General features: G+C 72.1%; 59 protein-coding genes and 1 tRNA gene (1 of these 60 running past the window's edge). 25 read left to right on the forward strand and 35 right to left on the reverse strand.

Annotated elements, in window-relative coordinates; translation table 11 throughout:
* Positions 1–182: 182 nt before the first annotated feature.
* Genes ACK8GG_RS01160 through ACK8GG_RS01185 form a run of 6 tightly spaced genes read right to left on the reverse strand, consistent with a single transcriptional unit; the run spans position 183 to position 7,538 of the window.
* Positions 183–1,619 (reverse strand): aldehyde dehydrogenase family protein, encoded by a 1,437-nt coding sequence (locus tag ACK8GG_RS01160; protein WP_440355299.1) that lies wholly within the window; start codon positions 1,617–1,619, stop codon positions 183–185.
* Positions 1,616–2,776 carry an FAD-dependent oxidoreductase gene (locus ACK8GG_RS01165; RefSeq protein ID WP_440355300.1) on the reverse strand — a complete coding sequence of 387 codons (1,161 nt, stop codon included), beginning with the start codon at positions 2,774–2,776 and terminating at the stop codon, positions 1,616–1,618. The genes ACK8GG_RS01160 and ACK8GG_RS01165 overlap by 4 nt, the downstream gene beginning before the upstream one ends.
* On the reverse strand, positions 2,773–3,660 hold the full coding sequence (locus tag ACK8GG_RS01170) for an isocitrate lyase/PEP mutase family protein (RefSeq protein WP_440348704.1): 888 nt from the start codon (positions 3,658–3,660) through the stop codon (positions 2,773–2,775). The genes ACK8GG_RS01165 and ACK8GG_RS01170 overlap by 4 nt, the downstream gene beginning before the upstream one ends.
* A complete protein-coding gene (locus ACK8GG_RS01175; RefSeq protein ID WP_440355301.1) occupies positions 3,657–5,135 on the reverse strand; it encodes an aldehyde dehydrogenase family protein in 1,479 nt (492 codons plus the stop codon). Before ACK8GG_RS01175 ends, ACK8GG_RS01170 begins: the two co-directional genes overlap by 4 nt.
* Positions 5,132–6,433 (reverse strand): acyl-CoA dehydrogenase family protein, encoded by a 1,302-nt coding sequence (locus ACK8GG_RS01180; protein ID WP_440354427.1) that lies wholly within the window; start codon positions 6,431–6,433, stop codon positions 5,132–5,134. The genes ACK8GG_RS01175 and ACK8GG_RS01180 overlap by 4 nt, the downstream gene beginning before the upstream one ends.
* A 37-nt stretch (positions 6,434–6,470) precedes the next feature.
* Positions 6,471–7,538, reverse strand: coding sequence for a flavin reductase family protein (locus ACK8GG_RS01185; protein ID WP_440348701.1), 1,068 nt, complete (start codon positions 7,536–7,538; stop codon positions 6,471–6,473).
* Between the two features lie 154 nt (positions 7,539–7,692).
* Here ACK8GG_RS01185 and ACK8GG_RS01190 point away from each other — a divergent pair, with 154 nt between their 5' ends.
* On the forward strand, positions 7,693–8,514 hold the full coding sequence (locus ACK8GG_RS01190) for an IclR family transcriptional regulator (RefSeq protein WP_440348700.1): 822 nt from the start codon (positions 7,693–7,695) through the stop codon (positions 8,512–8,514).
* Positions 8,515–8,648: 134 nt separating this feature from the next.
* Here ACK8GG_RS01190 and ACK8GG_RS01195 read toward each other — a convergent pair whose 3' ends face one another.
* From ACK8GG_RS01195 to ACK8GG_RS01205, 3 genes are all read right to left on the reverse strand, one after another.
* Positions 8,649–9,434 (reverse strand): SIR2 family NAD-dependent protein deacylase, encoded by a 786-nt coding sequence (locus tag ACK8GG_RS01195; protein ID WP_440355302.1) that lies wholly within the window; start codon positions 9,432–9,434, stop codon positions 8,649–8,651.
* Between the two features lie 112 nt (positions 9,435–9,546).
* Positions 9,547–11,088, reverse strand: a complete 1,542-nt coding sequence (locus tag ACK8GG_RS01200; RefSeq protein WP_440355303.1) for a class I adenylate-forming enzyme family protein — start codon at positions 11,086–11,088, stop codon at positions 9,547–9,549.
* Between the two features lie 113 nt (positions 11,089–11,201).
* Positions 11,202–12,095: a hydroxymethylglutaryl-CoA lyase gene (locus ACK8GG_RS01205; RefSeq protein WP_440355304.1), complete on the reverse strand. Its 894-nt coding sequence runs from the start codon at positions 12,093–12,095 to the stop codon at positions 11,202–11,204.
* 79 nt (positions 12,096–12,174) lie between these two features.
* Here ACK8GG_RS01205 and ACK8GG_RS01210 point away from each other — a divergent pair, with 79 nt between their 5' ends.
* The 4 genes from ACK8GG_RS01210 to ACK8GG_RS01225 all read left to right on the forward strand — a co-directional run bounded on the left by ACK8GG_RS01210 (position 12,175) and on the right by ACK8GG_RS01225 (position 16,330).
* Complete coding sequence (locus ACK8GG_RS01210; RefSeq protein ID WP_440354422.1) at positions 12,175–13,368, forward strand: CaiB/BaiF CoA transferase family protein; 1,194 nt, start codon at positions 12,175–12,177, stop codon at positions 13,366–13,368.
* Positions 13,369–13,370: 2 nt separating this feature from the next.
* Positions 13,371–14,003, forward strand: a complete 633-nt coding sequence (locus ACK8GG_RS01215) for an isochorismatase family protein (protein WP_440348695.1) — start codon at positions 13,371–13,373, stop codon at positions 14,001–14,003.
* A gap of 171 nt (positions 14,004–14,174) precedes the next feature.
* Positions 14,175–15,155 carry an alpha/beta hydrolase gene (locus tag ACK8GG_RS01220; RefSeq protein ID WP_440355305.1) on the forward strand — a complete coding sequence of 327 codons (981 nt, stop codon included), beginning with the start codon at positions 14,175–14,177 and terminating at the stop codon, positions 15,153–15,155.
* A 134-nt stretch (positions 15,156–15,289) separates the two neighbouring features.
* Entirely contained in the window at positions 15,290–16,330 is a 1,041-nt protein-coding gene (locus ACK8GG_RS01225; RefSeq protein WP_440348693.1) for a zinc-dependent alcohol dehydrogenase family protein, read from the forward strand.
* A 104-nt stretch (positions 16,331–16,434) separates the two neighbouring features.
* Here ACK8GG_RS01225 and ACK8GG_RS01230 read toward each other — a convergent pair whose 3' ends face one another.
* The 3 genes from ACK8GG_RS01230 to ACK8GG_RS01240 all read right to left on the reverse strand — a co-directional run bounded on the left by ACK8GG_RS01230 (position 16,435) and on the right by ACK8GG_RS01240 (position 19,385).
* On the reverse strand, positions 16,435–17,340 hold the full coding sequence (locus tag ACK8GG_RS01230) for a DMT family transporter (protein WP_440355306.1): 906 nt from the start codon (positions 17,338–17,340) through the stop codon (positions 16,435–16,437).
* Between the two features lie 165 nt (positions 17,341–17,505).
* Positions 17,506–18,186 (reverse strand): response regulator, encoded by a 681-nt coding sequence (locus ACK8GG_RS01235; protein WP_440348691.1) that lies wholly within the window; start codon positions 18,184–18,186, stop codon positions 17,506–17,508.
* A complete protein-coding gene (locus ACK8GG_RS01240; protein ID WP_440348690.1) occupies positions 18,183–19,385 on the reverse strand; it encodes a sensor histidine kinase in 1,203 nt (400 codons plus the stop codon). Before ACK8GG_RS01240 ends, ACK8GG_RS01235 begins: the two co-directional genes overlap by 4 nt.
* A gap of 144 nt (positions 19,386–19,529) precedes the next feature.
* Between ACK8GG_RS01240 and ACK8GG_RS01245 the strand changes: the two genes are divergently transcribed.
* From ACK8GG_RS01245 to ACK8GG_RS01265, 5 genes are all read left to right on the forward strand, one after another.
* The gene (locus ACK8GG_RS01245; RefSeq protein ID WP_440348689.1) at positions 19,530–20,510 is read left to right on the forward strand and encodes an ABC transporter ATP-binding protein; all 981 of its coding nucleotides are present in this window, start codon (positions 19,530–19,532) and stop codon (positions 20,508–20,510) included.
* Positions 20,511–21,389, forward strand: coding sequence for an ABC transporter permease subunit (locus tag ACK8GG_RS01250; protein ID WP_440348688.1), 879 nt, complete (start codon positions 20,511–20,513; stop codon positions 21,387–21,389).
* Between the two features lie 105 nt (positions 21,390–21,494).
* Positions 21,495–22,025 (forward strand): hypothetical protein, encoded by a 531-nt coding sequence (locus tag ACK8GG_RS01255; protein ID WP_440348687.1) that lies wholly within the window; start codon positions 21,495–21,497, stop codon positions 22,023–22,025.
* Between the two features lie 156 nt (positions 22,026–22,181).
* A complete protein-coding gene (hisD, locus tag ACK8GG_RS01260; protein ID WP_440355307.1) occupies positions 22,182–23,507 on the forward strand; it encodes a histidinol dehydrogenase in 1,326 nt (441 codons plus the stop codon).
* Positions 23,508–23,550: 43 nt separating this feature from the next.
* Complete coding sequence (locus tag ACK8GG_RS01265; protein ID WP_440354414.1) at positions 23,551–24,297, forward strand: SDR family NAD(P)-dependent oxidoreductase; 747 nt, start codon at positions 23,551–23,553, stop codon at positions 24,295–24,297.
* Between the two features lie 97 nt (positions 24,298–24,394).
* Here ACK8GG_RS01265 and ACK8GG_RS01270 read toward each other — a convergent pair whose 3' ends face one another.
* From ACK8GG_RS01270 to ACK8GG_RS01280, 3 genes are all read right to left on the reverse strand, one after another.
* Positions 24,395–24,679, reverse strand: a complete 285-nt coding sequence (locus ACK8GG_RS01270; RefSeq protein ID WP_440348684.1) for a hypothetical protein — start codon at positions 24,677–24,679, stop codon at positions 24,395–24,397.
* Between the two features lie 232 nt (positions 24,680–24,911).
* Entirely contained in the window at positions 24,912–25,469 is a 558-nt protein-coding gene (locus tag ACK8GG_RS01275; protein ID WP_440354412.1) for a dihydrofolate reductase family protein, read from the reverse strand.
* Between the two features lie 136 nt (positions 25,470–25,605).
* The gene (locus ACK8GG_RS01280; protein WP_440348682.1) at positions 25,606–26,325 is read right to left on the reverse strand and encodes an ArsR/SmtB family transcription factor; all 720 of its coding nucleotides are present in this window, start codon (positions 26,323–26,325) and stop codon (positions 25,606–25,608) included.
* A gap of 63 nt (positions 26,326–26,388) precedes the next feature.
* Between ACK8GG_RS01280 and ACK8GG_RS01285 the strand changes: the two genes are divergently transcribed.
* On the forward strand, positions 26,389–27,051 hold the full coding sequence (locus ACK8GG_RS01285) for a hypothetical protein (RefSeq protein ID WP_440355308.1): 663 nt from the start codon (positions 26,389–26,391) through the stop codon (positions 27,049–27,051).
* On the forward strand, positions 27,048–27,785 hold the full coding sequence (locus ACK8GG_RS01290) for an isocitrate lyase/PEP mutase family protein (protein WP_440355309.1): 738 nt from the start codon (positions 27,048–27,050) through the stop codon (positions 27,783–27,785). Before ACK8GG_RS01285 ends, ACK8GG_RS01290 begins: the two co-directional genes overlap by 4 nt.
* Positions 27,786–27,880: 95 nt before the next feature.
* Here the strand turns inward: ACK8GG_RS01290 and ACK8GG_RS01295 are convergent, their stop codons facing one another.
* Complete coding sequence (locus tag ACK8GG_RS01295; protein WP_440355310.1) at positions 27,881–28,768, reverse strand: aminoglycoside phosphotransferase family protein; 888 nt, start codon at positions 28,766–28,768, stop codon at positions 27,881–27,883.
* 81 nt (positions 28,769–28,849) lie between these two features.
* Positions 28,850–29,128, reverse strand: a complete 279-nt coding sequence (locus tag ACK8GG_RS01300) for a GYD domain-containing protein (RefSeq protein ID WP_440349214.1) — start codon at positions 29,126–29,128, stop codon at positions 28,850–28,852.
* A gap of 220 nt (positions 29,129–29,348) precedes the next feature.
* Here ACK8GG_RS01300 and ACK8GG_RS01305 point away from each other — a divergent pair, with 220 nt between their 5' ends.
* The gene (locus ACK8GG_RS01305) at positions 29,349–29,690 is read left to right on the forward strand and encodes a PadR family transcriptional regulator (RefSeq protein WP_440348678.1); all 342 of its coding nucleotides are present in this window, start codon (positions 29,349–29,351) and stop codon (positions 29,688–29,690) included.
* Complete coding sequence (locus ACK8GG_RS01310; protein WP_440355311.1) at positions 29,687–30,640, forward strand: permease prefix domain 1-containing protein; 954 nt, start codon at positions 29,687–29,689, stop codon at positions 30,638–30,640. Before ACK8GG_RS01305 ends, ACK8GG_RS01310 begins: the two co-directional genes overlap by 4 nt.
* A gap of 109 nt (positions 30,641–30,749) precedes the next feature.
* On the opposite strand, the gene ACK8GG_RS01315 is transcribed toward ACK8GG_RS01310, so the two are convergent.
* The 6 genes from ACK8GG_RS01315 to ACK8GG_RS01340 form a co-directional block, all read right to left on the reverse strand.
* A complete protein-coding gene (locus ACK8GG_RS01315) occupies positions 30,750–31,529 on the reverse strand; it encodes a helix-turn-helix domain-containing protein (RefSeq protein ID WP_440355312.1) in 780 nt (259 codons plus the stop codon).
* 36 nt (positions 31,530–31,565) lie between these two features.
* Positions 31,566–32,327: an ABC transporter permease gene (locus ACK8GG_RS01320; RefSeq protein WP_440355313.1), complete on the reverse strand. Its 762-nt coding sequence runs from the start codon at positions 32,325–32,327 to the stop codon at positions 31,566–31,568.
* The gene (locus ACK8GG_RS01325) at positions 32,324–33,115 is read right to left on the reverse strand and encodes an ABC transporter ATP-binding protein (RefSeq protein WP_440355314.1); all 792 of its coding nucleotides are present in this window, start codon (positions 33,113–33,115) and stop codon (positions 32,324–32,326) included. The genes ACK8GG_RS01320 and ACK8GG_RS01325 overlap by 4 nt, the downstream gene beginning before the upstream one ends.
* A gap of 61 nt (positions 33,116–33,176) precedes the next feature.
* Positions 33,177–33,785, reverse strand: coding sequence for a dihydrofolate reductase family protein (locus ACK8GG_RS01330; protein WP_440355315.1), 609 nt, complete (start codon positions 33,783–33,785; stop codon positions 33,177–33,179).
* Positions 33,786–33,854: 69 nt separating this feature from the next.
* On the reverse strand, positions 33,855–34,634 hold the full coding sequence (locus tag ACK8GG_RS01335; protein WP_440355316.1) for a class I SAM-dependent methyltransferase: 780 nt from the start codon (positions 34,632–34,634) through the stop codon (positions 33,855–33,857).
* A 130-nt stretch (positions 34,635–34,764) separates the two neighbouring features.
* Positions 34,765–34,992, reverse strand: a complete 228-nt coding sequence (locus tag ACK8GG_RS01340) for a hypothetical protein (protein WP_440348671.1) — start codon at positions 34,990–34,992, stop codon at positions 34,765–34,767.
* A 169-nt stretch (positions 34,993–35,161) separates the two neighbouring features.
* Here ACK8GG_RS01340 and ACK8GG_RS01345 point away from each other — a divergent pair, with 169 nt between their 5' ends.
* From ACK8GG_RS01345 to ACK8GG_RS01360, 4 genes are all read left to right on the forward strand, one after another.
* Complete coding sequence (locus ACK8GG_RS01345) at positions 35,162–36,388, forward strand: sensor histidine kinase (RefSeq protein ID WP_440355317.1); 1,227 nt, start codon at positions 35,162–35,164, stop codon at positions 36,386–36,388.
* Positions 36,376–37,032, forward strand: coding sequence for a response regulator (locus ACK8GG_RS01350; RefSeq protein ID WP_440348669.1), 657 nt, complete (start codon positions 36,376–36,378; stop codon positions 37,030–37,032). The genes ACK8GG_RS01345 and ACK8GG_RS01350 overlap by 13 nt, the downstream gene beginning before the upstream one ends.
* A gap of 111 nt (positions 37,033–37,143) precedes the next feature.
* Positions 37,144–37,905 (forward strand): ABC transporter ATP-binding protein, encoded by a 762-nt coding sequence (locus ACK8GG_RS01355; protein ID WP_440355318.1) that lies wholly within the window; start codon positions 37,144–37,146, stop codon positions 37,903–37,905.
* Positions 37,902–40,370 carry an ABC transporter permease gene (locus ACK8GG_RS01360; RefSeq protein ID WP_440355319.1) on the forward strand — a complete coding sequence of 823 codons (2,469 nt, stop codon included), beginning with the start codon at positions 37,902–37,904 and terminating at the stop codon, positions 40,368–40,370. The genes ACK8GG_RS01355 and ACK8GG_RS01360 overlap by 4 nt, the downstream gene beginning before the upstream one ends.
* A 75-nt stretch (positions 40,371–40,445) precedes the next feature.
* Here the strand turns inward: ACK8GG_RS01360 and ACK8GG_RS01365 are convergent, their stop codons facing one another.
* The 5 genes from ACK8GG_RS01365 to ACK8GG_RS01385 all read right to left on the reverse strand — a co-directional run bounded on the left by ACK8GG_RS01365 (position 40,446) and on the right by ACK8GG_RS01385 (position 43,154).
* Positions 40,446–41,276 (reverse strand): DUF1963 domain-containing protein, encoded by an 831-nt coding sequence (locus ACK8GG_RS01365; RefSeq protein WP_440355320.1) that lies wholly within the window; start codon positions 41,274–41,276, stop codon positions 40,446–40,448.
* A 112-nt stretch (positions 41,277–41,388) separates the two neighbouring features.
* Positions 41,389–41,646 carry a Txe/YoeB family addiction module toxin gene (locus tag ACK8GG_RS01370; protein ID WP_440355321.1) on the reverse strand — a complete coding sequence of 86 codons (258 nt, stop codon included), beginning with the start codon at positions 41,644–41,646 and terminating at the stop codon, positions 41,389–41,391.
* Positions 41,643–41,909, reverse strand: a complete 267-nt coding sequence (locus ACK8GG_RS01375; RefSeq protein ID WP_440355322.1) for a type II toxin-antitoxin system Phd/YefM family antitoxin — start codon at positions 41,907–41,909, stop codon at positions 41,643–41,645. Before ACK8GG_RS01375 ends, ACK8GG_RS01370 begins: the two co-directional genes overlap by 4 nt.
* 206 nt (positions 41,910–42,115) lie before the next feature.
* Positions 42,116–42,190, reverse strand: a tRNA-Lys gene (locus ACK8GG_RS01380).
* Between the two features lie 58 nt (positions 42,191–42,248).
* Entirely contained in the window at positions 42,249–43,154 is a 906-nt protein-coding gene (locus ACK8GG_RS01385; protein WP_440355323.1) for an MBL fold metallo-hydrolase, read from the reverse strand.
* 794 nt (positions 43,155–43,948) lie between these two features.
* Between ACK8GG_RS01385 and ACK8GG_RS01390 the strand changes: the two genes are divergently transcribed.
* Positions 43,949–44,173 (forward strand): hypothetical protein, encoded by a 225-nt coding sequence (locus ACK8GG_RS01390; RefSeq protein ID WP_440348656.1) that lies wholly within the window; start codon positions 43,949–43,951, stop codon positions 44,171–44,173.
* A 30-nt stretch (positions 44,174–44,203) separates the two neighbouring features.
* Here the strand turns inward: ACK8GG_RS01390 and ACK8GG_RS01395 are convergent, their stop codons facing one another.
* On the reverse strand, positions 44,204–45,403 hold the full coding sequence (locus ACK8GG_RS01395; protein WP_440355324.1) for a GNAT family N-acetyltransferase: 1,200 nt from the start codon (positions 45,401–45,403) through the stop codon (positions 44,204–44,206).
* A 100-nt stretch (positions 45,404–45,503) separates the two neighbouring features.
* Here ACK8GG_RS01395 and ACK8GG_RS01400 point away from each other — a divergent pair, with 100 nt between their 5' ends.
* Positions 45,504–46,586: an NAD-dependent epimerase/dehydratase family protein gene (locus ACK8GG_RS01400; protein WP_440348654.1), complete on the forward strand. Its 1,083-nt coding sequence runs from the start codon at positions 45,504–45,506 to the stop codon at positions 46,584–46,586.
* A gap of 7 nt (positions 46,587–46,593) precedes the next feature.
* Here the strand turns inward: ACK8GG_RS01400 and ACK8GG_RS01405 are convergent, their stop codons facing one another.
* The 5 genes from ACK8GG_RS01405 to ACK8GG_RS01425 all read right to left on the reverse strand — a co-directional run bounded on the left by ACK8GG_RS01405 (position 46,594) and on the right by ACK8GG_RS01425 (position 49,390).
* Complete coding sequence (locus tag ACK8GG_RS01405; RefSeq protein ID WP_440348653.1) at positions 46,594–47,355, reverse strand: PP2C family protein-serine/threonine phosphatase; 762 nt, start codon at positions 47,353–47,355, stop codon at positions 46,594–46,596.
* An 84-nt stretch (positions 47,356–47,439) separates the two neighbouring features.
* Complete coding sequence (locus ACK8GG_RS01410) at positions 47,440–47,802, reverse strand: hypothetical protein (RefSeq protein WP_440355672.1); 363 nt, start codon at positions 47,800–47,802, stop codon at positions 47,440–47,442.
* 47 nt (positions 47,803–47,849) lie between these two features.
* Entirely contained in the window at positions 47,850–48,080 is a 231-nt protein-coding gene (locus ACK8GG_RS01415) for a hypothetical protein (RefSeq protein ID WP_440348651.1), read from the reverse strand.
* A 137-nt stretch (positions 48,081–48,217) separates the two neighbouring features.
* Complete coding sequence (mscL, locus tag ACK8GG_RS01420; protein WP_440348650.1) at positions 48,218–48,664, reverse strand: large conductance mechanosensitive channel protein MscL; 447 nt, start codon at positions 48,662–48,664, stop codon at positions 48,218–48,220.
* A gap of 42 nt (positions 48,665–48,706) precedes the next feature.
* Positions 48,707–49,390, reverse strand: coding sequence for a FadR/GntR family transcriptional regulator (locus tag ACK8GG_RS01425; RefSeq protein WP_440355325.1), 684 nt, complete (start codon positions 49,388–49,390; stop codon positions 48,707–48,709).
* A gap of 49 nt (positions 49,391–49,439) precedes the next feature.
* On the opposite strand from ACK8GG_RS01425, the gene ACK8GG_RS01430 reads away from it, so the two are divergent.
* Positions 49,440–50,735 carry an MFS transporter gene (locus ACK8GG_RS01430; RefSeq protein WP_440355326.1) on the forward strand — a complete coding sequence of 432 codons (1,296 nt, stop codon included), beginning with the start codon at positions 49,440–49,442 and terminating at the stop codon, positions 50,733–50,735.
* A 75-nt stretch (positions 50,736–50,810) separates the two neighbouring features.
* On the opposite strand, the gene ACK8GG_RS01435 is transcribed toward ACK8GG_RS01430, so the two are convergent.
* On the reverse strand, positions 50,811–51,158 hold the full coding sequence (locus tag ACK8GG_RS01435) for an STAS domain-containing protein (RefSeq protein ID WP_440348647.1): 348 nt from the start codon (positions 51,156–51,158) through the stop codon (positions 50,811–50,813).
* Between the two features lie 159 nt (positions 51,159–51,317).
* Between ACK8GG_RS01435 and ACK8GG_RS01440 the strand changes: the two genes are divergently transcribed.
* The 4 genes in view from ACK8GG_RS01440 to ACK8GG_RS01455 are tightly spaced (each overlapping or abutting the next) and all read left to right on the forward strand, a layout consistent with a single transcriptional unit that may run on beyond the window.
* On the forward strand, positions 51,318–52,172 hold the full coding sequence (locus tag ACK8GG_RS01440; RefSeq protein WP_440348646.1) for an STAS domain-containing protein: 855 nt from the start codon (positions 51,318–51,320) through the stop codon (positions 52,170–52,172).
* Positions 52,172–52,591, forward strand: coding sequence for an STAS domain-containing protein (locus ACK8GG_RS01445; protein WP_440348645.1), 420 nt, complete (start codon positions 52,172–52,174; stop codon positions 52,589–52,591). Before ACK8GG_RS01440 ends, ACK8GG_RS01445 begins: the two co-directional genes overlap by 1 nt.
* Positions 52,588–53,007 carry an anti-sigma regulatory factor gene (locus ACK8GG_RS01450; RefSeq protein ID WP_440348644.1) on the forward strand — a complete coding sequence of 140 codons (420 nt, stop codon included), beginning with the start codon at positions 52,588–52,590 and terminating at the stop codon, positions 53,005–53,007. Before ACK8GG_RS01445 ends, ACK8GG_RS01450 begins: the two co-directional genes overlap by 4 nt.
* Positions 52,995–53,809, forward strand: partial view of an ATP-binding SpoIIE family protein phosphatase gene (locus tag ACK8GG_RS01455; protein WP_440355327.1) — the 5' portion only. 223 nt of this gene lie beyond the right edge of the window; the window shows 815 of its 1,038 coding nt (coding positions 1–815); the start codon lies at positions 52,995–52,997; its stop codon lies beyond the right edge, outside the window. Before ACK8GG_RS01450 ends, ACK8GG_RS01455 begins: the two co-directional genes overlap by 13 nt.

Consider the following 53,809-nt stretch of genomic DNA (forward strand, 5'->3'; position numbering starts at 1 on the left):
CACCGGCATCACCCCCACGGTCTTGGGCGGGGGCTGGGTGCGGCGCGAGCCCTGCGCGGGGGGGTCCGCTACGGGGGCCCCGGGCGGGGGCGGGTGCCCCGATTCTGTGTGGACCGCCGTGGGGGTCGCCGGTCCGGTCGTGGTGTGGACCGGGCGGAGGTGCCCGGCCGGTGGTGGTGCTGTCAGGCCGGGTAGGCGTTCGCGGCGAGCGCGGTGCCGCCGGGCCGGAACGCCGCCGGAGCGTGGATCACACAGGTCTGCGCGTACTCCCGCAGTCCTTCCTCGCCGTACTCGCGTCCGTAGCCGGAGCGCTTGACGCCGCCGAAGGGGGCCCGCAGGGTCAGCCCGGTGCGGTTGTGGGTGTTGACGAAGACGAAGCCGGCCTCGAAGCGCCGGGCGAAGTCGACCGCGCGCTCCTCGTCGGCCGACCAGACCGAGGCGCCGAGCCCCAGCTCGCCGGCGTTGGCCCGGGCCAGCACGTCCTCGACGTCGGTGTAGCGCAGCAGCGGCACCGTCGGGCCGAACTGCTCCTCGCCCACCACGGCGGCCTGTTCCGGCACGTCCACCAGCAGGGTCGGGGTGAGGAAGTAGCCGCCGTCGAGATCGGTGCCGGGATCGGTGCCGCCCAGCGGCAGGGCACGGGCACCGTCGGCGACGGCCGCGGCGACCAGGGCTTCGACCCGCGCCACCGAGGCGGCGTTGATCATCGGACCCATGGTGACGCCGTCGGCGAGCGCGTCACCGGTGCGCAGCACCCGGCCCGCCGCCGCGACGTACGCCTCGACGAACTCGTCGTGCCGCGAGTCGGGCACGTAGAGCCGCTTGGCGGCCATGCAGACCTGGCCGCTGGTGGCGAAGGAGGCCATCACCAGCCGCTCCATGGCGGTCGGGGAGAGGTCGGCGTCGGGCAGGAAGACCGCCGGGTCGTTGCCGCCGAGCTCCAGCACCGTCGGCGTTGTCCGGGTGGCGGCCTGAGCGGCCACGTGCCGGGCGGCGGCGCCGCCGCCGGTGAAGGCGACCTTGGCGACCAGTTCGTGCCCGACCAGCGCGGCGCCGGCCTCGGCGTCACCGTGGACGACCTGGAGCACGTCGGCCGGGAGGTGGGCGGAGAGGATCTCCACGACGGCGCTGATCGTCAGCGGCGCCAGCGGCGAGGGCTTGACCACCATGGTGTTCCCGGCCGCCAGCGCCGGACCGATCTTGAGCATGGCGAGGATGATCGGCGCGTTCCACGGGGTCACCGCGGCGATCACGCCGAATGGCCGCCGGCGCAGGATCAGCCGGCCGGCGGCGTCGTCGACCTCGTCGTCGGCCAGCACCGCCCCGGCGTGGTCGGTCACCCAGCGCAGGTACGTGGCGGAGAAGCCCAGCTCGCCCGCCGAGTCGGCGCGGACCTTGCCGCTCTCCCGGGCCAGCAGTACGGCGAGGTCGTCGATCCGGGCGGTCAGCGCGTCGGCGCCGGCGCGCAGCGCGGCGAGCCGTTCGTCGATCGTGGTGGCCGACCACCGCCGGTACGCCGCCTCGGCGCGGCGTACCGCCCGGTCGACCGTCGCCGGGCAGGCCACCTCGACCTGCCCGACGACCTCGCTGCTCCGCGACGGGTTCTCGCGGACGATCATGCCGCCACCGGGCGGAGCGAGTTGATCATCGAGCTGTTCAGCAGGTACTGCCGGCCGCGCACCGGGTCCGCGCCGATGGCCCGCAGCTCGTCCAGGTGCGCCTTGCGGGCGGCCGGGTCGGTGGCGCTCATCTTCTGGTAGTTGCCGTGCGAGACCTTCTGCACGAACGACAGGGCGATGTCGCGCCGCTTGGCCGCCGCCGCGTCCAGGGCCGCCACGTCCGGCGCCGCCGGGTCGAACGCCTCCGCGTACGCCATCGCGTCGTGGATGCCGGAGTTCATGCCGAGACCACCGAGCGGGTTGTTGATGTGCGCGGCATCGCCGGCGAGCAGCACCCGGCCCAGCCGGAAGGTCGACGCGACCCGCTGGTGCACCCGGTAGATGCTGTAGTGGGCCACGTCCCAGGGGCGGCCGGGATCGACGATGGCGCGCAGCCGCTCGTCGAGCCGGGCCAGCTCCACCTCGTCGGCGGTCTCCTCCGGGGTGGGCAGCAGCACCCGCCAGTGGTCCGGCGTCTGCAGCAGCACCGCCCACTCGACCGGGTCGAAGACGTAGTTCACCGCGGCGAGGCCGGGGATCAGCGCGGGCAGGTCCTCCCGGGTGGAGGCGACCAGGAAGCGCTCCGGGTAGGTGATGCCGTCGAAGCCGAAGTCAAGTCCACGGCGGATCGCCGAGTTCGCGCCGTCGGCGCCGATGACCCACTCGGCGCTGGCGCTGCGGCCGTCGGCGGTGGCAACCGTGACCAGGTCGTCGGTCTGGCTGACCTGCTCGATCGGCCAGCCGAACCGCACCTCGCACTGCGGGTGGGCGGCCAGGTGCGCCAGCAGGATCGGGGTCAGCTTCGACTGCTCGCACTGCACCCGGTACGGGTACGGCGTGTCCTGCGCCAGCAGCCCGAGGTCGAGCTCGGCGATGAGCCCTTCCTGCCGGTCGCGGTAGGCGAAGGTCGGCGAGACCAGGCCCCGCTCCATCAGCTCGTCCAGCACGCCGAGACCGGCGAGCATCTCCAGCGTCGGCGGGTGGAACGTGGAGGCGCGGGACTCGGCGGCGAGCCCCTCGCCGGCCTCCAGCACGGTCACCTTGACACCCTTGCGGGCGAGGGCGAGCGCGGCGGTCAGCCCGACCGGGCCGGCACCGACGACGATCACGTGGGTCATGGGGTTGTCTCCTGGGCGTAGCGGGCGTCGAGGGCGAGTGCGTCGTCCTGGCCGACGAGGGCGGTGAACTGCGGCCAGGTCAGCCGGGGCACACCGGCGGCGTGCCCCTGCCGGCCGATCGCGGCGTACGCCTGCGCGGCGGCGTGCAGAGCGGCCAGCACCCCGGCGACCGGATGCAGCAGCAACCGGACCCCGGTGGCGGCCAGGTCCTCCCGGCTCGGGGTCGCGGCGGTGTCTCCGCCGGCCTCCGAGCGGTTGACCACGAGCGGTACACCCGGCAGCGCCGCGTGCACCTCCGCGAGGGCGTCGAGGGTGTCGGCGCCCTCGACGAAAACGGCGTCCGCGCCCGCGGCCACATAGGCCCGGGCGCGGTCGATGGCATCGGCCAGGCCGGTGACGGTGTACGCGTCGGTACGGGCCACCACCACCAGGCCGGTGCCCGCCTCGGCGACGGCGCGGATCTTCGCGGCCGCCATCGGCAGGTCGATGAGGGTCTTGCCGGGCAGGTGCCCGCAGCGCTTCGGCTGCACCTGGTCCTCCAGGTGCAGCCCGGACACACCGACGGCGGCGTACCGCCGGGCGGTCCAGACGGTGTGCGGGACGTTGCCGTAGCCGGTGTCGGCGTCGGCGAGCAGCGGCACCCCGGCCGCGGCGCCGGGCATGCCGCCCAGCGCCGGCACCAGGCCCGCGGCCCGCTCGGCGACGTGCGTGCCGTGCAGGTACCCGAGATCGGGCAGCCCCAGGGCGAGCGCCGAGCAGACCGCGCCGGAGAGGTGCACCGCGCGGTGCCCGGCGGCTACGGCCAGCGCCGCGGTGGGCGCGTCGTAGACGCCGGGCGCGTCGACCAGGTCGGACCCGCGCAGCAGTGCGGCGAGCGGATTCATGGGCGCCCGTGCAGCGCGAATCCGCCCTCCACCCCGACCACCCGGGGGTTGGTGAAGAAGCGCAGCGTCTCGGCCGTGCCCTCCTCGGCGTAGCCGGAGAGGCCCCAGGCGGGACGCGGGGTGAACAGGTGCAGGCTCATGATGCTGGAGCCGTTGACCTTCACCTCGCCGGAGCGGACCCGGCGGGCGACGGCGGTGGCCTGCTCGGCGTCGGTGCCGAGCACGTACGCCTCCAGGCCGTACGGCGTGCCGTTGGCCAGCGCGACCGCCTCGTCGAGGTCGCGGTAGGCGTGCACCGCCGCCACCGGGCCGAAGATCTCCTCGGTGGTGTGCTGCGGGTCGACCCCGGTCACCAGCGTCGGGGCGAGGTAGTTGCCCTCGGCGGGTGCGTCCGGGGCGTGCGCCGTGCCGCCCTTGGCGACCAGTTCGTCGCGGGCGGCGGTGATCCGGCCCAGGTGCAGCGAGTGGATCAGCGGCCCCATGTCGGTCGCCTCGTCCAGCGGCGCCCCGATGCGCAGGGCGCCGAGCCGCTCCACCACGGCGGCGACGATCTCGTCGTGCCGGTCGGCGGGCAGCAGCAGCCGGCCGAGCGCCCGGCACCACTGTCCGTTGAGGGTGGTCAGCAGGTCCGCCGCGGCGCGGGCCGCGTCGGCGAGGTCCGCGTCCGGCATGATGATCAGCGGGTTGTTGCCGCCGAGTTCGAGCTGGACCGGCTTGATGTCGTACGCGCAGGCCGCGGCGACGGCCCGGCCGCCGGCCAGGCCACCGGTGAAGGAGACCGCGCGGATGCGCGGGTCACCGACGACCTGGGCGCCGGCGCCGGCGTTGCCCTGGACCATCTGGAAGACCCCGGCGGGTACGCCCGCCGCGGTCAGCGCCTCGTCGATCACCCGGGCCAGCAGCTGTGTGCCGTACGGGGCGAACTCGCTCGGCTTGAGGATGGTGGTGCAGCCGGCCGCGAGGGCGTTGGCGACCTTGTGGGCCGCCATCGCCGCCGGGCTGTTCCAGGGCACGACGCAGGCGGCGGGCCCCCAGGGGAGCCGGTCCACCTCGACGGTGCGGCCGTCCTCGCGCTGGGCGGTGCTGCTCAGCCAGCCCTCGCGCAGCTGGGCCGCGGCGAGCCGGAACGAGCCCTCCATGATCATGCCGACCGGGGTGGTCTGCCGGATCGGCACACCGGTGGCGGCCGACTCCAGCGCGACGATCTCCGCCGTACGGGCGGCGACGGCGTCGGCGACCGCGTCGAGGATCTCGGCGCGGCGGCCCGCCGGCACCGACGACCAGACGCCGGTGGCGTGCAGTTCGTCGGCGACGGCGAGCGCCTGGGCGATGCGGTCGGCGGCGGTGCCGAGCGCCGGACGGAGCTGCGCGCCGGTCGCCGGGTCCTCAAGGGCGAAGCCGAGTTCCTCGGTGCACGCGGCCCAGCCGCCGGCCACGAGGTCGGCGGTGGGCTCCAAGCGGGGCGCGATGCTCATTTGGCGACGTTCGCGAAGAGGGTGTTGGCGCGGTCGGTGGTGACCATCGAGGCGGCCTCGAGGCGGCCCCGCTCCGGCGGGAAGGTCATGACCAGGCCCATCGACAGGTCGCGCAGCGCGCGGCCGATGCTGCCGTCCATGGTGGCGCCGGAGGTGCCGGAGGCCTTCAGGCAGCCGACGGCGACGTCGAAGGCGGCCTCGCAGATCGAGCCCTTGGCCATGCGCCACTGGCGGTACACGTCGTCCTTGGCGGCGATCGGCGGCTCGGAGGTCTCCAGCAGCAGCTGACGGCGCAGCCAGAGGTAGGCCGTCTCCAGGCGCTCGGTCATGTCGCCGATGATCACCTGGTGCATCGGGCTCTCGGCGATCGACTTGCCGGTGTCGGCGAACTTCTTGCTCATCAGCCGGTCCAGCGTCTCGTCGTAGATCGCCTGGGCGGCGCCGACGTAGGTGGCGGTGATGGCGAGCTGGTTGCCGACGAAGCTGCCCCGGCTGCACTGGAGCATCTTCACGAAGGCGCCGGGCACGGTCAGCGCCTCGTCGGCCGGGATGAATACCTCGCTGAGGGTGACGCCGTGGTTGGCCGACCCGCGCATGCCCAGGCCGTTCCAGAAGGGCCGCTCGCCGACGCCCTCGGCGTCGCGCGGGACCAGGAAGAGGGCGAGGCCGTTCGCGTCCTCGGTGCCGTCGATCTTGGCGGTGACGAGGTAGGTGTCGGCGATGCCGGTGGCGCAGCCGAAGGACTTCTCGCCGTTGAGCGCCCAGCCGCGTACGCCGTCGCGCTCCACCGGGGTGGCGGTGGTGGCGATGGCGATGTTCGCGCCGGAGCTCTTCACCGACTCGCTGGCGAAGTTGGCGAGCCAGACGCCGTCGGCCATCCGGGTGAGCACCTTCTCGGCGAAGGCCTTGACGGTCGGCACGTCGGCGTCGTCGAAGAGCCCGGCCTCGATGGCCTCCAGCGGCAGGGTGCCGCGCGAGGCGCTGGTGTTGTGGAAGAAGAAGGCCAGCGCGGTGGAGGGGCAGGCGGTGCCCATCGCGTAGGTGGCGGCGGCGAGGTCGCGCAGGGTGCCGCCGAGACCGCCGTACTCCTTCGGCACGACCAGGCCGAGCAGGCCGGCGTCGCGCAGCAGCTTGATGTGCCCGACGGGGAAGGCCCCGTCGGCGTCGGCCTGGGCGGCGGCGGCGCGCAGCGCCGGCAGGACCTGCTCCACGCGGGCGGCGCGGTCCTTCTCGTCCGGCGTCATTTCGTCGAGGAAACGCTCCCCGGTCAGGCGGTCGACCATGGTTCTCTTCTCCAAGTCTGTGGATCGTGCGCTGCGGGCGGGCAGCGGTGTATTACGAGGTGGTGCTGGAGAGCAACGCTTCGTCGGCCACCGGCTCGTCGTCGCAGACGACTCCGAGCTGGCGGGCGAGCAGGCGCAGGTCTGCGGCGGGCAGCCCGTCGGGGGCGGCGCCTTCGACGGCGTCGAAGTGCCGGACCCCGCTCTTCATCGCGACGAGCGCGTTGACCAGGCCGAGCCCGTGGTGGGCGCGCAGGCGTACCCGCACCTCGGCGGGGCGGACGCGGACCCGGGCGTCCTGAAGGACCCGGCGGACCTGCAGCGGGGTGGCCTCGGCCAGTTCGGTGCAGCCGACCTGGACGCAGCCCAGGCCGGTGAGCTCCTCGAGGGCCCCGAGCACGGTGGATTCGCGCTCGGCGGTGAAGGCGTCGTTGACGTAGCCGATGGTCCGCAGGCCCCGGGCGTCGGCGGCGGCGTGCACCTCGGCGGCCCGGGCCAGGTCGGTGCGGTCGCTGATGCTGAACTCGATGTGGTCGGCGTGCTCGGGCGCCGAGGCGACGTCGTCGGGAGTGGCCACCGCGAAGACCCGCGAGCGCGGGGTGACGGTGACGGTGATCGACTCGGGGAGCGGGTCGGCGAGCTGTCCCCAGGCCCGGGAGTGGAACAGCAGGGGTGCTGTCACACGCGGGGTCTCGGTGGCGAGCACCTCGCCGACGAAGATGGTGTGGTCCCCGCCGGGGTGGGCGTAGACGACCCGGCAGTCGAGCCAGGCGTTCGCATCGGCGAGCACCGGCGCGCCGGTGGCGGCGGTGACCCAGGTGGCTTCGGCGAACCGGTCGGTCACCCCGGGCTGCATTCCGGCGAAGCGCCGACCTATTGCGGCCTGGTCCTTACCGAGGATACTGACCGCGAAGACACCGGAGCGCTGCACGAGCTCCTTTGTCGGAAGATGGTTGCCGAGGCAGATCGAGACCAGTGGTGGGTCCAGACTGACCGAGGAGAAAGAGCTCGCGGTCATGCCGTGCGGGGCGTGTTCGGGCCCGTCGCCGAGGGTCGTCACCACACCGACGCCACTCGGCCACTGCGCGAGTGCCGAGCGGAATTTCGCGGTATCGATTGGCACCTGGCCTCCGTTTCGCTGTAGGAAACGCTGTTGCCGCTACGGTAACGATCCTCGGTTTGTCGTGTCAATGACGCTTCGGTTGGGGAACGGTGTTTTCCTCGGCGGAATCAGCCACCTAAACTGGCAGCGATGACGCAGTCAGGGGGAAGGCCAAGTGCCAACTAGCACCGCAGCTCGTAACGCGAACGGTACCGAGGAGGGTGAGACCTCCTCGCGCTCCATTGCGGCGGTCGAACGTGCCATGGACGTCCTGCTGCTCTTCGGCCGCAGCGCCCAGCCGGACTTCGGCGTCACCGAGATCGCCACCGAACTCGGCCTGACCAAGGCCGCCGTGCACCGCATCCTCACCGCACTGCGCAGCCGGGACCTGATCACGGTTGACCCGAGCACCCGCCGGTACGCCCTCGGGCATGCCGCCGTGGCGCTCGGCCGGGCGTACCTGGCCCGCACCGACCTGCGCGCGATGGCCGCGCCCGAGCTGCGCCGCCTCGGCGAGCAGACCGGGGAGACCGCCACCCTCTCGCTGCGCCGGGGCAACACCCGCCTCTACGTCGACCAGGTCGTGCCCGAGCAGGAACTGCGCATGGAGGTCGTGCTCGGGGTGCCCTACCCGCTGCACGCCGGCAGCTCCTCCAAGGCGTTCCTGGCCTTCCTCGATGAGGCCGAGCTGGAGGACTACCTCAGCCACGGTCCACTTGAGCGGGTGACCGAGCGCACCATCACCGACGTGGCGAAGCTGCGCCGAGAGGTCGCCTCGATCCGCCGCAAGGGCTACGCGATGTCCCTCGGCGAGCGTCAGCCCGGCGCCAGCTCGCTGGCGGCACCGGTCTTCGACCACGACGGGCACGTGGTGGCCGTCGTCAGCGTCGCCGGGCCGACGGTGCGTTTCAAGGCCGACCAGCCCGAGAACGTCGCGGCGCTGCTGGAGGCGACCGCCCGGATCTCCGAACAGCTCGGCTACCTCGCCCGGGCCTGACAACTCCGCCGGCAGCCCGCGCCGCGCCCACGGCCCGTTCGGGCGGGGCTCAGCCAAGGACTCGGCTCAGCCAAGGACTCGGCTCAGCCAAGGGCCCGGCTCAGCCCAGGACCCGGCTCGACCCAGGGCGCGGCTCAGCCGAGGGTGAGGCCCGCGCCCGCGGCGATCCGGCCGGCCAGCCGCGGCAGTGACTCGGCGATCGGCTCGCGGATGATCTCGGTGGCGAGATCGTCGTACGGGGTCGGTTCGGCGTTGACGATGATCAGCCGGGCGCCGGTGGCGACGGCCAGGTCGACCAGGCCCGCCGCCGGGTGCACCTGCAACGAGGTGCCGACCGCCAGGATCAGGTCACTGGCGAGCACCGTGCTGCGGGCGCTGTTGAGCACCGCCGGGTCGAGGGTCTCGCCGAACATCACGGTGGCCGACTTCAGGATGCCGCCGCAGGTCCGGCAGGCCGGATCGGCCTCGCCGCCGGCGACCCGTTGCAGTGCCTCGCTCATCTCCGACCGGGCCTTGCAGCGGATGCACTGGACCTTGCGGGCGGTGCCGTGCAGCTCCAGCACATCGTCGTCGGTGAGCCCGGCGGCCTGGTGCAGCCCGTCGACGTTTTGGGTGATCACCCGCAGCGGCAGCCCGGCACGCGCGAGCGCCACCAGCGCCCGGTGCCCCGGCCCTGGAACGGCCGACAGCAGCCGCGACTCCCGGCGCATCTGCCAGGAGCGACGCCGGATCTGCGGGTCGTCGAGGTAGTACGAGTAGGTGACGAGCTTCTCGGCCTCGGGGTCGCGCCGCCACACCCCGTTCGGGCCGCGGTAGTCCGGGATTCCGGAGTCGGTGGAGATGCCGGCCCCGGTGAGGACGGCAAGCAGGGAGAGGGGCGCCGGCACGGCCCCGGCCGGACCCGGTTGCTGCTCGCTCATCCGGCCAGGCTAGGCCGTCGAGTCACGTACCGGCTGCCCCGGGGGTGGCCGGGCGGCCCCGCAACCGCCCTCGGGTGCCGATCCGGGACCGTCTCCTGCTCGCGGTGACGGCTCAGGCGGGCGGCGGAGCGTCCCGCAGTTCGCGCTTGAGGATCTTCCCGGCGGCGTTGCGCGGCAGGGCGGCCACCACCTGGTACTCCTTGGGGGCCTTGTAGCCGGCCAGCCGCTCGCGAGCGTGGCCGTCGAGCGCCGCGGTCAGCGCCGCCGCGTCGGCGTCGCCCTTGGCCACCACGTACGCCACGACCCGCTCGCCCCACTGCTCGTCGGGGCGGCCGACCACCGCGGCCTCGACCACGCCGGGGTGGGTGGCGAGCACCTCCTCGACGTCCCGCGGGTAGACGTTGACGCCGCCGGTGATGATCACGTCCTTCTTGCGGTCGACGATGGTGATGAAGCCCTCGTCATCGACGGTGACGATGTCGCCGCAGGTCAGGAAGCCGTCGTCGGTGGTGCAGGCGGCTGTCGCCTCGTCGTTGTCGAGGTAGCCGTTCATCAGGTACGGCGAGCGGCTGTAGAGCTCGCCCGGCTCGCCCGGGGCCACCGGCTGCCCGTCCTCGCCGACGACGCGGACCTGGGTGGCGAACCACGGGTGGCCGACGCTGCCGGCCTTGCGGCGGGCGTCGGCCGGGCGCAGGTTGCTGATCACGCCGCCCTCGGTGGAGCCGTACAGCTCGTGCACGCCGGCGTCGGGGAACGAGTCGAGCACCCATTCCTTGAGCGGCTTGGGCAGCGCCGAGGCGTTGAAGTAGAGGGTGTCCAGGCTGCTCAGGTCCGCGACGGCGGCGGGGTTCTCGGTCACCGCCCGGATCTGCTGGGCGTGGGTGGGGACCATGAAGACCGACTGGGCGCGCTCGGCCTCGATCTGGGTGAGCATCCGTTCCGGGTCGAACTTGCGCAGCATGCTCACCGTGCCGCCGCAGTAGACCGCCGCGTACGCGAAGGCGAAGCCGGCCCCGTGGTACATCGGCGCGACCGCGATGGTGCGCCGGCCGGGGCCGAGCCCCCACTCGAGGGCGGTGGCGTAGAAGGTCAGCGACCGGGAGCGGTGCGAGATCTGCACGCCCTTCGGATCGCCGGTGGTGCCGGAGGTGTAGGCGACGCAGAACGGGTCGCGTTCGTCGACGGCGATCCAGGGGTCGACGGCGCGGGCGTCGGCCAGGGCTGCCTCGTAGTCGCGGCCGAGGCTGGTGCCGTCGAGGCTGAGGACCAGCCCGGTCGCGGCGGCGGCGTTGGCGGCGGCGGCCGCGTACGCCTCGTCGACGATCAGGGCCCGGGCCTTGGAGTGGGCCATGATGAAGTCGACCTCGGCGGCGGTCAGCCGGGGGTTCAGCGGGACCAGGACCAGGCCGGCCTTGGCGACACCGGCGGCGATCTCGGGGTACTCCAGCCGGTTGCCCATCAGCAGCGCGACGCGCTCGCCGGGCGCCAGGCCCGAGGTGAGCAGGGCCTGCGCCAGCCGGGAGGCCCGGTCGTCGAGAGCCGCGTAGCTGAGGGTGCGGTCGCCGTCGATGACGGCCACGGTTCGCGGGGTCGCGCGGGCGAACTCCCGCACGCCTCCGGCGATGGTGAGGTCGGCGCCTCCGGCAGAGAGCATGGCTGAATGGAAACACCGTTTCAATTACCGCGCAAGGGTTCCGGCACGGAGCGGGACGCCGCGCGGCCCGGCCGGGACGGCAGCTCCTGCTGCCCTCCCGGCCGGCGTGCGTACTAGGCGGCCGGGGGGAACATTCCGGCGCGGCCGAGCTGTCCGGGGACGGTCACGTCGAGCTGCCGGCCGATCCAGACGCCCGCCTCGGCCAGCGCCGCCACGTCCACGCCGGTCTCGATCCCGGAGCGGTTGAGCAGGTACGCCAGGTCCTCGCTGGCGATGTTGCCGGTCGCCGCCGGGGCGAACGGGCAGCCGCCGATACCGCCGGCGCTGGCGTCGAGGGCGCGTACTCCGGCGTCGAGCGCGGCCATCGCGTTGGCGTACCCGGTGTTGCGGGTGTTGTGGAAGTGCGCGCGCAGCGCGGCGGCCGGGGCGACCTCGCGCACCGCGGCGACCAGGTCGGTGACCTGCCGGGGCACGCCGACGCCGATGGTGTCGGCGAGGCAGATCTCGTCCGGGTTGGCCTGGGCGGCCGCGGCGGCCAGGTCGCGCACCGCGCCCACCGGCACCTCGCCGGTGTACGGGCAGCCGAAGGCGGCGGCGATCGTGACGGTGGTGCGCAGCCCCGCCTCGCGGGCGCCGGCGGCCACCTCGCCCCAGACGGCGAGCGAATCGGCGGTGGACATGCCCTGGTTGCGGCGGGAGAATTCGTCAGTGGCGACGATCACGTAGTTGATCTCGTCCACCCCGGCGCTGGCGAGGGCACGATCGAGTCCGCGCCGGTTGAGCACCAGGCCGATGTAGGCCACGCCCGCGTCGCGGGGGACGCCGTCGAGGACCGCCTCGGCGTCGGCCATCTGCGGCACCCGGCCAGGGTGAACGAAGGCGACGGCTTCGATCCGGCGGACGCCGGCGGCGACAGCGCGTTCGATGTAGGCAACCTTGGTCGCCGCGTCCAGGATGGTCTTCTCGTTCTGCAGTCCGTCGCGCGGACCCACCTCGACGAGTTCCATGCGCCCTCCGGTTCCCCTAGCGAAACAACGTTTCCCAAGTGTAGGGTCCGGGCACGTTGTGAGAGAAGTAGGAGGTCACGTGGTCGCCGCGCTGTCTGACATTCGGGTGATCGAGATGGGCACCCTCCTCGCCGGCCCGTTCTGCGGCCAGCTCCTCGGTGACTTCGGCGCCGAGGTGATCAAGCTGGAGGACCCCGGCAAGGGTGACCCGATGCGGCAGTGGGGCCGCGAGAAGGCCCACGGCCAGTCGCTCTGGTGGCCGGTCGTCGCCCGCAACAAGAAGTCGGTCACCTGCAACCTGCGCACCACCGCAGGGCAGGAGCTGGTCCGCAAACTGGTCGCCGAGGCCGACGTGCTGGTGGAGAACTTCCGCCCCGGCACGCTGGAGCGCTGGGGGCTCGACTACGAGACCCTCCAGAAGATCAACCCGCGGCTGATCCTGACCCGGGTCACCGGCTACGGCCAGACCGGCCCGTACGCCCCGCGCGCCGGCTTCGGCGCGATCGGTGAGGCGATGGGCGGCCTGCGCTACGTCATCGGCGAGGCCGACCGGGCACCGGCCCGGGCCGGCATCTCCATCGGTGACTCGCTCGCCGCCACCTACGCCGCCTACGGCACCCTCGCCGCCCTGCACGCCCGGGAGCGCACCGGCCAGGGCCAGGTCGTCGACTCGGCGATCTACGAGGCGGTCATGGCGATGATGGAGTCGCTGATCCCCGAGTGGGCCGTCGCCGGCTACCAGCGCGAGCGCACCGGGGCGATCCTGCCGAACGTGGCGCCGAGCAACGCGTACCCGACCAAGGACGGCTCGGACATCCTGATCGCCGCCAACCAGGACACCGTCTTCCGTCGCCTCTGCGACGTGATGGGCCGTCCGGAGCTGGCGCAGGACCCGCGCTACGCCACGCACGGCGCCCGCGGCGCCAACCAGGCGGAGCTGGACGCCCTGGTCGGCGCCTGGACCGCGACCCAGCCCAACGCCGAACTGCTCGCCGCGCTGCACGCCGCCGGCGTGCCGGCCGGCGGCATCTACACCGCGGCCGACATCCTCGCCGACCCGCACGTCAAGGAGCGTGACGCCGTGGTGGCCGTCCCGCACCCCGAGCTGGGCGAGCTGCCGATGCAGGCGCCCGCGCCGAAGCTCTCGGCGACCCCGGGTGAGATTCGCTGGGCGGGCCCGGCGCTGGGCCAGCACAACGACGAGGTGTACGGCACGCTGCTCGGCCTCAGCGCCGACGAGCGCGCCGCGCTCGCCTCGGACGGGGTCATCTGAGCATGGCGGGGCTCGACGAGGACTACGCGGCCGCCGGGTTCGCCCGGCGGCTCGGCTGGGGGCGGCGGCCGGCGCTGGTGCTGATCGACCCGGTGGTCGCCTACACCCAGCCCGGCTCGCACCTGTACGTGCAGACCGGTCCCGCGGCCGTCGGCGCGATGGCGGCGCTGCTCGACGCGGCCCGTGGCGCGGGGCTGCCGGTCGCCTTCACCACCGTGCGCTACGCCGACGACAGCTGCGCCGAGGCGCCGCTGTTCGCGGCGAAGGTGCCGGCGCTCAAGGCGTTCGCCGAGGGCAACCCGCTCGGCGCGTTCCCGGCCGAGCTGACACCGCGCCCGGGCGAGAACGTGATCGTCAAGCACTACGCCAGCGCGTACGCCGGCACCTCGCTGGCGGCCTGGCTGGCCGCGAACTCGGTCGACACGGTCGTGCTCGGCGGCTTCTCCACCAGTGGCTGCGTGCGGGCGTCCGGAGTGGACACCCTCCAGCACGGCTTCCGGCCGATGGTGGTGCGTGAGGCCTGCGCGGACCGGGATCCCGGCCCGCACGAGGCGAACCTCTTCGACCTGGACGCCAAGTACGCCGACGTGGTGTCGCTGACCGAGGCGGTGCGGAAGCTGAGCGAGGCGGGCTGACCGCGCGCTGAACCCGTTGCCACGGGCCGGATCCCCATCGGGGGTCCGGCCCGTGTCGCGTTCACCGGTGAATTTTGAACGGCCTATTGACGGCGGTTTAACGGCCGGACATTGTGTACACCGGGGTCGGGAAACAGTGTTCCGCTAAGCGATACACCACCTGGAGGATGCATGTCCCGTTTCAGAGTCGCCAGAGCCGCGCTCCTCGCGGCCGCCGTCGGTCTCGCCGTCGCCCTGGTCGCCCCCGCAGGCGTCGCCCAGGCCGCCGGGGTCACCAAGGTCAGCACGTTCCAGAAGGTGAAGTGCTCGGTCTTCACCTACACGCCGCAGGTCGACTGGTACATGCCGGCGACCACGCCCAAGGGCCTGGTCTGGCTCCAGCACGGCTTCAGCCGCACGAACGGCAACATGGGCGACCTCGCCAAGAAGTACGCGGAGGCGGGCTACGTGGCGATGGCCACGACCTACCCGTCCGCGGACATCTTCGGCTGCACCATCCAGAACCTGGGCAACAACGACCCGTTCCTCAACAACGTCACCAAGCTCCTCGGTGAGGGCAACAACACCGGCGGCGAGCTGCACCGCAACTTCAACGAGGCCCGCAGCGCCGCCGGCGTCAGCTACTCGCTGCCGCAGAAGTACATCCTCGTCGGCCACTCCGCCGGTGGCGAGATGATGAGCTACGTCGCCAACCGGCTGCGCACCAACCACGCGGGCCAGTTCGCCAAGGTCAAGGGCCTGGTCCTGCTCGACCCGGTGAAGTCGATGATCAACGAGAACATGACCGGTGCGCTCACCGGCCTGAAGGACACCGGCCTGCCGATCGCCACGATCTCTTCGCCGCCGTACACGGCGAACTCCGACGCCTCCGGCACCACCGTGCTCCGCTCGGTCATCCAGCGCCCCTGGGTCGGCGTGCAGCTCACCACCGGCTGCCACTGTGACGCCGAAGGCGCCACCACCGACGTCCTCTGCACCCTGACCTCCGGCACCCCGCAGGCGCAGAACATCGCCGCCCTGCAGACCCTCGCGGTCAACTGGGGCAACGACTGGGCCACCGGCGTGACCAACCCGACCTACTACCCGGGTGGCGCGTACTACAACGGCCTGCTCAACGCCGGCACCATCAGCAGCCTCGCCGGCGCCGCCTGACGATCGGCGCACGCTCGGCACACGGCCGGCCTCTCCCGCACCTCGGGGGAGGCCGGCCGTGCGTTATTCGCCGCCCGCACGGGGGAGACCGTCTTGTTCTGGCAAGACGGGGTGACCACCGAGGAGGTACCGGCATGAAGGCGCTCGTCTACAACGGTCCGGGCGAAAAGGCATGGCAGGACGTGCCCGACCCGACCATCGTCGATCCCACCGACGCGGTGATCCAGGTCGACACCACCACCATCTGCGGCACGGACCTGCACATTCTGGGCGGCGACGTCCCCGCCGTGACACCGGGGCGAATTCTGGGCCACGAGGCCGTCGGCACGGTGCTGGAGGTCGGCTCGGCCGTCACCAACATCGCCCCCGGTGACCGGGTGCTCGCCTCCTGCGTCTCCGCCTGCGGGCGATGCCGCTACTGCCGGGAGCAGCGCTACGGCCAGTGCCTCAACGGCGGCGGCTGGATCCTCGGCCACCTCATCAACGGCACCCAGGCCGAGAAGGTACGACTGCCCTACGCCGACCTGTCGACGTACAAACTGCCCAGCCACGTCTCGAACGAGGCGGCGATGATGCTTTCGGACATCCTGCCCACCAGCTACGAGGTCGGGGTGCTCAACGGGCTGGTCGGCCCCGGCGACACCGTCGTGATCGTCGGCGGTGGCCCGATCGGCCTCTCCGCCGTGATCGGCGCGCGGCTCTTCTCGCCGGCGCACATCGTGATGGTCGACCTCGCCGACGCGCGGCTGGAAGCGGCGAAGAGCTTCGGCGCCGACGTCGCCGTCAAGCCCGACCAGGCCCGCCGGGTCGTCGACGAGCTGACCGGTGGGCTCGGCGCCGACGTGGCGATGGAGGCCGTCGGTGTGCCCGCCACCTTCGAGCAGTGCACCCAGCTGATCCGCCCGGGCGGCCGGGTGGCGAACATGGGCGTGCACGGCAAGCCGGTCTCCCTGCACCTGGAAGACCTCTGGATCAAGGACGTGACGATCACGACCGGCCTGGTTGACACGTACACCATTCCGACGCTGCTGCGGATGGTGGAGACCGGTCAGCTCCAGGTCGCCGAAAAGATGATCACGCACCGGTTCGGGCTGAACGACATCATGCAGGCGTACGACATCTTCGCCCGCGCGGGTGAGACCGGCGCCCTGAAGGTCGCCCTCAACCGGGAGTGACCCGGACCGGGGCCCTGCGGGATCGCGCCCACCGGGCGTGACCCGCCGGGCGCTGAAGGCCGCCGCGCGAGCGCAGCGGGCGGATCGCCGAAGCGGATGTGGGATCACCGCATCCGCTTCGCCGCGCTCACCGCCGCGGCGTCCGTCCCCAGGAGTTCGCCCGGATCCGGCAGGGTGAGGATCTCGTCGAGGGGCGGCACCACGGGAGTGCGCATCGCCAGCCCGATCACACCCCGGGCGGCGACCAGCGCGGCGAGCAACGCCAGGAGAGCGCCGAGCGAGCCGTACCGGAAGCCCTCGCCGAGCAGCAGGATGCCCACGATGCCGGCCACGACCGGGTTGGTGACGCTCACCATCGCCAGCGGCGCGGCCAGCCCGGCGCCCCGGTAGGAGAACTGCCCGAGCAGCAGCCCGGCGAGGGCGAGCAGGACGATGGAGCCCAGCAGCGGCAGGACCAGACCGCGTACGCCGCCGTAGGAGAAGTCGACCAGGGCGGTCTTGGTCAGCACCGAGGCGATCGCGAACGAGGTGCCGGCGGCGCCGGCGAGCAGCAGGCTCCGGCCCACCCGCGACGGCGTACGCCAGGCCGCGACGGCGAGCGCGGCGACCACCATGATCGTCACCGCGGAGAGCAGTTCGGCGTGGGCGGAGGTGAGCGCACCGGTACCCGCCGGCACCTTCGCCAGCAGGGTCAGCGCGGCCAGACCGGCGGTCGTCAGACCGGCGTCCCGCCAGGCCCGCCACGTCACCCGGCCCGGGTTGCGGAGGGCGGCGATCGGCAGGGCGAGGACCAGGGTGAGGGCGCCGAGCGCCTGCACGATGCCGACGCTGCCGTAACCCAGCGCCACCACGTGCAGCAGCGCACCCAGCCCGGTCAGCCCCAGTGCCGCCACCCAGTGCGGCACGCTGCGGTGACCGCGTACCGCCAGCCGCTCCTGCACGACGGCGGCCACCGCGTAGCTCACCGTGGAGAGCACCGACAGGAGCACCGCCCACTGCAGGGCGTTCACGGGGCCGTGGGAGGTGGTTGCGGTCTCCGGTCGGCCCGGCTCGACATCATGAGGTAGACAATGCCGCAGTTCAGGGGCTTCGTCGTCCTCCTGGCGCAGACATCATCCGTACTGCGGATGGCGTACCGGCACCCCTGATCCGCCGCGGCGACCGGGAGATCACCCCTAGGGGGCCGGCGGATCACCGGGCCGGACCAGGCCCGTCTGGTACGCGATGACCACCAGCTGGGCCCGGTCGCGCGCCCCGAGCTTGGTCATGGCCCGGTTGACGTGGGTCTTGGCGGTCAGCGGCGAGACGTAGAGGCGCTCGGCGATCTCATCGTTGGAGAGCCCGGCCGCCACCAGCGTCAGCACCTCCCGTTCCCGCTCGGTCAGCGCGTCCAGCGCGCTCGGGGCCGGCAGCGGCTCCGGGGCCGGCTGGCTCAGGAAACGGCCGATCAGACTGCGGGTCGCCCCCGGGGAGAGGAGCGCATCACCGCGCGCCACCACCCGGATCGCCTCCAGCAGATCGCCGGGGTCGACGCCCTTGTTGAGGAAACCGCTCGCCCCGGCCCGCAGCGCCAGCACCACGTTCTCGTCGATCTCGAACGTGGTCAGGATCAGCACCCGTACGCCCGCCAGGTCCTCGTCGGCGGTGATCCGCCGGGTCGCCTCCAGCCCGTCCATCTCCGGCATCCGGATGTCCATCAGGATGACGTCGGCCCGGTTCTGCCGGGCCAGCTCGATCGCCTCCTGACCGGTGCCGGCCTCCCCGACGATCTCCAGGTCGGGGGCGGACTCGATCAGGACCCGGAAGCCGGCCCGGATCAGCGCCTGGTCGTCGGCGAGCAGCACCCGGATGGTCATCGGTTCTCCCGGTTCTCGGTGGCGGGCAGGAAGGCGTGCACGACGAAGACGCTGTCGTCGGCCGGGCCGGCGCTGACCGTGCCACCCACGGCGGCGGCCCGTTCGCGCATCCCGACCAGTCCCCGCCCGGTACCCGCCGCCGACAGCTCGCGCCGGGGGTCGATCGGGTTGGTCACCTCGGCGGTCACCCCGTCGCGCGCGTAGGTCAACGTCAGGTGCGCCCGCCCGCCGCTGCCGTGCTTCTTGGCGTTGGTCAGCGACTCCTGAATGATCCGGTACGCCGCCAGGTCCACCCCCGCCGGCAGTTCACGGACGGTGCCGTTGCGGCGGTACTCCACCTGCAGCCCCGCCGCCGCCAGGCCGTCAAGCAGCCCGGAGAGCTTGCTCAGCCCCTGCGTCGGCTCCGTGGTCATCTCCGGATCGTCGGCCTGGCGCAGCACGCCGAGGACCGTACCGAGCTCGTCCAGCACTGTGCGCGCGGCGTCGCGGACGTGGGCGAGCGCCTCCTCGGCCTGCTCCGGCCGGCTGCGCAGCAGATGCGAGGCGACCCCGGCCTGCACGTTGATCAGCGCGATGTGGTGGGCGACCACGTCGTGCAGTTCCCGGGCGATGCGCAGCCGCTCCTCGACGACCCGGCGGCGGGCCTCCTCGTCGCGGGACTGCTCGGCCCGGCGGGCCCGCTCCTCCACGGCCCGCACGTACTCCAGCCGGGTCCGCATGGCGTCCCCGACCGCGACAGCCATCCCGATCCAGGCGATGCTGCCGATCGGCCCCGGCGCGCTCCACGAGTTGTCGGTGAGCATGACGCTCGACAGATAGAGGATCAGCGCCACCCCGGTCGCGATCGCCCAGGCGCGCACCCGTGGGCTGACCGTCGCCATCGTGTAGGTGGTGATCGCGGTAACGATGATCACCAGGTGCTCGCGCTCGCCGAGGGCGATGAAGACCACGGCGGTGGCGACCGCCGCGGCGAGCGTCCCCAGCGGCCAGCGGCGACGCAGCGTCACCACCACGAACGCGACCGCCGCGGTGGAGTAGTCCATCGCGGTCAGGGGACGCCCGGCCATCCGGTACTGCCCGAGGACCAGCGTCACCAGCGAGCCCACCGCGACCGCCGCGCCGAAGAGCGCGTCGAGAAGCTGCGGATGCAAGTCGGTCAGGCGCCGCGACGGCAGCAGCCGCAGGCTCGGGTCGGCCATGCGCCTCACGCTACGCGACCCGCGACCGCGCCCGCGTGCTCCGCCGGTGGTAGCCGGCGCCCGGGCGTACCGCAGTGGTGGTACGCCCTGAACACACTCCGGGGAGCAGGTGATCCGCCCCCTGCGCGACGCAGCATTGACCACATGATTGAGGTTGTCGGGCTCACCAAGCGGTACGGGGAGAAGACCGCGGTCGACTCCCTCAGTTTCACCGTCCAGCCGGGCATGGTCACCGGCTTCCTGGGGCCGAACGGGGCCGGCAAGTCCACCACGATGCGCATGATCATGGGCTTGGACCGGCCGACCGCCGGCACCGCCACCATCAACGGCCGGCCCTACGCCGACCTGCGGGCACCCCTGCGCGAGGTCGGTGCGCTGCTGGAGGCGCGCGCCGTGCACAGCGGCCGTTCGGCGTACGACCACCTGCTCGCGCTGGCCGCCACCACCGGCATCCCGCGCAGCCGCGTCGACGAGGTGATCGACATCGTCGGGCTGCACGAGGTGGCCCGCAAGCGCGCCGGCGGCTTCTCCCTCGGGATGGGGCAGCGGCTCGGCATCGCCTCGGCGCTGCTCGGCGACCCGCGGACGGTGATCCTCGACGAGCCGGTCAACGGCCTCGACCCGGAGGGCATCCTCTGGATCCGCAACCTGATGCAGTCCCTGGCGGCCGAGGGCCGCACCGTCTTCGTCTCCTCGCACCTGATGAGCGAGATGGCGCTCACCGCCGAGCACCTGATCGTCGTCGGCCGGGGCCGGCTGATCGCCGACCTGTCGGTCGCCGATTTCATCGCCCGGACCGCACTGACCTCGGTGCGGGTCCGGTCGCCGCAGGCGACCGCGCTGCACGAGGCGCTGATCGGCCCGGAGACCACGATCACCAGCATCGACCGCGGGGTTTTCGACGTGGTGGGGCTCAGCGCCGAGGAGGTCGGCGACCGGGCCGCCGCCGCCGGGATCACCCTGCACGAGCTGTCGTACCAGCATCCGTCGCTGGAAGAGGCGTTCATGGAGATGACCCGCGACTCGGTCGAGTACCAGGCGATCTCCACTCCCCACCTGCCCGACGGCGCCGGCCCGGTCCGTCCGGGCGACGGCGACAACTTCCAAGCTGGAAAGGCTGCGTAGATGGCAACCGCTCTCGACGTCCGTTCCGCGCAGGGCGCCCCTGCGGAGCACCCCCACCACCGGGCCGCGCACCGCAGCCCCAAGGTCACCCAATGGCAGGTCATCCGCTCGGAGTGGATCAAGTTCTGGTCGCTGCGCTCCACCCCGATCACCCTGATCAGTGCCGTCGTCGTCTTCGTCGGGATGGGGATGCTCGCCTCCCTGATCAGCACCAACGCCGACGTGACCCAGATGCACGCGGAGATGAGCGGCGGCCAGAGCGGCTTCGCCGGCATCAGCGGGCCGACCGAGATCAGCCTCTCCGGCCTCAACCTGGCCCAGCTCGTCTTCGGCACCCTCGGGGTGCTCTTCATGGCCGGTGAGTACAGCACCGGCATGATCCGGGCGACGCTGACGGCCGTACCGAAGCGCTTGCCGGTGCTCTGGGCGAAGATCGCCGTACTCGGGGTGGTGGTCTTCGCCGTCACCCTGGCCGCCGCCTTCGTCGCCTTCTTCGGCGGACAGCTGATCATCGGCGATGGTGGTGCGACGCTGGGCGACCCGGGCGCGCTGCGGGCCGTCATCGGCGCTGCCGTCTACATGACCGGCGGGGCGGTGATCGGCCTGGCGCTCGGCGCGCTGCTGCGGTCCAGCCCGGCGGCGATCGCCACGCTCTTCGGGATCATGTTCCTGCTGGAGGGGATCGCCACGCTCCTGCTGCCCCAGGCCTGGCAGGACGACGTGATCAAGTTCCTGCCGTCGGCGGCCGGCTCCGCCGTCGGCGCGGTGACCCCGGGGCCCTTCAACCTCGAACCCGGGCCCGCACTGGCAGTCTTCGCCGGCTACCTGGTCGCCTTCGCCCTCGCCGCAGCCTGGCGCCTCAAGCACCACGACGCCTGACCCCGCGCGGTCCGTCCCTCCGCGCCTGGAGTTGGGGTGAGGCGGAGGTGACCCCGGAGGGAGGAGGGAGTGTGCAGCAGGGGCGGGGCGGGGGATGATGGGGCGATGGTGGCAGGCGAGCAGGTTCCCGGTACGGCACAGACGGAGATCCGTTTCGGCCACTCCTCGGTGCGGACGTTTCTGACGACGCTACTGATCCTCGCGCCCGGGGCGTGGCTGGCGATCCTGCTGGCGGATACCTTCAGCGGCGTGCCGACCGGCTCCGTCGAGTGGATCCGGGGAGCGGTGCTGCGCGCGCTCTTCTGGTCGCTGATCTTCGGCATCGCCCGGACCTTCCACGAGCGCGCCCGGTCGAGCCGGATCGCGGTGGGCGCCACCGGGATCGAACTGGCCTGGCGTGGCGCGGAGCCGGTGCTGCTGAGCTGGTCGCAGCTCGCTGCCGCCCGGGTACGCCGTCCCGGCCCGCTCGCCGTCCTGGAGATCACGCCCGTGGACCGGGACTCGGTGGAGCCCTTCGCCGCACAGCAGCGGCTGCCCCGTCTCGGCGCGGACGGCACGCTGCGGGTGCCGGTCGGCGAGCTGAAGCCGGGACCGAATGTGCTGCGCGACGCCATCGCGGGACGACCGGGGCGCTGATCGGCCGCCGCGACCCGGTGGTGCCGGCCGCATCGTTTGGGACGTGTCTTGTTCGGGTCCGGTTGCCCGGATAGCGTCGGGGCGATCTTCGCTTCGTCGGGCGCCACCCCCGCCGACGTCGCCGGCCGTCGACTTCCCGACCCCTGGAGGGTCCGCATGGCAGCTCCGTCCCGCGTCGTGTCCACAGTGCTCAAAAGCTCCGTCGGCACCGCCGGCGAGCCGGCCTCCCGGGCCGAGGTCCGGCGGGTGGTCGAGGGGGTCATCGCCGACGTGCGGGAGCGCGGTGACGCCGCCGTGCGCGAGTACTCCCAGCGTTTCGACAAGTGGGCGCCGGAGCGGTTCCGGCTCAGCGAGGCGCAGATCGACGAAATCGTGTCCGGAGTGGACGCCCAGATCCTCGCCGACATCCGGTTCGTGCAGGAGCAGGTCCGCACCATGGCGCAGCGGCAGCTCGAGTCGCTGACCGAGTTCGAAATCGAGACCTTCCCGGGCGTACGGCTGGGGCAGAAGAACATTCCCGTCTCGGCGGCCGGGGCCTACGTGCCGGGCGGGCGTTATCCGCTGCTCGCCTCGGCGCACATGACGATCGTGACGGCGAAGGTCGCCGGGGTGGAGCGGGTCGTCGCCGCCACCCCGCCGATCGACGGCGGCATCCCCGCCGCGACGGTCGCGGCGATGCGGCTGGCCGGCGCGGACGAGATCTACATCCTGGGTGGGGTGCAGGCGGTCGCCGCGCTGGCGATCGGCACCGAGACCATCGGCGCGGTGGACCTGCTGGCCGGCCCCGGCAACGCCTACGTCGCCGAGGCGAAAAGGCAGCTCTTCGGGAAGGTCGGTATCGACCTCTTCGCCGGGCCGACCGAGGTCCTCGTCGTCGCCGACGAGCACGCCGACCCGTTCGTGGTCGCCGTCGACCTGCTCTCCCAGGCCGAACACGGCCCGGACTCGCCGGCCGTGCTGATCACCACCTCGGAGCCGCTCGCCCGTCAGGTGATCGCCCACGTGGAGCAGCTGCTGCCGGGGATGCCGACCCGCGACTTCGCCGCCCCCGCCTGGCGCGACCACGGCGAGGTGCACGTCGTTGGCAGCCTCGACGACGCGTACGCGCTGGCCGACGAGTACGCCTTCGAGCACGTGCAGATCCTCACCGCCAACCCGCGTGAGGCGCTGACGCGGATGCGCCACTACGGCGCGCTCTTCCTCGGCGAGGGGACCTGCGTGTCGTACGGCGACAAGACCATCGGCACCAACCATGTCCTCCCCACCCGCGGCGCGGCGCGCTACACCGGCGGCCTCTGGGTCGGCAAGTACCTGCGCACGGTGACGTACCAGGAGGTCACCGACACCGCCTCCAGCGCGATGCTCGGCGAGGTGACCGGCCGCGCCTCGCGGGTGGAGCGCTTCGAGGGGCACGCCCGCTCCGGTGACGTACGGGTCGCGAAGTACCGCGGTGAGCACTTCGACTGGATGCCGCAGGGCTGAACGCGCCGGCCGGGTGCCAAGCCCCGACCGTAGGAGGAACCAGATGATCAATTTCCGGCTGGACGGGCGGGCCGCCCTGGTGACCGGGGCGAGCCGTGGACTGGGCGCGGCGATCGCCGACGCGCTGCACGACCTCGGTGCCACCGTCTACGGCACCTCCCGTGAGCAGGCCGCCGCCGAGCGGCTCGCCGCCCGGTACGGCACCACCCCGGTCGTCCTCGACGTTGTCGACGTCGAGGCCACCGCGGCGACCGTCAACCGGTTGCAGGAATCCGGCGCCGGCATCGACCTGCTGGTCAACAACGCCGGCACGATCGTGCCCGACCTGGCCCTGAACGCCACCTGCGAGGGCTGGGACGCCGTCTACGCCGCCAACGTCCGCGGGCTCTTCTTCACCTCGCAGGCGTTCGCCCGCGGCTGGGTGGCGGGCGGGGTGCGGGGCGCCATCGTCAACATCGGCTCGCAGGCGGGCGCGGTGGCGATCGAGGAACGCGCCGCGTACGGCTCCAGCAAGGCGGCGGTGGCGCAGTTGACCCGCAACCTGGCGCTGGAGTGGGCCCCGCACGGCATCCGGGTCAACGCGGTCGGGCCGACCTTCGTGCGGACCGAGCTGACCGCGGCGACGCTCTCGCGGGGGGAGTGGGCGGCGGAGCTGCTCAGCCGGATCCCGATGGGACGCTTCGGCGAGCCGGACGAGGTGGCCGGTGCGGTGGCGTTCCTGCTCAGCGACGCCGCCTCGCTGATCACCGGCCAGACGCTGATGATCGACGGCGGCTACACGATCCACTGATTGCCGCTCGGGTTCGGCGGCGCCCGGCCCGGCTGCGCAGCTCGTGGGCGAGCGGGACGGCCGGCGCCTCAGGCGGTCAGGCGCCGGGCGGTGGCTGTCAGCCGGTGTGTTCGGCGACCAGGAGGCCGTCGACCCAGGCGCGGTAGGTGCGCGGCCGGAAGCTGAGCAGCGGCAGGTCGCGGTCCTTTTCGATGACGACGCGGTGGCGTTCGCGCTCACCGACCACGAAGTGGTAGCGCCGGATCAGGTTCAGCGACATGATTCGCAGCCCGTTCCGGACGGCCACGCCGTCGACCTTGATCTCCAGGTTCCGCCGGGTGCGGTCGTAGGCGTAGGACACGCGGTGACGCTCCAGGAGCCCTACTTCGAAGTCGAACTGCATGAAAAACGTCCTGTCTCACGGCAGCAGGCATCGAATCGTTCCGCGCGCCGGTGCGATCTTCGACGATTCTGCCGTAAGAAATCTTCCTGTAACAGAGTCTTCCCGGACTTGCGCCCGGCCGATCGGGCTGGGCCGCGCAGACCTCCGTCGACCGGTTTCGATCCAGGTGGCGACCGGTCGCCGGCAGCCACGCCCGCTGGCTCAGCGCAGGACGCGGTACCAGTGCGCCGGCTCAGCGCAGGACGCGGTACCAGTGCGCCGACTCGCCGGGCAGCGGTTCCAGTCGCACCGGCGCGCCGCCGGGGTGGTCGAAGATGCGGACCCCGTCGCCGAGGAGCACCGGCGCGAAGAAGATCAGCACTTCGTCGAGCAGCCCCGCTTCGAGGCACTGGCGGGCGATGTCGGCGCCGAGGACGTTGACGTACCTGTCGCCGGCGGCTTCCTTGGCCGACTCGACCGCGCCGGCCAGGTCGGTGGCGAAGGTGATCCCGTCGACCGGGTGCGCCGGCGGCCGGTGGGTGAGCACCACTACCGGCCCGTGGTACTGGCCGCCGAAGGCGCCCTCGCGGTCGGTGCCGCGGTTCGGGTCGTCGCCGCGGTAGGTGCGGCTGCCGGCCAGGATGGCCCCGATCCGGGCGAGGAGCCGCTCCGCGGTCGGGTCCGCTTCGGTGACTTCCTGGCCGCCGGGCTGCTCGCCGGAGAGGTAGTCGGTCAGCCAGGACATGTCACCGCCCGGCCCGGCGATGAAGCCGTCGAGCGACGCGGTCGCCGAGTAGAGCAGCTTGGCCATGTGTTTCCCTCCGTCGATGGCTCAGTCAACCACCGGCTCCCGCCGGGAACACCAAGCTCCGCCGTGTCGCACTCGAAGATCGTTAGTTGATTTCCGGTGTTCCGAGCCTGTCAGGGCACCGGAAACCGACTAACGATCATGGTCTTCCCGGTGCGGAGGCCACGAGGTCGGTGAGCCCCAGCAGGTCCCGCAGTGCCGCCTCGCCGGAGGAGGTGAGCCGTACTGCCCGGCCGGACCCGATCCGCACCACCCAACCCCGGTCGAGGAACGCGGTGCAGAGTGCCGCCCCGGCCCGCCCGGCGAGGTGCTGCCGTCGCTCTGTCCAGTCCAGACAACCGCGTACGAGAGGCCGCCCGCCGGGCCGCAACTGCTCCGCGCGAATCTCGACCGGGCCGGTCAGCCACGCCCGTCCCGACGCGGTGAGTGCGAACCCGCCGCTGACGTCGAGCAGCCCCGCGCCGGTCATCGCGTCGGTGACGGCGACGCCGAGCCGCCCCGCCAGGTGGTCGTAACAGGTACGGCCACGGCGTAGCGCCTCGCTCGCGGTGACCGCCCGCAGTCCGCGTGGCGGATCCGGGCGACGGGTGAGCCGGCCCGCCAGGTCCTCGATCAGCTGCGCCACGGTGGGGTCGGCGAGCTGGACGTACCGGTGGCGGCCCTGGCGTCGCTCGACGAGCAGCCCGCCGTTGACGAGGCGGTGCAGGTGCGCGGTGGCGGTGGAGGGCGCGACGCGGGCGTGGGCGGCCAGCTCACCGGCTGTCCACGCGCGACCGTCGAGCAGCGCCAGGCAGATGGCGGCGCGGGTCTCGTCGGCCAGCAGCGCCGCCAGCGACGCCAGGTCCGCAGCGGAGGTCACCGGGCCAGCCTAGGCCGAAACACTTCGGCGACCGTCGAACGATTCCGGCCGTAGGTTCGCCGCATGCAGCAGATCCGCGGCAGTGACGCCGCCCTCGCCGTCCTGAACGACCCGGCTTTCGTGGTGCCGTCGGTCCCGCCCGCCTCCCACGGGATCGGCTGGCTGCGCGCCACCGTCGGCCGGTTCAGCACCGGAGCGGCGTACCCGCGCCGGCTGGCCCTCTCGGTCGCGATCCTGGACTCGATCCCGCCGGAGTCCCTGACGGGGCAGGGCGCGGCGCATCCGGTGGCGGCCCTTGCCTGCGCGCTCGGCCTCGACGCGCCCGTCGTGGAGCTGGTCGGCGACGTCGCCCAGGCCTACCACCCGGGTACCGGCGACGAGGCGCGCGCCGACGCGGCACTCACCCGGCTCGTCGCGCACCTCGGTGGCGTCCGCGACGAGCCGACCGCGGCCCGCATCGGCGTGCTCGTGCAGGCGTACGGCCCCACCACCGCACTGGTCGAACGGGCCCGGCACCGCCCGGTCGACGAGGTGCTGCGCGACGACCCGCCGGTCCCCGCGACCAAGCGCCAGGCCCTGCGCACCACCACCGTCGGCGACCACACCGTGCAGGCCGGCGAGGTGGTGCAGGTGCGCCTCGCGGGCGATCTGGCGTTCGGTGCCGGTCCCCGGCGCTGCCCCGGCCGGGAGCACGCCCTCGCGCTCGTGGCGGGAGCCCGCCGATGAGCCGCTTCGCCGACCTGCACCGTGCGGGTGACCCGCTCGTCCTGCCGAACGTCTGGGACGTCGCCGCCGCCCGGCTACTGGCCGAGGCGGGCTTTCCCGCGCTCGGCACCACCAGCCTCGGTGTCGCGGCCGCCCACGGCCTGCCCGACGGGGTCGGCGCCGCCGACGAGGAGACCCTGCGCCTCACCCGCCGGCTGGCGGACCTCCCGCTCCACGTCACCGTCGACATCGAAACCGGCTCGGTGGCCGCGGCCGTCGCCGTCGCCGAGGCCGGTGCGGCCGGCATCAACATCGAGGACGCCCTGCGGCCGGCCACCGAACACGCGGCGCTGATCCGGGCCGTCAAGCAGGAGGCCCCGCAGCTCTTCGTCAACGCCCGCACCGACACCCACTGGCAGCGCCCCGGCGACCTCACCGAGGCCGTAAGCCGGGCGCGCTGCTACGCCGACGCCGGGGCCGACGGGGTCTTCGTCCCCGGGCTGGCCGAACCGGCCGACATCGCCGCCGTGGTCGCCGCCGTGGAGGTGCCGGTCAACGTGCTGTTCCTGCCGGGGCGGCACACCGTCGCGGCGTTGGCGGAGCTCGGCGTACGGCGGATCAGCACCGGCTCGCTGCTCTTCCGCGCCGCCCTGGCCGCGTCGGTGGAGACGGCGCTCGCCGTCCGCGACGGTGCGGCGGTCCGCGCCGACCTGCCGTCCTACGCCGAGGTCGATGCGGCGGCGCGGATGCGCTGACGGAATGCAGTGACGCTCGCCGCGCTGCGCGACGCGCCGGTCGGCGTGTTCGTCGGCATCGGCATGTACGGCGATCGGGTGCGCGACGTCTGCCCCTACACGGGCTGGCCGGTGGCGGTGTCCTGGAGCACTTCGGCGACGGCGCGGTGGCCGAGGTCGGCCATCGGGGGGTTGGTCTGGCGGTAGTAGGTGATGCCGCCGACGAAGGTCAGCGCCCAGGCCCGGCCCCGCGCCCAGGTGGCGTCGTCGAACCCGGCGGCGGCCCGGAAGGTGGGCCGGGTCTCGGCGTTCAGCAGGGTCCAGGCGGGCAGCGCGTCGCAGGCCGGGTCTCCGATCCCGGCCGCGCCGAAGTCGATGACCGCGTGCAGCCGGCCGCCGTCGAGCAGCACGTTGCCGGCGAGCAGGTCCCCGTGGGTCCAGACCGGCGGACCGTCCCACTCGGGCAGGTCGAGCGAGGCCTGCCAGACGTCCAGCACCGCCTCGGTATCGATCTCGCCTTCGGCCTTGGCGGTCCACTCCCGCACGTACGCGTCGCGGGTGCGCAGCGGGCCGCCGCGGTACCCCGGCCGGGCGCCGGTGGTGTCGGCCTGGCGCAGCCGGGCCACGAACTCGCCGAGGCCGTGGGCGAAGTCGTGGCTGTCGGCGTCAGCTTCGGTGGGATGCGTGCCGTGGAGCCAGCGGTTGACGGCCCACTGCTCCGGATACCCCTCGCCGGGCTCGCCGATGGTCAGCGGCTCCGGCAGCGCCACGGGCACCATCGTCGCAAGCCGGGGCAGCCACTCCCGCTCGAACCGTACGTCCCCGGCGGCGGACGGGATCCGTGGCAGCCGGACCGACAGGTCGTCGCCGAGCCGGTAGATGGCGTTGCCGGTGCCCCATGCCTCGACCGGCCGCAGCGGCAGTGGTGCCCACTGTGGAAACTGCGCGGCGAGGAGCCGGCGTACAAGGTCCGCGTCAATGAAGTATTCGTCGTCGTGCATCATCGCGGGCAGACCCTACCGGCCTGCCTTGGCGGCATTCAGCCCGAGCGTCGTGGTGCTGAACCCGCCCTGGTCGCGGGCGTCTCAGCGACCGGGCGGCTGGTACGCGACCGGCAGCTGGGCCGCTTCGTCCATCTCCTCCGGGGTGAGCAGCAGGTTGACCTGGGCCTCCACCACGCCCGTCGATCGGACAGCGATACCGAGAGCGGCCGCCGTGACGGGGTTCGGCATTTCGCCCACCACGTAGAGGTCGTGATCGCCGAACCCGAAGTACAGGCACTCCACCCGCCCGCCTGCGTTCTCGACCAGGGAATGGACGATTTCGGCGCGCGCCGACCCGCCCTCCTTGCCCAACCCCGACATTCCCCGGGCGGTGTAGTTCGCCCTGACAATAAATTTCGTCACACTCTCACACCTTCCGCCATATCTGCCCGGCTGCGCCCGCCACGGCTACCCGCTTCCGGCCCGGCCACACCTCGCGGTCTTCGTGCCGGCCCTTCGCCGTGGTGCTGCACAGTGAGGCAGTGCGGCACATCAACATAGTCGTGGACAACAGTGTGTGGCACACAGTATGGTGTGAGGCATGGCGAGCGAAGATGTCCTCCGGACCCATCTGCAGGAACTGCGGCGCGGCACGGTCGTGGTCGCGAGCCTCATCGCGTTGCGCCGCCCCGGCTACGGCTACGCGCTGCTGCAGCGACTGGCCGGCCACGGCTTCCCCGTCGACGCCAACACGCTCTATCCACTGCTGCGCCGCCTCGAGGATCAAGGGCTGCTGACCAGCGAGTGGAACACCGAGGAGAGCCGACCGCGCAAGTTCTACCGGACCTCCCCCGACGGTGAGGCGGTCCTCGACCTGCTCCTCGCCGACCTCACCGCCGTCCAGAACTCGATGACCGCCCTCCTCGAAGGAGAAGACCGATGACCCCCACCCTGACCGACCGCTACGTCGCCGCGGTCCTGCGTTCGGTGCCGCAGCCCCGTCGCGAGGAGATCGCGACCGAGCTGCGGGCCTCCATCGAGGACATGGTCGAAGGCCGCACCGACGCCGGGGCGGACGTCGCCGCCGCCGAGCGCGAGGTCCTCACCGAAATGGGCGACCCGGCGGCGCTTGCCGCCCGCTACGCCGACCGGCGCCTGCAGCTCATCGGCCCGACCTACTACCTGGCCTGGGAGCGGCTGCTGAAGCTGCTGCTCTCCTTCGTCCCGGCCACCGTCGGTGTCCTGGTCGGACTGGTGGCCGCCGTCGACGAAGACAACGTCGGCGGGGCCATCGGCGAGGGCATCAGCACCGCGATCACGGTGGCCGTCCAGATCGCGTTCTGGGTCACCCTGGTCTTCGCGATCCTGGAACGCACCAACACCCGCCTGGACCTGCCCGGCTGGAACGTCGACGACCTGCCGGAAGGCCCGGTCGACCGGCAGATCACCCTCGTCGACACCGCCGCCGGGATCGGCATGCTGGCCCTGTTCGCCGCCTACCTGCCGCTGCAGCACTTCCGGTCGTTCGTCCCCTCGGACGGCGACCGGAACCTCCCGGTCCTCGACCCGGCGCTCTGGAGCTTCTGGCTGCCGTTCCTGATCGCCGTGCTGGTCGCCAACATCGGCCTTGAGGTCGCCAAGTACCGGGCCGGGCGCTGGACCTGGCCGCTGGTCGGGATCAACGCGTTGCTCGGCCTGGCCTTCGCGGCCCCGGTGGTCTGGCTGATGTCGACCGACCGGCTGCTCAACCCCGACCTCATCGCCCGTTTCGACTGGCTCGGCGAGAGCGGCAACCTCGACATCGTCGCGAAGCTCGTCGTGACCGGCGCGATCCTCGTCACGGTCTGGGACGTCATCGACAGCGGCATCAAGGCCTACCGCGCCGACCGCTGACCCACCCACGAGTCCGGCCCGGCACCCGCACAGGTGCCGGGTCGGCTGCCGTCTGTCCGGGGTCCGCTCCGGTTTCGCCTGCCGGCGCTGAGGGGCACCTGCGGGCGTACTAACCGGGTGGTGCTGCCAGCGGCTCCAGCCGGTTCCAGCCGGACCAGCCGCGTTCGCGCATCAGTTCCTGCAACCGCTGTACCCGCGGATCGGACTCGATGGCGAGGGCGTCCAGCAGGTCGTGCGGCAGGTCGTTGTAGGCATCACCGCCGGGGCTCATCTCACCGGCGGCCCAGGCCTCCCCGACCAGTTCGGCCATGATGTCCGCGGCCTCCGCCAGGCGCGCGTCGTCGGTCGCGTCGCTCTCGGAGATCTCCGAGAGCACCTGATAGAGCCGCACCACCCGCGGGTCTTCGAGCTGCGCGAACTTGTCGGGCATCCAGTCGCGAATGTGGTCGGGCCAGCGCGCCGCGAGCAGGATCCACGCGTCCCGCTCGCCCTCCACCAACCGGTCCGACGTCCCGAGCGCCCGAAGCCGTTCCAGGTACGCGGTGACCTCCGGTGGGAGCGCCAGGCTGTCCCCGGCAGCGAGCTGCGCTATCTGCGTGCGGCTGGTGGCCAGACGCTCGATCCGGTGCCGGAGGCGGTCGTCGATTCTCCGGATCGCCTCGGCGAAGGTCGCGTCGTCGGCGTCGAGCATCTCGGCGATCTCGGAGAGCGGCGCCCCGGCGTTGGCGAGAGTCCGGATCCTGATGAGGGCGACGACCGCCGCCGGCCCGTACCGCCGGTAACCCGACGTGTCCCGCTCCGGCTCCGGCAGGAGTCCGATCTGGTGGTAGTGCCGCACCGCCCGCACCGTGACGTCCGCGTACGCCGCCAGTTCGCCGATAGTCAGCATGCGCTGATCCTTCTCTCTGACTCGTCGCGGACTCGCTCAGGAGATTCTTCGACGGTAGGTGATGGTGGCGAAGACGTAGGCGACGACGAGCACACCGACACACCAGGCGAGGGCGGTCCAGATGTCGGCGCCGACGGGCTGCCCGGCGAAGAGGTCCCGGATCGCGTTGACGATGGAGGTGACCGGCTGGTGCTCGGCGAAGGCGCGCACCGGGCCGGGCATGGACTCGGTCGGCACGAAAGCCGAGCTGATGAAGGGCAGGAAGATGAGCGGATAGGAGAAGGCACTCGCACCGTCAACGGACTTCGCGGTGAGGCCGGGGAGCACAGCGATCCAGGTCAGCGCGAGGGTGAACAGGACCAGGATGCCGAGGACCGCGAGCAACCCCAGCACGTTCGCGCCGGTGCGGAAGCCCATCAGGAGGGCGACACCGACGACCACCGCGAGCGAGACCAGGTTCGCGACCAGCGAGGTCAGAACGTGCGCCCAGAGTACGGCCGAACGGGCGATCGGCATCGACTGGAACCGTTCGAAGATGCCGCCCTGCAGATCCAGGAAGAGCCGGTACGCGGTGTACGCGATGCCCGAGGCGATCGTGATCAGCAGGATGCCGGGGAGCAGGTAGTTCACGTACGAGTCGGAGCCGGTCTCGATCGCGCCGCCGAAGACGTAGACGAAGAGCAGCAGGAAAGCGATCGGCATGACCGTGGTCGTGATGACGGTGTCCACGCTGCGGATGATGTGCCGCAGCGAACGGCCCAGGAGGACGGCGGTGTCGCCGAGGAAGTGACGGTTCATGACTTTGTCTGCTCCGTTCTCGCGCCGACGAGGGCGAGGAAGACGTCCTCCAGGGTCGGTTGCTTCTCGACGTACTCGACCTTGGCGGGCGGGAGGAGCTGCTTGAGCTCGCCGAGGGTGCCGTCGACGATGATCCGGCCCTCGTGGAGGATCCCGATCCGGTCGGCGAGCTGCTCCGCCTCCTCCAGGTACTGGGTGGTGAGCAGCACCGTCGTGCCGCCGGCGGCAAGTTCCTTCACCGTCTGCCAGACCTCGATGCGCGCCTCCGGGTCCAGTCCGGCCGTCGGCTCGTCGAGGAAGATGACCGGCGGAGCGCCGATCAGGCTCATTGCGATGTCCAGGCGGCGGCGCATGCCACCGGAGTACGTCGCCACCCGCCGGCCGCCGGCCTCGACCAGCGAGAAACGCCGCAGCAGGTCGTCCGCGATCGCCCCCGGGCCGGGCAGGTGCCGCAACCGGGCGACCAGGACGAGGTTTTCGCGCCCGGTGAGGATGTCGTCGACCGCCGCGAACTGCCCGGTGAGGCTGATGGATTCCCGGACCTTCGCGGCCTGGGTCGCCACGTCGAAGCCGTTGACCCGGGCGGTGCCGCTGTCGGCCTTGAGGAGCGTGGCCAGGATCTTGACGATGGTGGTCTTGCCCGCCCCGTTGGAACCGAGCAGTGCGAAGATGCTGCCGTGCGCCACCTCAAGGTCGACGCCCCGCAGCACCGTCAGCTGCTTGTACGACTTCTCCAGGTCCCGGACCTGGATCGCGGGCTCTGAGGCCACGCTGGACGAGGTACTCATGCCAGCAGCATGAGGGGCTGACGCAGCGTCAGGGTCAAGCGTGCGAAGCCCGCGATTTGCGCTAGGCCAAGCGTTCTTCTCCAGCGGCCGGACGGTAGCTGGCGATGATCACGCCGGTCGTCGTCGGTACCGCCCCGCTCAGCGCGAACGTGCCGGAAGCGTCCGCACCGTCGGCGAAGAGCTTCGTGCCGGTGCCGAGGGTGAGCGGGTGGATCGAGAGCATGAGCAGGTCGATCAGGCCTGCTTTCGCCAGCGACCGCACCAGCTCCCCGCTGCCGAGCACCACCACGTCACCCGCGACGTCCCGCTTGAGCGCGGCGACCGCCTGCCCCAGGTCGCCGGTGAGCAGGGACGAGTTCACCCACGGCAGCGGCTCGGCGAGGGTGCGGGAGGCGACGTACTTGTGTTTGCGGTTGAGGACCTCGGTGTACGGGTTGCCGTCGGTCTGCGTCGACCAGAAACCGTGGAACTGCTCGTAGGTACGGCGGCCGAAGAGCATCACGCCGTCGTCGCCCATGCTCGCGCCCATCGTCTCGGCCATCACCTGGTCGGCGTACGGCCGCGCCCAGCCGCCGTACGGGAATCCGCCGCGCGGGTCCTCGTCCGGGCCGCCCGGGGCCTGCATGACCCCGTCGAGCGTGACGTTCTCGACCACCACGAGCCTGCCCATGCTTTCTCCCCATGTCCGAGGGGCCGCCGAACGCCGGCCCCGTCACGATATGAACGATCGACCCGTCGGTCAGGCCGGCTCTTTCATATCGCGGGGGTCCGACGCGATGAAGAGTTCGCTGGTGTAGGTGAGCACCACGTCGCCGTCGGACTGGTGGGCGTCGAGCAGCTCCGACAGGCGGCGGTGGAATGTGTCCGCGTCGGCGGCGAGGGCGCGCTGCACCTGCGTCGAGGTCCGCGCCATGGCCGCGAAATCCTCGCAGCTCAGCCGCCATTCCCAGGTCACGTGATGCTCGGTGACCGTCTCGAACCGTTCGCCGAGCTCGGCGGCGATGTCGAAGGAACGGTACGACCGGGAGTAGCCGGGGCTGAGCTTCTCGAGCAGCGACTCGTATGCGTTCAGGAAGGGATTCGCGGTGAAGTCACGGTTGTTCTGCATGATCGCGACCAGCCCGCGGGGCGTGAGGCAGTCCGCCGCCGCACTCAGGTACCGGGGCCGGTCCATCCACTGGTACGCCTGCGCGGCCACGACCAGGTCGATCCCGGTGATCGACTCCAGGAACGGCTCAGCCGGGCCGACGTGCCAGGTGACCGTGGGGAACTTCTCCCGCCCCCGCGCCACCATGTCGCCGGAGATGTCGACGGCGTCGATTCGCGCCCCGGCGGGCAGGCGGGGAATCAGGCCCTCGAGCGCCACGCCGGTGCCGGCGCCGGCGTCCACCACGTGTGGCTCCTCGATCGGGCTGAGCCTCGCCGCGAGTACGTCGAACAGGGCGTCCGGGTAACGCGGACGGTAACGGTCGTAGTCGGCACCGAGCCCGTCGAACTTCTGCTTCCCGGATGCGACCACGAACCCCGCCCGCCTCTCCTGAATAGACATGCGTCGAGCGACCATCGGCAGACTACGGACATGTGAGGTTGTTGTCCGGCCCGTACGTCGGTCCTCCGGTGGCCGGTCAGCCGGCGTACACGCCGTGTCCCTACGACCGCGCGCGGTTTCGGCGGTGGTGGACGATCAGCACGACCGCGCAGAGCGCCGCCACCAGGCCGAACGCCGAGCTGATCCAGTGGTTGTCCGTCGCGGTCGACAGCGTCACGTTGGCCGCCGTGGTGACGAAGAACGCCAGCCACAGCAGCGGGCGCAGCAGGCTGCCCGGCCTCTTCGGGGCGGCGGCCGGGGCCTCGGTGATGCGGTACGGATCGGTCATGACTGTCTCCTTCGGTGGACGTTCCTCGATGCCGTCAACGCTAGGCGGGCGGCGCGGCGGGGGACGATCCCGCCAGCTGAACGACCGTGGTACAGCAGGCTGTACCTTCCGCGCCGGGCGTTGCGGGGCGCTGCCCGCGGTGGCCTATGTTGGCGGGGGAGGTGGGTCGATGGCGTATGCGCGGGGCCGGATTCGGGCCTCGGTCGACGCACTTGAGTACCTCGTCGGCGGGCTGGGCACCGCCACGCTGGCGCTGGGCGCGCTGCTCTGGGCGGCGATCGTGGCGGTGACCTGCCTGATCAGGGTGGGGCTGCCGGCGGCGCCTGGGGCGTTGCGGGCGGTGCGGTGGGTGGCCGACCGCGAGCGGAGCCGACTGTCCCGCTGGGGCGAGGCGATCCCCACGCCGGGGCCGGTGCCGGCCGGGTTGCGGACGGCGGCGCGCGATCCCTTCGTGCGCCGGGAGCTCGGCTGGGTCGCGCTGTACTCGCTCATCGGCCTGGTGACCGGGCTGGTCGGCCTTGCAATGCCGCTCTATGCCGTGCAGGACATCACGTTCCCGCTGTGGTACCGGCTGATCCCTGCCGATTTCGGCGCGCCGGGGATCGTCTGGTGGCGCATCGACGGATTGTCCGAGGCGCTCGCGGTCGGGTTGCTCGGGGTGGGCTGGCTGGCCGCCGCGATCTGGTTCAGCCCGGCCCTGGCCCGTCTCCAGGCATGGCCGGGCCGGTGGCTGCTGCCTCCGCCGCCGGGTGTCGACCTGTCGCTGCGGGTGGCCGAGCTGGCCGCCACCCGCGCTGCGGCGCTGGACGCCCACGCGGTGGAACTACGCCGGATCGAGCGGTCGCTGCACGACGGCACCCAGAACCGGCTGGTCGCGGTCAACGTGCTGCTGGGCGCCGCGCGGCGGGCCCTGCACCGCAATCCGGACCGCGCCGACGAGATCCTCGGGCAGGCGCAGGACGCTGCGGAACAGGCACTCGGCGAGCTGCGTACGGTCGTGCGGGGGATTCTGCCGCCCGTGCTGGACGATCGGGGTCTCGCCGGTGCGCTGGCGGGCCTGGCCGGCAGTTGCGTGGTGCCCTGCCGACTTGAGGTGGACGTGGCCGTGCGCTGCGCGGCCTCGGTCGAGGCAACCGCGTACTTCGTGGTGGCCGAGGCGCTGACCAACGTCGTCCGGCACAGCGGTGCGAACCGGGTGGACGTGGCCGTGCGCCGCGAGCACGGCCGGCTGCTGGTGAGCATCGAGGACGACGGGCACGGCGATGCGGACGAGACACGTGGCTCGGGGCTCACCGGTATCCGCCGGCGGGTCGAGGCGTACGACGGCCGGATGACACTGACGAGCCCGCCGGGAGGGCCGACGAGAATGGACGTGGAGCTGCCATGCGGATCGTGATCGCCGAGGACGACGCGCTGCTGCGTGAGGGGTTGGCGCTGCTGCTGCGGGCGGAGGACCTGGACGTGGTCGCCACGGCCGGTACTCCGGGCGAGTTCCTGGTGGCCGTCGATGAACATGCGCCGGACGTCGCGATCGTGGACGTACGGATGCCGCCGACCCACACCGACGAGGGCATCGTGGCCGCGGTGGAGGCCCGACGCCGCCGCCCCGGCCTCGCGGTGCTGGTCCTGTCGGCGTACGTGGAGCAGGCCTTCGCGACGGACCTGTTCTCGGTCGGCGCCGTCGGGCTCGGTTATCTGTTGAAGGAGCGGGTGGGCCGGGTCGAGGAGTTCCTCGCCGCGCTGCACCGCGTCGCGGACGGCGGCAGCGTGATCGACCCGGAGGTGGTGGCGCAGTTGCTCGCCCGCAACCGCCGGACGGACACGGCGCTGAGCGAGCTGTCGCCGCGTGAGCGTGAGGTGCTGGGGCTGATGGCCGAAGGGCTCGGCAACAGCGCGATCGCCGAGCGGCTCTTCGTCACCGACGGCGCGGTGCACAAGCACATCCGCAGCATCTTCTCGAAGCTTCAGCTTCCACCGGACGACCGTGCCGACCGCCGGGTCACCGCGGTGCTGCGCTACCTCGACGGCGACCGACGGTAGCGCCTGCTGTACCCGGACCCGGCAGTCAGCGGGATGGTCGCCGTGCTCACACGTCAATAGCGTTTCTGGTGCGCGCAGTTCTTGCGAATGACACGGAGAAAGGCCACCAGAATGCCGGGCTATCCGGGACAGACCATCGAGCCGGCGGTACGCGTCGAACGACTCACCCGCGTGTACGACGCCGGCCTCAACCGGGTGACTGCGCTTGCGGGCATTGATGTCGGCTTCGACCGGGGCACCTTCACCGCGGTCATGGGGCCTTCGGGTTCCGGTAAGAGCACGCTGTTGCAGACCGCGGCCGGGCTCGACCGGCCCACCTCCGGCCGGGTGATCATCGGAGGCACCGACCTGTCAGGGCTCTCCGAGACCCACCTGACGGAGCTGCGTCGTACCCGGGTCGGGTTCGTCTTCCAGGCATTCAACCTGATCGGCGCGCTCACCGTCGAGGAGAACATCGTGCTGCCCCTGCGCCTGGCCGGCGTCCGTCCGGACCGGGCCTGGCTGACCCAGGTGGTCGAGCGGGTCGGCCTCACCGACCGACTGCACCACCGGCCGGCCGCGCTCTCCGGCGGCCAGCAGCAGCGGGTGGCGATCGCCCGGGCGCTCGCCACCCGCCCCGAGGTGATCTTCACGGATGAGCCCACCGGCGCCCTCGACTCGCGGACCGCGGCGGAGGTGCTGACGCTGCTGCGCGCGGTCGTGGACGAACACGGGCTGACCGTGGTGATGGTGACCCACGATCCGATCGCCGCGTCGTACGCGGACCGCGTGCTCGTGTTGGCCGACGGCACGATCGTCGCCGACCTTCCGCAGCTCGGAGCCGCCCGTATCGCCGAGCACCTGGCGTCGCTGGATCGGCGGGCCCTGCGATGACCGGGCTCGCCGCCCGCCTGCTGCGGCACCGCGCCGGCCCCGCCGCCGCGACCCTGCTGGCCCTGATCGCCGGCGTGCTGATCCTGGTGGCGATGGGCACCCTCGTCGAGTCCGGGCTGCGTTTCCGCGCGGAGCCACGGCTCTGGGCGGCGGCCGACGTGGTAGTCGCCAACCGCACGGTCAGCCACACGTTCAGCGAGTTCGGCGAAACCACCACGAGCACTGTCAGGCTGCCCGAGGGCGGCACGGTGGACGAGGCCCTGGTGGACCGGATCCGCCGGCTGCCGGGCGTCGCGGCCGTCACCGGCGACAAGAGGGTGGTGATCGGCTCACCCGCTGCCGTGGGACACGGCTGGGACACGTACGCCTTCACCGGCCGTCCCATCGCCGCGGGTGCCGCGCCACGGGCCGATGACGAGGTGCTGGTCGACGCCCGGCTCGGCGTGGCACCCGGCGACCGCATCGACCTGGTCGTCGGCGGGGTCGGAGAGTCGTACCGGGTGAGCGGAACCGCCGAGACCGGTGCTGCGGAGGTGTTCTTCACCGACGCGCAGGCCGCCCGGCTGTCCGCCCACCCGGGCCGGGTGGATGCGATCGGCGTGCGGATGGTGCCCGGCGCCGACCTCGGCGCGGTACGCGAGATCGCGTCGGCGGCCGGCGCCACGACGTACGCCGGAAAAGACCGCGGGAACGTCGAGCAGTCGGAGAACCAGGCCGCCCAGACGTTGCTGATCGGGGCCGGGTCGGCTTTCGGGGGGTACGTCGTCCTGCTGATCGCCTTCGTGGTGGCCGGCACCATCGGGCTCTCCGTCCGGCACCGTCGACGTGACCTGGCGTTGCTGCGCGCGGTCGCGGCCACGCCGGGACAGGTGCGCCGCATGCTGATCGCCGAGGCCGCGCTGCTCGCCCTGGCCGGCTCTGCGGTCGGCGGCCCGGCCGGCCTGCTGGCGGCCCGCTGGGTGCACGACGAACTGGTCGGTCGGGGGTTCGTGCCGGTCGGCTTCCCGATGGCCGGCGGCTTGTTCGCGGTGCCGGCGGCGGTCGGTATGGCGGTCCTCGTGGCGGTTGCCTCCGCGTTGGTCGCCGCACGCCGGGTCACCGGGATCAAGCCGATCGAGGCGCTCGGCGAGATCGCTGTGGAACCTCGGCGCAGCGGCCGGGTGCGGCTCGTCGCCGGCGTGCTGACGCTGGCGGCGGCCGGCACCTCCGGGGCGTTCACGCTCGGTGCCGCCGGGTCGACCGGGGCACTGGCCGCCGCGGTCGGCATGCTGTACCTGTTCGTCATCGCGGTGGCGCTGCTCGCACCGAGGATCAACGCGTACGCGGCTCGCCTGCTCACACCGTTGTTGACGCGGGTGTGGAAGGTCAGCGGCTACCTGGCTGCGGCCAATCTGCGGGCCAACGCGCAGGGCATGGCGACCGTCCTGACCGCCCTCGTCCTGTCGGTGGGCTTCGGCGGCTCGGTCTGGTTCCTGCAGACCAACCTGGAACGGCAGACCACCGCGCAGAGCAGCGCGGGAATCCGCGCCGAGCGGGTGCTTGTCGCTCCGGGTGGGCTGCCGGCGGACGCGGCGCGGGAGATCCGCGAGCTGGCCGGGGTTCGGGCGGCCACCGGTGTGCGCCGTACGCAGGTGATAGTGCGGGCGATCGGCGGAATCGAGCCGGTCAGCGCGCAGTCGGTCGACCCGGCGGGCATCACGTCGACGATGGACCTCGACGTGCGCGAGGGCAACCTGGCCGACCTGCGCGCGGGCACGGTAGCCGTGTCTGCGACGCAGGCGTCATCGTCCGGCTGGGGCGTCGGCGATCAGGCGGAACTCTGGCTGGGCGACGGCACCCCGGTCACGTTGGACGTCATCGCGATCTACGGCCGTGGCCTCGGCTTCGGCGACGTCACGCTGGCCGCCGAGACGGTCGCCGGCCACACGGCCCGGGATACCGACGACGAGGTCCTGGTCAGCGCCGGCCCGGAGGCCGACACCGCGCTGGCCACGTGGTCGGCCCGGCAACCGGCCAGCGAGGTTCTCGACGCCGCCACCCGTACGCGTCTGATCAGCACCGACCTGGCGCTCGGAGCCTGGCTGAACCGGTTGCTGATCGGCGTGATGGTGGGGTACGCGGCGCTGGCGGCGGCCACCACGATGGTGATGGCAGCCCTGGCCCGCCGCCGCGAGTTGGCGTTGCTGCAACTGGTCGGGGTGACCCGTCGTCAGATTCGGCGGATGGTCCACGCCGAACAGGCCGGGCTGCTCGGCACCGCGGTGCTGATCGGCGCGACGACCGCGGCGCTGACCCTGAGCGCGATCGTCAACGGACTGACCGGCAGCCCGATCCCGTACGTCCCGCCGCTCGGCTGGGTGGCGGTGCTCGGCGGCACGACACTGCTGGCGTTGGCGACCACGGTGTGGCCAGTCCGACGGCTGCTCAGCGCTCCGCCGATCGACAACATCGGTGTGAAGGAGTAGGCGTCGCGGCAGAGTCGTGGCGGCGCCCCGGCAACCCGGGGGTGACCGCCACGGCGGTCACCCCGAGACGCGAGCTCAGGGGTTCCAGTCCACGACGGCGTACACGCCGTGGAAGCGCTGCGCGGCCAGGTCGTCGCGCTGGATCCCCCAGTAGAGGGCGGCACCGCTTGGCCTCATCTCCGAGGAGCAGAGGTACTCGGCCAGCAGCACCCAGTCCTCGGCGTGCGGTGAAGGGCTGGGACCGTGCCAGTTACCCGCACGTTCGGCCTTTGCTGCGTACCTCGCGACGACTCCCAGCGGGCCGTCGTTTCCGCCGTAGTCCACGGCCGTGGCATAACCGCCGATCTGCATGTCGCCCCACTCGGTCCTGGTGTTGGCCTTGCTCTGCCAGTGGTCGATCAGTTCGGGGTTGAGATGCTCCGGGGTGTGCAAGGGCAGGGAGACGTTGATCGTCAGGTGTATGTCGCCCTGCGGGAAATCCTGGCAGACCTGGAGGAATTCCTCGTCCTCCTCCTCGTCCTCTTCCTCTTCTTCGTCCTTCGGCGCTTCCTCGACGGCTACCCCGGCCGGGACGTACAGGGCCGAGCCCTGTGTGTAGTGGTTGTCGCCTTCGGGATAGCCGAAGAGGAGCAGTTGGCCGTCGGACGGTAGTGGAAGATCCGTCGCCTCCCTGGGCAGGGCTGCGAGGTCAATGGTGGCGATGAGGGGATTTCCGGTGACCCGGGTGCCCGGGGGAACCATGGCGGTGCCGCCGAACCGGCCGACGACTGGCCCGTCTCCGCCGGTCGTCAGCGACCCGCGGGGAACGGCGGAGGCGATCCACCGGTCGACATCATCGGCCGGGAAACCCTGTTGGAGCGCCTCGGCGCGGATCTGCTCCAACCGTTGCGGCATGGCAAGAATCATGGCGGGCAGCCTAGTGCGGCAACCGTCCTTTGTAGTGCCGCTGGCCGGTCTGCAGGTGGTTCGCCGACGAACCGGCCGCCTCTGGCCTACGGCCCTGATTCCAGTCCGCGCGCTATCGGTCGCCGTAGTGGTATCGGCAAGCGATGATCTCGACGTCGTCCTTGGTCATCCGGTAAACCAGCCGGTGTTCGCGATCGATCCGGCGGGACCAGAAGCCGGACAGCTCTCCCCGCAGGGGCTCGGGTTTGCCGATGCCCTCGTACGCGTTGCGCATCACGTCCGCGATGAGATCGTTGATGCGCTTGATCAGCTTTCGGTCTGTGTGACTGAGGTACTGGTTCCACGCCGTCGCGGTGAAGACCAGCCTCATGCGATGTCCCGTGATGTGGCCGGGTCGATCAGTTCCCGCTCAGCCGTGTGGCCCTGCTCGAGCTCCTCGATCGATTGACGAAGAGCTGCGGCGTTGGCCGGGCTGCGCAGCAGGTACTCGGTTTCCTTCATCGATTCGTACTCGGCCAGGGACACGATCACCACCGGCTCGTGGCCCGACCGGGTCACCACCAACTCCTCCGCGTCGTTGATGACGCTGTCGAGTTCGGCGGCGAGGTTCTGTCGTAGCTGGGTGAAGTTCACAGTCCGCACAACCACCTCCAGGGCATGTACAGAAAACTGTACCTACCGCAGGGTTGAGTCACTGCCCTACCCGGCCACGGAGGTGTCCCAGGTCCGGATGGGCCAGCCGGACACACGGACGTCTCGGGCTCACGGCAGGCTGAGGCGCTGACTGCTCGGGACCGTCCGACGTCGTGGACACGATCTTGCAGTTCAACGGTGGTTTCTGGTGGGCCGCCAGGGACTCGAACCCTGAACCTATGGATTAAAAGTCCACAGCTCTGCCATTGAGCTAGCGGCCCGCGGCTGTCAGGGTACCTGCCCGCCCGAGTGGGCGCGTACGCGATTCCACCCGGTGCGTCACGGCCGCGTCGGCAGCCCCAGGAACGGGTCGGTCGGCTGCCACGGTGTCGGCATCCGGATCTCCACGCCGTCGGCGGCGCCCCGGGCCGTCAGGTAGGCCAGCGTCGCGTCCAGATCGTCGACGATCGCCGGCAACGGCACCAGTGGTCGGGCCAGGGGCCGCCAGAAGTCGTCCCAGTGGATCGGCAGCACCCGTCGCGCGCCCACCGCCGCAACGGTCTGCGCCCAGTACGCCTGCCGGTACTCCGCCGTCTGCCGCCCCAGCGTCCCCACCCCCAGGTACGCGACGTCCGCGTCGTACCCGGCAAGTGTGTTCTCGGCGTACCCGGCGCTGGCCTGCACCAGCAGCCCACGCCCGCCGTGCGCCACGTGCAGCGAATAGCAGGCCCCCATCCGGTACGCGCCAACGCGCACCGGCGGCACCACCGGCTCGGTGATCTCGCCGTCGAAGCGGTGCGGCGGCACGTGCGCCGACTCGACCAGGGTCACGGTGAACCCGCCGAAGGTCAGCGCCGCACCGGCTGTCGCCACCAGGATCCGCTCCTCGGGCAGGCCGCCGCCGCGCCCCACCGCCGCCGTCGACGCCGACCCCACCAGCACCGCCCCGGTACGCGCAGCCACCGCCGGCGCGTCCATCACGTGGTCGTAGTGGGAGTGCAGCACGAGCACCGCGGCGAGCCGGCTGATCCCGGCCCGGCGCAGACATTCGTCGATGACCCGCAGGTCGGGGCGGACCCGTCCGGCGAGCGCCCGCAGCTTGCCGGGCCGGGTGAAGAAGCCGTCGGTGAGCAGGGCGGTGACCCCGTCGTCCAGCAGCAGCGTCGACACCCCCAGGAACGTCACCCGCAGCCGGCCGGGCAGGGCCGGTGCCGGCGGCAGCAACCACTCGGACCCGCTCGGCAACAAGGGCCGCCGCCACCTGGACCTGACGGGGACGCGCCGGCTCACCGGCACGCCGGCTGAGACGCACCTGTCGGCGCTGGTGCTGATCCTCGGCGAGGTCTTCAACAAAGAGGTCGGGGCAGAGGGCTGTGACAACGGGCAATCGAGTGACAGGCGCTTCCGCATCCCACCTTCGCCCTCTCCAGCGTATGCCGCAGCAGTGGTCCTCCGGCCCGCATGCCGCAGCAGTGGCCCTCCGGCGCACACGCCGCGGCACCGGACGCCTCCGGTCCGCCGCAGCAGTGGCCCCTCCGGGCGAGTGCCGCTGTCGACGGTGCGCCAGCCCCGCGTAGGCGCCGAGTGCACCCCGGACGGCCTGAGCAGCGTTGTGCACAGGTTATCCACAGGCTGCTCCACTGGCTAGAGCCCGCATCCGGAGCCAACCCGCATCCGGAGCCAACCCGCATCCGGAGCGGACCCCAGACCCCACGTAGTCAGGAAGTCGGGTACATCAGGGCCGTAGTGAGGACACCGTCGGTGTTGTACGCACTTCCTCGACTATTACTTTCAGCGCGCGAAACGCCGGGCCGTCCGACACGCCGTCGGCCCGCGCCACGCCCCGCGCCCGTCCCGCGCCCGTCCCGCGCCCCCCGCGCCACGCCCCGCGCCCGCCCCGCAACCCGCGCCGCGCGGCACCGGCACGGCCCCGGCGACCACCCCCAGCGGGTTTTCCGACGAGTCGCCTCGGGTACCGGCAGGCACGTCCGCAACGCAAAGCCCGCGGCGATGCGCCGTGGCGACCCAGGGAGCGACCGATGACCGACGAGAATCGCCAGAAGTACGAGGACACCGCAGCCCGCAGCGGCGACACCGCCGAGGAACTGGCCGAGTCGCAGGCCGCGTACGGCGGCACGATGGCCCCGGGCCTGGTCAACTCCGCCGGCGAAAAGGTCGAGGACCCGGCCGGGAGCGTCACCCCGGAGGACGCGCTGACCTCCGCTTCGCCCGACCCCGAGGACGACACCCCGGCCGTCTCCTGACCCCACCCGCCGACAGCGGATCGCCCGGCCTCAGAACTCCGCGTACAGGTAGGGCATGGCCCGCGGGAAGATCAGCCGCAGCTGCTGCGCCGCCTCCGGCGAGACCACGCCGTAGCCGCGGATGGGCAGCTCCTGCGGGTCGAGCACCCCGTAGGCGAGCGCGGAGAGCCCGGCGGCGGTGAGGGTGGCGGTCGGCAGGCCGGCGGTCGCCGCCGTGCCCGCGTTGCCCGGTGCGAGCTCCAGCCGGCCGCTGGTGCCGTCGAGCACGTGCGTGCCGGTCAGGTAGCGGTCACCGGTCACCTCGACGCGGACCCGGCCGGCGCCGGCGGGCAGGCCGTCCAGCGCGTCAAGCGACAGCAGCCGAGCCATTGGCGCGGCGTCGGTCGGCCGGTCGACCTTCGCCTCGATCCGGACCGTCAGATCCGTCGCCCAGAGCTCCGGGGTCTCGTCGGCGGGGACCTGCACGCTCGCCCGCCGGACCTGGTCGGTGTGCCGGGCGATGAACTGCAGCAGCAGCGCCCGGCCGTACACGCCGGTGAAGAGCAGGTCCTCGCCGATCAGGGTGCCGCCGTGGTCGTCGATGCGGTAGGTCAGCGCCCCGACGGTCGTACCGTCGATCTCGGCCGTCACCAGCCACTGCTCGCCGGCCTCCCGCAGCCGGACCGCTTTGTAGTCGGGGAAGAGCGCGAAGCCGTGCCGCTCGGCCAGCAGCCGCTCGGTGAACGCGGCGTACCGGTCGTAGCCGGCGGCGGCCGGACCCCAGCTCAGCTCACCCGGCAGCTCCGCGCGCAGCAGCGGCCCCAGATCCGCCGGGTCCAGCACGACGGTCCGCGCCTTCGGCAGCAGCACGTACCCGAACTGTTCGTAGAACGACGCCCGGAACGGCCAGAGCGCGCTCGTACGGCAACCCGCGTCGCGCATCTCGTCCAGCAGTTGCGTCAGCAGCGCGCGGACGTGGCCCTTGCGCCGGGCCAGCGGATCGGTCGCCACGCTCGCCACACCGGCCATCGGCGCCACCGAACCGCGCAGGTTCTGCCGCATCGGGATGGCCGTCACCGACGCCAGCGTCCGCCCCGCCTCCTCCGCGATCAGCGTTCGGTCCTCGATGCGGTACGGCAGCGAACGGCGCCACGCCTGCTCGTCGCCGCCCGGCGAACTCTGGAAGGCGTACTGCGCGAGCGGCATGTTGGTGGTTAACCGTTCGTCACCGGTCACCTGGCGGATCTTCATGCCCCCATCCCAGCCGCTGCCGGGAACGCGGGCAAGGGAAATAGCGGCATCGTCACAGCTGTGCATGGTTGGCCCGCCCCGAGGCGGGTACCGCGCAGACATGCGGATCGTCGTGGTCGGGGCCAGTGGCAACGTGGGGACGGCACTGCTGCGCCGGCTCGCCGGGGAACCGGGACTGCGGATCGCCGGGGTGGCCCGCCGCACGCCCAGCCCCGTCGCGGGTGAGCCCTACGACGGGGTGGAGTGGCACCGCTGCGACATCGGCGCGCCCGACGCGGCGGAAACCCTGGCGCGGATCTTCGCCGGCGCGGACGCGGTGGTCCACCTCGCCTGGCAGATCCAGCCCAGCCACGACCGCCGCACGCTGTACCGCACCAACGTCGGCGGCAGCCGTGCCGTCCTGGACGCCGTCGCCCGCGCCGGCGTGCCGGCCCTGGTCTACGCCTCCTCGGTCGGCGCGTACGCCCCCGGCCCCAAGGACCAGCCGGTCAGCGAACGGTGGCCGGCCACCGGGGTGCCCGGCTCGTCGTACAGCGAGGACAAAGCCGAGGTCGAGGCGCTGCTCGACCGCTTCGAAGCCACCCACCCCGCGGTACGCGTCGTCCGCCTCCGACCGGGCCTGATCTTCCAGTACGGCGCGGCGACCGAGATCATCCGCTACTTCATCGGGCCGCTGCTGCCGGTGCGGCTGCTGCGCTTCGGCTGGATCCCGCTGGTGCCGGCGAACCGGCGGCTGCGGATCCAGGCCGTCCACGCCGACGACGTCGCCGACGCGTACGCCCGAGCGGTGCTGGGCGAGGCGGCGGGCGCCTTCAACATCGTGGCCGACCCGGTCCTCACCCCGGAGCTGATCGCCGAGCACTTCCACGGCTGGACCGTGCCGGTCGCCGCGCCGGTGCTGCGCGCGGCGGCGACGCTGACCTGGCGGGCGCGGCTGCAACCCGCCGACGTCGGCTGGGTCGAGATGGCGTTGCAGGTCCCGCTCCTGTCACCGGAACGCGCGAACACCGAACTCGGCTGGGAACCGTCGGTCAACGCGCTGACCGCACTGCGGGAACTCTTCACCGGCATGGCCGAGCACGCCCACACCGCCAGCCCGCCGATGTCCGGTTCCCGGTTGCTCGCCGGCCGGTCCGGCGGGCTGTTGCGCGGCCGGCTCCCCGGTCACGGCAACCCGTACTGAGGGGCGCTCAGCCGCCGGGCGTGACCACGGTCTGGGTGGTCTCGTCGTCGCCGCTGCCGTCGACGTCGGCCAACGCCACCGTGACGTTGTCCGGTGCGCCCGCCTGGTGGGCCAGCTTCACCAGCTGCTCGGCGCACTGCTGCCGGTCCGGGTAGCCGCTCAGGGTGGTGGCGATGGCGGTGTCGTCGACGTAGTCGGAGAGGCCGTCGCTGCAGAGCAGCAGCCGGTCACCGGCGGCGAGGGTGAGCACGGCGATCGCCGGCGGCGCGTCGTGCCCCTGCACCGCCCGGGTCACCAGCGAACGCTGCGGATGGCGCCGGGCCTGCTCCGGGGTGAGGATGCCCTGGTCGACCAGTTCCTGCACGAACGTGTCGTCGCGGGTGAGCTGTCGCAGCCGCCCGTCGCGCAGCAGATAGCAGCGGGAGTCACCGACCTGCGCCAGGACGAGTTCGGCGCCGGCGAGGATGGCGGCGGTGACCGTGGTCCCCATGCCGTCGCGCTCCGGGTCGGCGCCGATCGCGGCGCGGATCTGATTGTTGGCCGTGCTGATCGCGGCCCGCAGCATCGCCTGCGCCGCCTCCGGCGCGGCCGGCGGCGCCACCTCCGCCAGGATGCCGATGACGATTTCGCTCGCGACCTCACCGGCCGGCAGGCCGCCCATGCCGTCCGCCACGGCCAACAGCCGGTCGCCGGCGATCCCGGCGTCCTCGTTGTTGCTCCGGACAAGCCCGGGGTCGCTGAGAATTGTCGAACGGAGGGTCAAGGTCATGGGGGTAGCTTGCCAAGAACATCTCGGTTCGTCTCTCCGCACTACCGGCTCTGGGGAAAAAACTGTGGACAACGGCCGCCGGAGTCAGTCCTGCGTGGGGAGTTGGCCGGCGAGGACGCGAAGGCGTACACCGTCGGCGCCGACGGCCGCGATCTGGTCGGCCTGCACGTAGACGGCCGGGTGCGGGCCCGGGCCGGTGGCGACGCGCAGGAAGCCGGCGCGCAGCAGGCGCGCGGCGAGGTCGGCGGGGACCGCCGGTTCGGCGGTGTCGATCGCCTCCTCCAGATGGTCCAGCGCCGGCGACGGATGGTGGTCCGGTGGCTGCACCGTCACCGCGTTCGGGTCGCCGGGGCGGATCAGGTCGACGGCGCCCACCTCGGTGCCGGCCGCGTCGATCACCGGCATGCCGAGGGTCACCCGGTTCAGGTCCAACTCCTGCTGCGTCATATCGCCCGCGGTTCCCGATGCGCTCGTCACCTAAACGCCGGTACGCCTCAGCCGGGCGGCCGCGGGGTCAGTTCCCGCCAGCCGTCGGAGCCGGCGAGCAGGGCCCGCACCCGGTCGTACGCCTCGTCCTCGTCGCCGAACTCGTAGTAGCGGGAGACGCCTTCGGCGCCGCCGGCGCGCTGCTCGACGTGCCAACGGTCGGCGTCGGCCCGGAGGTAGACATCCCGCCGGGCCAGCCGGCCCCATTTGCCGTTCCACCAGTGCCTGCGCTGCTCCATGCCCGGACTCTATCGAACACCTGTTCGAGCAGTTGCCGGGTCGGCCCCGAAGGTGTGCGGGCTTACTCCCTGCCCCGGCCGAGCGCGCTCCCGGCCCAGGCCGCGTGCCCTTCCGGACTTGGCGGCCCCTTCCGGGTTCAGCCGCGCGCGTCGTTGCGGTCGAGGAGTTCGTCGAGCGCGCCGCGCTGCTGCTGCGGGGTCTTCGCGGCGACCAGCGCGTCGCGGATCTCGGTGAGCAGCAGGACCTCCTCGCTCGGGGTGTCCGACGGCGGCTCCTCGCCGCGCTTGCGCCGCTCGGCGAGCTTGTTCATCGGGAAGACGACGAGGAAGTAGAGCACCGCGGCGGTGATCAGGAAGGTGATCACGGCGTTGATGAAGGCCGCCCAGTCGATGACGACGCCGTCCTTGATCTCCCAGGCACCGGCGCTGACCCCGGTGCCGCCACCGATGAGCTGGATCAGCGGCTTGAGGAAGCTCTCGGTGAAGGTGCTCACCAGGGTGGTGAACGCGGCGCCGATGACCACACCGACGGCGAGGTCGACGACGTTGCCGCGGGTGATGAAGTCCTTGAAACCTTTGATCATGCGTGTGCTCCTGAGCCGTCCGGTTGCCTGATGCCCGGCAATCTATGCCCCGTGCGGCGGCTCCAGGAACGCGGACGCCTCCCGTGCGGCGCGCGCCGCATCGCCGGCGCGGATGGCGTCGACCAGCCGGGTGTGGTCGACGTGCCGGTCCGGGGTGAGGTCCGGGCCGAGCGCCTCGGCGAGGCTGTGGCGGATCGCGGTGCTCATCGAGGTGTAGAGATCCGCCAGCATCGTGTTGTGCGCGGCGGCGACGATCACCGCGTGCAGGGCGGCGTCGGCCGCGGCGAACTCGGCCACCCGCCCCGACGCCCAGGCGGCCTCCCGGTCGGCCAGCGCCGCGTCCAGGGCGGCCAGGTCCTCGGCGGTGCGGCGTCGTGCGGCGAGCCGGGCCGCCTCGACCTCGAGCGCCCGGCGTACCTCGACGACCTCGGTGAGCCGGGCGCCGCCGACCTGCCGGCTGACCACGCCGGCGAGTTCGTCGGTGGAGACGACGTACGTGCCGGAGCCCTGCCGGACCTCCAGCACCCCGGCGTGCACCAGCGCGCGGACCGCCTCCCGCAGCGTGTTCCGCCCCACACCGAGCGCCTCGACCAGCCGGGGTTCGGTCGGGATCCGGGCGCCGACAGGCCATTCGCCGCCCAGGATCCGCGTTCTGAGCTGCTCGATCGTCTCCCGGACCCGGGTCGTGCCGGCGGAGCGGGCAGGGTGCGGCCCCGACGGTGTCATCGGTTACAGCGCCCGACACAATTCATCCCATGAATATAGGCTTTCTGTCATGACCCTGCCAACCACCCTGGGCTCACCGGCGACCCCGGAACCGCCCACCGTCGGCCCGGCGGCAACCCCGGCCGGACCGGCAGCCACCCCCGCCGCCCCGCCGGCGGGCTCGGCCCGCGGCCCGCTGCTGATGCTGGCCGGCATCCTGCTGGTCGCGCTGAACCTGCGGGCGGCCGTCACCGCCCTCGGCGCCGTCCTCGACGAGGCGAGCAGCGCGCTGGCCTTCTCCGGCGCCATCGCCGGCCTGGTGACCACCCTGCCCACCATCGCCTTCGCGGTCTTCGGCGCGGTCGCCCCCTGGCTGGTACGCCGGTTCGCCGCCCCGCGGGTCCTGCTGCTGGCCACGATCGCCCTCACCGCCGGTCAGCTGCTGCGCGCGGTCACCGACTCGGCACTGCTCTTCGTCCTCGCCAGCGCCCTGGCGCTCGCCGGTATCGCCGTGGGCAACATTCTGCTGCCGATGCTGGTGAAGCAGTACTTCCCGCAGCGCGCCGGGCTCGTCACCAGCGCGTACACCGTGTCGCTGACCATCGGGGCGACGGCGGCCGCCGCGGCGACGGTGCCGATCGCCACCGCGGCCGGTTCCTGGCGCGTCGGCATCGGCTTCTGGGCGCTGCTCGCCGCGGTCGGAATCCTGCCCTGGGCCTGGCTGGCCCTGCGGTCCCGCCGTGAGCGGCGCCGGGCCACCGTGGTCGTCGAGCCCGCCCCCGGTCCGCGCGTGCGGCCGGCCCGTACCGGTCTCGGCTGGGCGATGGCGCTCTACTTCGGCACCCAGTCCTTCGGCGGGTTCGCCCTGATGGGCTGGCTCGCGCAGCTCTACCGCGACGCCGGCTACAGCCCGCGCAACGCCGGTCTGCTGCTGGCCGGGGTGACGGCGCTGGGAATCCCGATCGCGCTGGCGCTGCCCGTCGTCGCGGCGCGGCTGGCGACGCTGCGGCCGCTGGTGCTCGGCCTCTCGGCGGTCTCGGTGCTGGCCTACGTCGGTCTGGCGGTCGCGCCGTACGAGGGGGCGCTGATCTGGACCGTGCTGCTCGCCATCGGGCAGGGCGCGTTCCCGCTGATCCTGCTGACCATCGGGCTGCGTGCCCGGACCCCCCAGGGCACGGTGGCGCTGTCGGGCTTCGCGCAGAGCACGGGGTACCTGGTGGCGATCGCCGGGCCGTTCCTGGTGGGGCTCGCCTACTCGGTGACCGGGGGCTGGCACGTGCCGCTGGGGCTGTTGCTGGTGGCCCTTGCGGGGCAGACGCTGGCCGGACTGGCCATCGCCCGCCCCCGGTTCATCGAGGACGAATAAAGAGGGATGGCGGCCGGATTCCGGCCGCCACCTGAGGGGAGCCGCGGCCGGTTTCCAGCCGCCGCCCTGGACGGGTCAGGTTGCCGGGGTTCCGGCCACCGCCTCGTCGACCGTCGGGTAGGTCTGCAGCACCTCGATCAGTCCGCTGACCTCGAGGATGCGCTGCACGCCCCGCTGCGGGGCGGCGAGCCGGACGACGCCGCCGGCCTCGTCGCAGCTGTTCTTGGCCCGGACGAAGACCGACAGTCCGGTCGAATCGCAGAACGACACCCCTGCGAGATCGAAAACCAGCCGGCTGTGCCCCTTGTCGAGCAGGTCCGTGATCTGATCCTGTACCTGTGGGGCGGTCGCCATGTCCAGCTCGCCCGCCACCGAGACGACAACCACGTCGTCACGCTGTTCCGTGTGCACCGTCAAGGACATTCGCCGACCTCCTGTTATCGGTGGAACCGTACTCCACGATGCAGGAAGTTCGCCGCATGGGCGGTGCCGGGGGCCGCTGCCAATTTCATTGCACTGAGACAAATAGTTAGGATCCCGCCGGTGGTAATGTCCGCCACCGAGCCTGTTCAGGAGGTAGCGATGGCGCTGAGCGCCGAAGAAGGCAACCGACTGGTCGGCTTGCTCACCGAGCACGCCGAACGGATCACCGAAGGCTGGACGGATCGCGTCACCGCCTCCATGCGCAACCGGCTCAGCCGGGCCGAGCTGCACCAGCAGGTGCAGGAGGTGCACCGCGGGCTGCTGCTGCTCGGCGAGGACCCCACCTTCGACCAGGCCGGCGAGCACGGGGCCGAGCTGCGGGCAGTGCTGTCGGAGCTGTCCCGGCTGCGGGCCCGGCAGGGCTTCACCGCCACCGAGACCGCCCTGAGCATCCTCTCGCTCAAGGACACCCTCGCCGACCTCCTCGGCGACAGCGACCTGGAAGCCCTGCGGTCCTACCGGGCGTACTCGCAGGTCATCGACCAGCTCGCGCTCTACACCGTGGAGAGCTACACCAAGGCCCGCGAGGAGCTGATCGCCGACCAGGCCGAGCAGCTGCTGGAGCTCTCCACCCCCGTGGTGAAGCTCTGGGAGGGCGTCGTCGCCGTGCCGCTGGTCGGCACCCTCGACTCCGCCCGCGCCCAGGTCGTGATGGAGCGGTTGCTGCAGACCCTCGTGGACACCGGATCGCCGTACGCGATCATCGACATCACCGGCGTGCCGGCCGTCGACACCCAGGTCGCCCAGCACATCCTCAAGACCGTCGTCGCCGCCCGGCTGATGGGCGCCGACTGCATCATCTCCGGCATCCGCCCCCAGATCGCCCAGACGATCGTGGCGCTCGGCATCGAGTTCGGCGACATCGCCACCAAGGCGAGCCTCGCCGACGCCCTGCGGCACGTACTGCGGCAGACCGGGGTGGAGTTCGGGCGCCGATCGCGCCGGGAGACCTGATGGAGCGCGTTCCGGTCCTGAAGATCGGCGAGATCCTGCTCGTCTCCATTCAGGTCGACATGGAGGACCAGACCGCCCTGCAGTTGCAGGAGGACCTGGCCGACCGGATCGTCGCCACCGGCGCCAGTGGTGTGATCATCGACATCACGGCGCTGGACATCGTCGACTCGTTCATCGGCCGGATGCTCTCCACGATCGCCTCGATCTCCAAGGTGCTCGACGCCGACACCGTTGTCGTCGGCATGCGGCCCGCGGTGGCTATCACGCTGGTGGAGCTCGGGCTCTCGCTCAACGGCATCCGGACCGCCCTCAACGTCGAGCGCGGGATGGAGCTGATCGCCGCGGCCCGCAGCGACGAGTGGGACTCCGAACCGTACGAGGAGAGGGCCGCGGACGGACCATTGGCGACCTTCTCGTGACCGCCGGGCTGGACCTCGGCCGGTCGCAGACACAGCCGATCGTCAGCGACCAGGACGTGGTCCGGGTCCGGAAGCTGGTGCGTACCGTCGCCGTGGAGACGAAGCTCTCCCTGGTCGACCAGACCAAGCTGGTCACCGCCGCCAGTGAGCTGGCCCGCAACACCCTGGTCTACGGCGGTGGCGGCGAGGTCCAGGTGAGCACTGTGGACAACGGGCGGCGAAAGGGCGTACGGATCAGTTTCAGCGACTCCGGTCCGGGCATCGCCGATCTGGATCTGGCGCTCACGGACGGTTACACCACCGGCGGCGGACTGGGGCTCGGCCTCAGCGGCGCACGTAGACTGGTCGACGAGTTCGACATCGAGACTGCGGTAGGCGAAGGCACCCGCGTCACGGTGACCAAATGGTCCCGATGAGCGGAGTGGTCATGGTGGCGCCGGAACGTTTCATAGACACAGGCGCCTGGTTTCGAATAGAACGCGACGGTAGCGCCGGCGCCGTCCGCCGGGCGGCCGAGGCGCTGGCCCGGCAGATGCAGTTCGACGGGGGACGCGTCGCCGACGTCGCGATCGTCGCCGCCGAACTGGCCACCAACCTGATCAAGCACGCCGACGACGGGGCGCTGCTGCTGCGTCCGCTCCGGTACGAGAGCTGCGCCGGGGTGGAGCTGATCTCGATCGACAGCGGGCCGGGGATGGCGGACCTCGCCCTCTCCGCCCGCGACGGGCACTCCACCGCCGGCACGCTCGGCATCGGTCTCGGCGCGATCGCACGCCAGGCCAGCCGCCTCGACGGCTACTCGCGGCCCGGCCGCGGCACCGTCCTGGCGGTGCAGATCTGGCCGCAGCAGCCGGAGCCGCCGGCCTGGGCCGGCGGGCTGGTCCGGCCGCTCACGGGGGAAACCGTGAGTGGGGACGGGTTCGCCGTACGGCAGGTGGCCGGACGACGGCAGGTGCTGGTCAGCGACGGGCTCGGGCACGGCCCGCTGGCCGCCGCCGCCACCGCCGCGGCGATCAGCGCCTTCCACACCGCCCCGGCCGCCGGCCCGGCGCAGGTCGTCGAGCACCTGCACCGGGCGATGTCGCACACCCGTGGAGCCGCGGTCGCGGTCGCCGAACTCGATTCGGCCTCCGCCACGTTGCGTTACGCGGGGCTGGGCAACATCACCGGCCGCATCACCGGCGACGGCACCAGCCGAGGGCTGGTCAGCCTCCCCGG

Origin of the sequence: Melissospora conviva (assembly GCF_049523535.1) — a bacterium.
In the GTDB taxonomy this organism is placed as follows: Bacteria; Actinomycetota; Actinomycetes; order Mycobacteriales; family Micromonosporaceae; genus Melissospora; species Melissospora conviva.

Coding starts and splice junctions, on each gene's coding strand:
- ACK8GG_RS01265 (WP_440354414.1), top strand. CDS start 23,551: ATGATCAATTTCCGGCTGGACGGGCGGGCCGCCCTGGTGACCGGGGCG.
- ACK8GG_RS01425 (WP_440355325.1), bottom strand. CDS start 49,390: ATGACACCGTCGGGGCCGCACCCTGCCCGCTCCGCCGGCACGACCCGG.
- ACK8GG_RS01395 (WP_440355324.1), bottom strand. CDS start 45,403: ATGAAGATCCGCCAGGTGACCGGTGACGAACGGTTAACCACCAACATG.
- ACK8GG_RS01250 (WP_440348688.1), top strand. CDS start 20,511: ATGGCAACCGCTCTCGACGTCCGTTCCGCGCAGGGCGCCCCTGCGGAG.
- ACK8GG_RS01215 (WP_440348695.1), top strand. CDS start 13,371: ATGGCGGGGCTCGACGAGGACTACGCGGCCGCCGGGTTCGCCCGGCGG.
- ACK8GG_RS01410 (WP_440355672.1), bottom strand. CDS start 47,802: ATGACGCAGCAGGAGTTGGACCTGAACCGGGTGACCCTCGGCATGCCG.
- ACK8GG_RS01220 (WP_440355305.1), top strand. CDS start 14,175: ATGTCCCGTTTCAGAGTCGCCAGAGCCGCGCTCCTCGCGGCCGCCGTC.
- ACK8GG_RS01290 (WP_440355309.1), top strand. CDS start 27,048: ATGAGCCGCTTCGCCGACCTGCACCGTGCGGGTGACCCGCTCGTCCTG.
- hisD (WP_440355307.1), top strand. CDS start 22,182: ATGGCAGCTCCGTCCCGCGTCGTGTCCACAGTGCTCAAAAGCTCCGTC.
- ACK8GG_RS01340 (WP_440348671.1), bottom strand. CDS start 34,992: ATGACCGATCCGTACCGCATCACCGAGGCCCCGGCCGCCGCCCCGAAG.
- ACK8GG_RS01270 (WP_440348684.1), bottom strand. CDS start 24,679: ATGCAGTTCGACTTCGAAGTAGGGCTCCTGGAGCGTCACCGCGTGTCC.
- ACK8GG_RS01305 (WP_440348678.1), top strand. CDS start 29,349: ATGGCGAGCGAAGATGTCCTCCGGACCCATCTGCAGGAACTGCGGCGC.
- ACK8GG_RS01200 (WP_440355303.1), bottom strand. CDS start 11,088: ATGCTCTCTGCCGGAGGCGCCGACCTCACCATCGCCGGAGGCGTGCGG.
- ACK8GG_RS01165 (WP_440355300.1), bottom strand. CDS start 2,776: ATGACCCACGTGATCGTCGTCGGTGCCGGCCCGGTCGGGCTGACCGCC.
- ACK8GG_RS01325 (WP_440355314.1), bottom strand. CDS start 33,115: ATGAGTACCTCGTCCAGCGTGGCCTCAGAGCCCGCGATCCAGGTCCGG.
- ACK8GG_RS01345 (WP_440355317.1), top strand. CDS start 35,162: ATGGCGTATGCGCGGGGCCGGATTCGGGCCTCGGTCGACGCACTTGAG.
- ACK8GG_RS01235 (WP_440348691.1), bottom strand. CDS start 18,186: ATGACCATCCGGGTGCTGCTCGCCGACGACCAGGCGCTGATCCGGGCC.
- ACK8GG_RS01405 (WP_440348653.1), bottom strand. CDS start 47,355: ATGACCTTGACCCTCCGTTCGACAATTCTCAGCGACCCCGGGCTTGTC.
- ACK8GG_RS01330 (WP_440355315.1), bottom strand. CDS start 33,785: ATGGGCAGGCTCGTGGTGGTCGAGAACGTCACGCTCGACGGGGTCATG.
- ACK8GG_RS01430 (WP_440355326.1), top strand. CDS start 49,440: ATGACCCTGCCAACCACCCTGGGCTCACCGGCGACCCCGGAACCGCCC.
- ACK8GG_RS01205 (WP_440355304.1), bottom strand. CDS start 12,095: ATGGAACTCGTCGAGGTGGGTCCGCGCGACGGACTGCAGAACGAGAAG.
- ACK8GG_RS01365 (WP_440355320.1), bottom strand. CDS start 41,276: ATGATTCTTGCCATGCCGCAACGGTTGGAGCAGATCCGCGCCGAGGCG.
- ACK8GG_RS01350 (WP_440348669.1), top strand. CDS start 36,376: ATGCGGATCGTGATCGCCGAGGACGACGCGCTGCTGCGTGAGGGGTTG.
- ACK8GG_RS01285 (WP_440355308.1), top strand. CDS start 26,389: ATGCAGCAGATCCGCGGCAGTGACGCCGCCCTCGCCGTCCTGAACGAC.
- mscL (WP_440348650.1), bottom strand. CDS start 48,664: ATGATCAAAGGTTTCAAGGACTTCATCACCCGCGGCAACGTCGTCGAC.
- ACK8GG_RS01445 (WP_440348645.1), top strand. CDS start 52,172: ATGGAGCGCGTTCCGGTCCTGAAGATCGGCGAGATCCTGCTCGTCTCC.
- ACK8GG_RS01440 (WP_440348646.1), top strand. CDS start 51,318: ATGGCGCTGAGCGCCGAAGAAGGCAACCGACTGGTCGGCTTGCTCACC.
- ACK8GG_RS01360 (WP_440355319.1), top strand. CDS start 37,902: ATGACCGGGCTCGCCGCCCGCCTGCTGCGGCACCGCGCCGGCCCCGCC.
- ACK8GG_RS01175 (WP_440355301.1), bottom strand. CDS start 5,135: ATGAGCATCGCGCCCCGCTTGGAGCCCACCGCCGACCTCGTGGCCGGC.
- ACK8GG_RS01390 (WP_440348656.1), top strand. CDS start 43,949: ATGACCGACGAGAATCGCCAGAAGTACGAGGACACCGCAGCCCGCAGC.
- ACK8GG_RS01310 (WP_440355311.1), top strand. CDS start 29,687: ATGACCCCCACCCTGACCGACCGCTACGTCGCCGCGGTCCTGCGTTCG.
- ACK8GG_RS01315 (WP_440355312.1), bottom strand. CDS start 31,529: ATGCTGACTATCGGCGAACTGGCGGCGTACGCGGACGTCACGGTGCGG.
- ACK8GG_RS01415 (WP_440348651.1), bottom strand. CDS start 48,080: ATGGAGCAGCGCAGGCACTGGTGGAACGGCAAATGGGGCCGGCTGGCC.
- ACK8GG_RS01255 (WP_440348687.1), top strand. CDS start 21,495: ATGGTGGCAGGCGAGCAGGTTCCCGGTACGGCACAGACGGAGATCCGT.
- ACK8GG_RS01355 (WP_440355318.1), top strand. CDS start 37,144: ATGCCGGGCTATCCGGGACAGACCATCGAGCCGGCGGTACGCGTCGAA.
- ACK8GG_RS01160 (WP_440355299.1), bottom strand. CDS start 1,619: ATGATCGTCCGCGAGAACCCGTCGCGGAGCAGCGAGGTCGTCGGGCAG.
- ACK8GG_RS01240 (WP_440348690.1), bottom strand. CDS start 19,385: ATGGCCGACCCGAGCCTGCGGCTGCTGCCGTCGCGGCGCCTGACCGAC.
- ACK8GG_RS01225 (WP_440348693.1), top strand. CDS start 15,290: ATGAAGGCGCTCGTCTACAACGGTCCGGGCGAAAAGGCATGGCAGGAC.
- ACK8GG_RS01170 (WP_440348704.1), bottom strand. CDS start 3,660: ATGAATCCGCTCGCCGCACTGCTGCGCGGGTCCGACCTGGTCGACGCG.
- ACK8GG_RS01300 (WP_440349214.1), bottom strand. CDS start 29,128: ATGTCGGGGTTGGGCAAGGAGGGCGGGTCGGCGCGCGCCGAAATCGTC.
- ACK8GG_RS01295 (WP_440355310.1), bottom strand. CDS start 28,768: ATGATGCACGACGACGAATACTTCATTGACGCGGACCTTGTACGCCGG.
- ACK8GG_RS01320 (WP_440355313.1), bottom strand. CDS start 32,327: ATGAACCGTCACTTCCTCGGCGACACCGCCGTCCTCCTGGGCCGTTCG.
- ACK8GG_RS01245 (WP_440348689.1), top strand. CDS start 19,530: ATGATTGAGGTTGTCGGGCTCACCAAGCGGTACGGGGAGAAGACCGCG.
- ACK8GG_RS01400 (WP_440348654.1), top strand. CDS start 45,504: ATGCGGATCGTCGTGGTCGGGGCCAGTGGCAACGTGGGGACGGCACTG.
- ACK8GG_RS01195 (WP_440355302.1), bottom strand. CDS start 9,434: ATGAGCGAGCAGCAACCGGGTCCGGCCGGGGCCGTGCCGGCGCCCCTC.
- ACK8GG_RS01370 (WP_440355321.1), bottom strand. CDS start 41,646: ATGAGGCTGGTCTTCACCGCGACGGCGTGGAACCAGTACCTCAGTCAC.
- ACK8GG_RS01275 (WP_440354412.1), bottom strand. CDS start 25,469: ATGGCCAAGCTGCTCTACTCGGCGACCGCGTCGCTCGACGGCTTCATC.
- ACK8GG_RS01435 (WP_440348647.1), bottom strand. CDS start 51,158: ATGTCCTTGACGGTGCACACGGAACAGCGTGACGACGTGGTTGTCGTC.